At 73.0% G+C, this 55,693-nt stretch carries 55 protein-coding genes (1 of these 55 cut by a window edge); 36 read left to right on the top strand and 19 right to left on the bottom strand.

Annotated features, from left to right (window positions below; all coding sequences use genetic code 11):
* A protein-coding gene (locus tag RZ50_RS13850) for a hypothetical protein (protein ID WP_196951709.1) crosses the window boundary here: on the bottom strand, nt 1–314 show its 5' portion. It extends 271 nt beyond the left edge of the window; 314 of the gene's 585 nt are visible here — the first part of the coding sequence; the start codon lies at nt 312–314; its stop codon lies off the left edge, out of view.
* 26 nt (nt 315–340) lie between these two features.
* Nucleotides 341–1,261, bottom strand: a complete 921-nt coding sequence (htpX, locus tag RZ50_RS13845) for a zinc metalloprotease HtpX (protein WP_196951710.1) — start codon at nt 1,259–1,261, stop codon at nt 341–343.
* A 268-nt stretch (nt 1,262–1,529) separates the two neighbouring features.
* Between htpX and hrcA the strand changes: the two genes are divergently transcribed.
* The 14 genes from hrcA to era all read left to right on the top strand — a co-directional run bounded on the left by hrcA (nt 1,530) and on the right by era (nt 15,095).
* Nucleotides 1,530–2,564, top strand: coding sequence for a heat-inducible transcriptional repressor HrcA (gene hrcA / locus RZ50_RS13840; RefSeq protein WP_196951711.1), 1,035 nt, complete (start codon nt 1,530–1,532; stop codon nt 2,562–2,564).
* Nucleotides 2,565–2,637: 73 nt separating this feature from the next.
* A complete protein-coding gene (gene dnaJ / locus RZ50_RS13835) occupies nt 2,638–3,777 on the top strand; it encodes a molecular chaperone DnaJ (protein WP_196951712.1) in 1,140 nt (379 codons plus the stop codon).
* A gap of 108 nt (nt 3,778–3,885) precedes the next feature.
* Nucleotides 3,886–4,635, top strand: coding sequence for a 16S rRNA (uracil(1498)-N(3))-methyltransferase (locus tag RZ50_RS13830; protein WP_196951713.1), 750 nt, complete (start codon nt 3,886–3,888; stop codon nt 4,633–4,635).
* Nucleotides 4,636–4,705: 70 nt separating this feature from the next.
* Nucleotides 4,706–7,957 (top strand): S41 family peptidase, encoded by a 3,252-nt coding sequence (locus RZ50_RS13825; protein WP_308271625.1) that lies wholly within the window; start codon nt 4,706–4,708, stop codon nt 7,955–7,957.
* A gap of 115 nt (nt 7,958–8,072) precedes the next feature.
* Nucleotides 8,073–8,426, top strand: a complete 354-nt coding sequence (locus RZ50_RS13820; RefSeq protein ID WP_196951714.1) for a histidine triad nucleotide-binding protein — start codon at nt 8,073–8,075, stop codon at nt 8,424–8,426.
* A 3-nt stretch (nt 8,427–8,429) separates the two neighbouring features.
* Nucleotides 8,430–9,353 carry a ribonuclease Z gene (locus tag RZ50_RS13815; RefSeq protein ID WP_196951715.1) on the top strand — a complete coding sequence of 308 codons (924 nt, stop codon included), beginning with the start codon at nt 8,430–8,432 and terminating at the stop codon, nt 9,351–9,353.
* Between the two features lie 289 nt (nt 9,354–9,642).
* Nucleotides 9,643–10,674, top strand: coding sequence for a PhoH family protein (locus tag RZ50_RS13810; RefSeq protein ID WP_254802682.1), 1,032 nt, complete (start codon nt 9,643–9,645; stop codon nt 10,672–10,674).
* 14 nt (nt 10,675–10,688) lie between these two features.
* Nucleotides 10,689–11,183 (top strand): rRNA maturation RNase YbeY, encoded by a 495-nt coding sequence (gene ybeY / locus RZ50_RS13805; protein ID WP_030061268.1) that lies wholly within the window; start codon nt 10,689–10,691, stop codon nt 11,181–11,183.
* A gap of 19 nt (nt 11,184–11,202) precedes the next feature.
* Nucleotides 11,203–12,528, top strand: a complete 1,326-nt coding sequence (locus tag RZ50_RS13800; RefSeq protein WP_196951716.1) for a hemolysin family protein — start codon at nt 11,203–11,205, stop codon at nt 12,526–12,528.
* Between the two features lie 33 nt (nt 12,529–12,561).
* The gene (locus RZ50_RS13795; protein ID WP_196951717.1) at nt 12,562–12,798 is read left to right on the top strand and encodes a hypothetical protein; all 237 of its coding nucleotides are present in this window, start codon (nt 12,562–12,564) and stop codon (nt 12,796–12,798) included.
* A 69-nt stretch (nt 12,799–12,867) separates the two neighbouring features.
* Nucleotides 12,868–13,419, top strand: coding sequence for a DUF4383 domain-containing protein (locus tag RZ50_RS13790; RefSeq protein ID WP_196951718.1), 552 nt, complete (start codon nt 12,868–12,870; stop codon nt 13,417–13,419).
* Nucleotides 13,420–13,446: 27 nt separating this feature from the next.
* Nucleotides 13,447–13,800 carry a cytidine deaminase gene (locus tag RZ50_RS13785; RefSeq protein ID WP_196951719.1) on the top strand — a complete coding sequence of 118 codons (354 nt, stop codon included), beginning with the start codon at nt 13,447–13,449 and terminating at the stop codon, nt 13,798–13,800.
* A 90-nt stretch (nt 13,801–13,890) separates the two neighbouring features.
* A complete protein-coding gene (locus RZ50_RS13780; RefSeq protein WP_196951720.1) occupies nt 13,891–14,049 on the top strand; it encodes a hypothetical protein in 159 nt (52 codons plus the stop codon).
* Between the two features lie 116 nt (nt 14,050–14,165).
* Nucleotides 14,166–15,095: a GTPase Era gene (gene era / locus RZ50_RS13775; RefSeq protein WP_196951721.1), complete on the top strand. Its 930-nt coding sequence runs from the start codon at nt 14,166–14,168 to the stop codon at nt 15,093–15,095.
* Nucleotides 15,096–15,234: 139 nt separating this feature from the next.
* On the opposite strand, the gene RZ50_RS13770 is transcribed toward era, so the two are convergent.
* Entirely contained in the window at nt 15,235–15,501 is a 267-nt protein-coding gene (locus RZ50_RS13770; protein WP_196951722.1) for a protealysin inhibitor emfourin, read from the bottom strand.
* A 90-nt stretch (nt 15,502–15,591) separates the two neighbouring features.
* On the bottom strand, nt 15,592–16,614 hold the full coding sequence (locus tag RZ50_RS13765) for a M4 family metallopeptidase (protein ID WP_196951723.1): 1,023 nt from the start codon (nt 16,612–16,614) through the stop codon (nt 15,592–15,594).
* Nucleotides 16,615–16,947: 333 nt separating this feature from the next.
* On the opposite strand from RZ50_RS13765, the gene leuA reads away from it, so the two are divergent.
* The 4 genes from leuA to RZ50_RS13745 all read left to right on the top strand — a co-directional run bounded on the left by leuA (nt 16,948) and on the right by RZ50_RS13745 (nt 21,505).
* Nucleotides 16,948–18,744 carry a 2-isopropylmalate synthase gene (gene leuA / locus RZ50_RS13760; protein WP_196951724.1) on the top strand — a complete coding sequence of 599 codons (1,797 nt, stop codon included), beginning with the start codon at nt 16,948–16,950 and terminating at the stop codon, nt 18,742–18,744.
* A gap of 374 nt (nt 18,745–19,118) precedes the next feature.
* Nucleotides 19,119–19,646, top strand: a complete 528-nt coding sequence (locus tag RZ50_RS13755) for a TerB family tellurite resistance protein (protein ID WP_308271624.1) — start codon at nt 19,119–19,121, stop codon at nt 19,644–19,646.
* 268 nt (nt 19,647–19,914) lie between these two features.
* Complete coding sequence (recO, locus tag RZ50_RS13750) at nt 19,915–20,661, top strand: DNA repair protein RecO (protein WP_196951726.1); 747 nt, start codon at nt 19,915–19,917, stop codon at nt 20,659–20,661.
* A 4-nt stretch (nt 20,662–20,665) separates the two neighbouring features.
* Nucleotides 20,666–21,505, top strand: coding sequence for an isoprenyl transferase (locus RZ50_RS13745; protein WP_196951727.1), 840 nt, complete (start codon nt 20,666–20,668; stop codon nt 21,503–21,505).
* Nucleotides 21,506–21,576: 71 nt separating this feature from the next.
* Here the strand turns inward: RZ50_RS13745 and RZ50_RS13740 are convergent, their stop codons facing one another.
* Genes RZ50_RS13740 through RZ50_RS13725 form a run of 4 tightly spaced genes read right to left on the bottom strand, consistent with a single transcriptional unit; the run spans nt 21,577 to nt 24,690 of the window.
* The gene (locus RZ50_RS13740; protein ID WP_196951728.1) at nt 21,577–21,987 is read right to left on the bottom strand and encodes a Fur family transcriptional regulator; all 411 of its coding nucleotides are present in this window, start codon (nt 21,985–21,987) and stop codon (nt 21,577–21,579) included.
* Between the two features lie 35 nt (nt 21,988–22,022).
* The gene (locus RZ50_RS13735; protein ID WP_254802477.1) at nt 22,023–22,949 is read right to left on the bottom strand and encodes a metal ABC transporter permease; all 927 of its coding nucleotides are present in this window, start codon (nt 22,947–22,949) and stop codon (nt 22,023–22,025) included.
* Nucleotides 22,946–23,710, bottom strand: a complete 765-nt coding sequence (locus RZ50_RS13730) for a metal ABC transporter ATP-binding protein (protein ID WP_196951729.1) — start codon at nt 23,708–23,710, stop codon at nt 22,946–22,948. Before RZ50_RS13730 ends, RZ50_RS13735 begins: the two co-directional genes overlap by 4 nt.
* A 14-nt stretch (nt 23,711–23,724) precedes the next feature.
* Nucleotides 23,725–24,690, bottom strand: coding sequence for a metal ABC transporter substrate-binding protein (locus RZ50_RS13725; RefSeq protein ID WP_374199945.1), 966 nt, complete (start codon nt 24,688–24,690; stop codon nt 23,725–23,727).
* Between the two features lie 194 nt (nt 24,691–24,884).
* Between RZ50_RS13725 and RZ50_RS13720 the strand changes: the two genes are divergently transcribed.
* The gene (locus tag RZ50_RS13720; RefSeq protein ID WP_196951731.1) at nt 24,885–26,267 is read left to right on the top strand and encodes a glycine--tRNA ligase; all 1,383 of its coding nucleotides are present in this window, start codon (nt 24,885–24,887) and stop codon (nt 26,265–26,267) included.
* A gap of 102 nt (nt 26,268–26,369) precedes the next feature.
* Here RZ50_RS13720 and RZ50_RS13715 read toward each other — a convergent pair whose 3' ends face one another.
* The 5 genes from RZ50_RS13715 to RZ50_RS13695 form a co-directional block, all read right to left on the bottom strand.
* Nucleotides 26,370–27,479 carry a hypothetical protein gene (locus tag RZ50_RS13715; protein ID WP_196951732.1) on the bottom strand — a complete coding sequence of 370 codons (1,110 nt, stop codon included), beginning with the start codon at nt 27,477–27,479 and terminating at the stop codon, nt 26,370–26,372.
* A 220-nt stretch (nt 27,480–27,699) separates the two neighbouring features.
* Nucleotides 27,700–28,278 (bottom strand): NADAR family protein, encoded by a 579-nt coding sequence (locus RZ50_RS13710; protein ID WP_196951733.1) that lies wholly within the window; start codon nt 28,276–28,278, stop codon nt 27,700–27,702.
* A gap of 112 nt (nt 28,279–28,390) precedes the next feature.
* Nucleotides 28,391–28,825 carry a type II toxin-antitoxin system VapC family toxin gene (locus RZ50_RS13705; protein WP_196951734.1) on the bottom strand — a complete coding sequence of 145 codons (435 nt, stop codon included), beginning with the start codon at nt 28,823–28,825 and terminating at the stop codon, nt 28,391–28,393.
* Nucleotides 28,822–29,115, bottom strand: coding sequence for a type II toxin-antitoxin system Phd/YefM family antitoxin (locus tag RZ50_RS13700; RefSeq protein WP_196951735.1), 294 nt, complete (start codon nt 29,113–29,115; stop codon nt 28,822–28,824). Before RZ50_RS13700 ends, RZ50_RS13705 begins: the two co-directional genes overlap by 4 nt.
* A gap of 66 nt (nt 29,116–29,181) precedes the next feature.
* Nucleotides 29,182–30,396 carry an MFS transporter gene (locus RZ50_RS13695; protein WP_196951736.1) on the bottom strand — a complete coding sequence of 405 codons (1,215 nt, stop codon included), beginning with the start codon at nt 30,394–30,396 and terminating at the stop codon, nt 29,182–29,184.
* Between the two features lie 77 nt (nt 30,397–30,473).
* On the opposite strand from RZ50_RS13695, the gene RZ50_RS13690 reads away from it, so the two are divergent.
* Both RZ50_RS13690 and RZ50_RS13685 read left to right on the top strand, forming a co-directional pair.
* On the top strand, nt 30,474–30,881 hold the full coding sequence (locus RZ50_RS13690; protein ID WP_196951737.1) for a MerR family transcriptional regulator: 408 nt from the start codon (nt 30,474–30,476) through the stop codon (nt 30,879–30,881).
* 34 nt (nt 30,882–30,915) lie between these two features.
* Nucleotides 30,916–31,713 carry an alpha/beta fold hydrolase gene (locus tag RZ50_RS13685; protein WP_196951738.1) on the top strand — a complete coding sequence of 266 codons (798 nt, stop codon included), beginning with the start codon at nt 30,916–30,918 and terminating at the stop codon, nt 31,711–31,713.
* Between the two features lie 125 nt (nt 31,714–31,838).
* Here RZ50_RS13685 and RZ50_RS13680 read toward each other — a convergent pair whose 3' ends face one another.
* Entirely contained in the window at nt 31,839–33,293 is a 1,455-nt protein-coding gene (locus RZ50_RS13680; protein ID WP_374199916.1) for an MFS transporter, read from the bottom strand.
* Nucleotides 33,294–33,394: 101 nt separating this feature from the next.
* Here RZ50_RS13680 and RZ50_RS13675 point away from each other — a divergent pair, with 101 nt between their 5' ends.
* Nucleotides 33,395–34,279 (top strand): helix-turn-helix transcriptional regulator, encoded by an 885-nt coding sequence (locus RZ50_RS13675; RefSeq protein ID WP_196951739.1) that lies wholly within the window; start codon nt 33,395–33,397, stop codon nt 34,277–34,279.
* On the opposite strand, the gene RZ50_RS13670 is transcribed toward RZ50_RS13675, so the two are convergent.
* Nucleotides 34,276–34,662: a hypothetical protein gene (locus RZ50_RS13670; RefSeq protein ID WP_196951740.1), complete on the bottom strand. Its 387-nt coding sequence runs from the start codon at nt 34,660–34,662 to the stop codon at nt 34,276–34,278. The genes RZ50_RS13675 and RZ50_RS13670 overlap by 4 nt on opposite strands.
* Entirely contained in the window at nt 34,659–35,207 is a 549-nt protein-coding gene (locus tag RZ50_RS13665; RefSeq protein WP_217680532.1) for a hypothetical protein, read from the bottom strand. Before RZ50_RS13665 ends, RZ50_RS13670 begins: the two co-directional genes overlap by 4 nt.
* Nucleotides 35,208–35,447: 240 nt before the next feature.
* Between RZ50_RS13665 and RZ50_RS13660 the strand changes: the two genes are divergently transcribed.
* From RZ50_RS13660 to RZ50_RS13625, 8 genes are all read left to right on the top strand, one after another.
* Nucleotides 35,448–36,569 (top strand): sensor histidine kinase, encoded by a 1,122-nt coding sequence (locus RZ50_RS13660; protein ID WP_254802475.1) that lies wholly within the window; start codon nt 35,448–35,450, stop codon nt 36,567–36,569.
* On the top strand, nt 36,557–37,201 hold the full coding sequence (locus RZ50_RS13655) for a response regulator transcription factor (RefSeq protein ID WP_196948539.1): 645 nt from the start codon (nt 36,557–36,559) through the stop codon (nt 37,199–37,201). Before RZ50_RS13660 ends, RZ50_RS13655 begins: the two co-directional genes overlap by 13 nt.
* Nucleotides 37,202–37,203: 2 nt before the next feature.
* Complete coding sequence (locus RZ50_RS13650) at nt 37,204–37,977, top strand: DUF4097 family beta strand repeat-containing protein (RefSeq protein ID WP_196948538.1); 774 nt, start codon at nt 37,204–37,206, stop codon at nt 37,975–37,977.
* Nucleotides 37,978–38,089: 112 nt separating this feature from the next.
* Entirely contained in the window at nt 38,090–39,259 is a 1,170-nt protein-coding gene (dusB, locus tag RZ50_RS13645; protein WP_196948537.1) for a tRNA dihydrouridine synthase DusB, read from the top strand.
* A gap of 564 nt (nt 39,260–39,823) precedes the next feature.
* Entirely contained in the window at nt 39,824–42,532 is a 2,709-nt protein-coding gene (gene ppdK / locus RZ50_RS13640) for a pyruvate, phosphate dikinase (protein ID WP_196948536.1), read from the top strand.
* 221 nt (nt 42,533–42,753) lie between these two features.
* Nucleotides 42,754–43,272, top strand: coding sequence for a ribonuclease (locus RZ50_RS13635; RefSeq protein ID WP_196948535.1), 519 nt, complete (start codon nt 42,754–42,756; stop codon nt 43,270–43,272).
* Between the two features lie 83 nt (nt 43,273–43,355).
* Nucleotides 43,356–43,829 (top strand): hypothetical protein, encoded by a 474-nt coding sequence (locus RZ50_RS13630; RefSeq protein ID WP_196948534.1) that lies wholly within the window; start codon nt 43,356–43,358, stop codon nt 43,827–43,829.
* On the top strand, nt 43,829–44,140 hold the full coding sequence (locus RZ50_RS13625) for a transcriptional regulator (RefSeq protein WP_196948533.1): 312 nt from the start codon (nt 43,829–43,831) through the stop codon (nt 44,138–44,140). The genes RZ50_RS13630 and RZ50_RS13625 overlap by 1 nt, the downstream gene beginning before the upstream one ends.
* Before the next feature lie 122 nt (nt 44,141–44,262).
* On the opposite strand, the gene RZ50_RS13620 is transcribed toward RZ50_RS13625, so the two are convergent.
* The gene (locus RZ50_RS13620; RefSeq protein WP_196948532.1) at nt 44,263–45,258 is read right to left on the bottom strand and encodes a hypothetical protein; all 996 of its coding nucleotides are present in this window, start codon (nt 45,256–45,258) and stop codon (nt 44,263–44,265) included.
* A 125-nt stretch (nt 45,259–45,383) separates the two neighbouring features.
* Here RZ50_RS13620 and RZ50_RS13615 point away from each other — a divergent pair, with 125 nt between their 5' ends.
* Nucleotides 45,384–46,643, top strand: coding sequence for an ADP-ribosylglycohydrolase family protein (locus RZ50_RS13615; protein ID WP_196948531.1), 1,260 nt, complete (start codon nt 45,384–45,386; stop codon nt 46,641–46,643).
* 1 nt (nt 46,644) lies between these two features.
* Here RZ50_RS13615 and RZ50_RS13610 read toward each other — a convergent pair whose 3' ends face one another.
* Complete coding sequence (locus RZ50_RS13610) at nt 46,645–47,379, bottom strand: GNAT family N-acetyltransferase (RefSeq protein ID WP_196948530.1); 735 nt, start codon at nt 47,377–47,379, stop codon at nt 46,645–46,647.
* 745 nt (nt 47,380–48,124) lie between these two features.
* On the opposite strand from RZ50_RS13610, the gene RZ50_RS13605 reads away from it, so the two are divergent.
* From RZ50_RS13605 to RZ50_RS13585, 5 genes are all read left to right on the top strand, one after another.
* A complete protein-coding gene (locus RZ50_RS13605) occupies nt 48,125–49,069 on the top strand; it encodes a PAC2 family protein (RefSeq protein WP_196948529.1) in 945 nt (314 codons plus the stop codon).
* Nucleotides 49,070–49,248: 179 nt separating this feature from the next.
* Nucleotides 49,249–50,244, top strand: coding sequence for an SGNH/GDSL hydrolase family protein (locus tag RZ50_RS13600; RefSeq protein ID WP_196948528.1), 996 nt, complete (start codon nt 49,249–49,251; stop codon nt 50,242–50,244).
* Between the two features lie 187 nt (nt 50,245–50,431).
* The gene (locus RZ50_RS13595) at nt 50,432–51,742 is read left to right on the top strand and encodes a deoxyguanosinetriphosphate triphosphohydrolase (protein WP_196948527.1); all 1,311 of its coding nucleotides are present in this window, start codon (nt 50,432–50,434) and stop codon (nt 51,740–51,742) included.
* Between the two features lie 73 nt (nt 51,743–51,815).
* Entirely contained in the window at nt 51,816–53,720 is a 1,905-nt protein-coding gene (gene dnaG, locus RZ50_RS13590) for a DNA primase (RefSeq protein WP_196948526.1), read from the top strand.
* A gap of 137 nt (nt 53,721–53,857) precedes the next feature.
* On the top strand, nt 53,858–55,033 hold the full coding sequence (locus RZ50_RS13585) for an RNA polymerase sigma factor (RefSeq protein ID WP_196948525.1): 1,176 nt from the start codon (nt 53,858–53,860) through the stop codon (nt 55,031–55,033).
* On the opposite strand, the gene RZ50_RS13580 is transcribed toward RZ50_RS13585, so the two are convergent.
* The coding region (locus RZ50_RS13580) for a DUF2690 domain-containing protein (protein WP_217680530.1) at nt 55,021–55,693 on the bottom strand (673 nt) is incomplete at its 5' end. The two genes, RZ50_RS13585 and RZ50_RS13580, sit on opposite strands and share 13 nt — an antisense overlap.

The raw sequence follows: 55,693 nt of genomic DNA, 5'->3' as shown, positions 1-55,693 counted from the left end.
AGGTCGTTGACCAGCTCCGGCAGTTCCTCGGGCCGGTGCCGGGCGAGCAGCCAGGAGTAGCCGTAGGCGTCCTTGGAGGCCTCCACCGGGGCGCCGCCGCGCTCGGTGTCGGCGTCCAGCAGCGCCCGCACCTGCTGCTCGACCTGGACGAAGGCCCCGCCCTCGACGGCCGCGAAGCAGACGGAGCCGAGCCCGGTGGGGAGGAACCCGGCCCCGGCCTCCAGGGTGAGCGCGGCCGACGGAAGCCCGAACAGCTGGTCGAGGTCGGGCTTGACGGGCTTGGTGCGGCCGAACAGGGCGTCCAGGAATCCCACGGCGGTCCTTTCAGGCGGTACGGGTGTCAGCGGCCGAGCTGCTCGGAGATCTTCGCCAGCTGCGCCAGCCGCTTCTCCAGCGTCGGGTGGGTGGAGAACAGCTGCGCGGCGGTCTCCCGGGCGCTCAGCGCGGGGGCGAAGTAGAAGGCGTTGTACGGCTGCGACCTGCGCAGGTCCTCGGTGGGGATGGCCGCGATCTGCCCGGTCACCTTGGTGAGGGCCGAGGCCAGGGCGCTGGGCCGGCCGGTGAGCTGGGCGGCGGCCCGGTCGGCGGCCAGCTCGCGGTAGCGGGAGAGCAGCCGGGTGAGCAGGAAGCTGATCGCGTAGACGGCGATCGACACCAGTGGGATGACCAGCGCCGCGATGGCCGCGTTCTGGTCGTTGTTGTTGCGCCCGCCGCCCATGAAGCCGCCGTACATGGCGATCCGGGTCATCGCCCCGGCGAGCACGCCGAGGAAGCCGGCGATGGTCATCACCGCGACGTCCCGGTGGGCGACGTGCGACAGCTCGTGCGCCAGGACGCCCTCCAGCTCCTCCGGTTCGAGCCGGCGCAGCAGGCCGGTGGTGACGCACACCACCGCGTTCTGCGGGTTGCGGCCGGTCGCGAAGGCGTTGGGCATGTCGTTGTCGGCGACCGCCACGCGGGGCTTGGGCATGTCGGCCAGGGCGCAGAGCCGGTCGATCGTGCCGTGCAGCTGGGGGTACTGCTCCTCGCTCACCTCGCGGGCGCCCATCGCCCGCTCGGTGATCTTGTCGCTGAACCAGAACTGGGCCACGAACAGCCCGCCGGAGATCAGCACGATCAGCGGCCAGGCCCCGCGCAGCAGCGCGATCAGCAGGCCCGTGAAACCTACGTACAGCAGCCCGATCACGAACATCGTCGCGACCATGCGGCTGGTCAGGCCGCGGTCAGGCGCGAAACGGGTGTGCTGGCCCGAGCTCGACATCGCTTGCTCCTCCATTCGCCGTCGCTTCCGATGCTGCCACCCGGACGGCCCCTGAGCACCACCCTCCGCACGGGGAGTATCGGGACGGCCGCCCGGGAGTGCGGGCAGGATCACCCCGGCCGGGCCGTTCCTGCGGTAGGACCCGGGCCTTACACTGGCAGGTACGGTTTTGGCACTCGTGTGCGTTGAGTGCCAAGGCCGGGGTCCTTCCGGAGCGGCCCCGCAGCATCACAGACGGACAACGTGCGAAGACGGAGGTGCGTGCCCCATGGCCGGTGAGGTCCGCCAGCTGGACGATCGCAAGCTCGCCGTGCTGCGCGCGATCGTCCAGGACTACGTGGGGACGGAGGAGCCGGTCGGCTCCAAGGCACTCGTCGAGCGGCACAACCTCGGGGTGTCCCCGGCGACGGTGCGCAACGACATGGCGGCGCTGGAGGAGGAGGGTTACATCCACCAGCCGCACACCAGTGCCGGGCGCATCCCCACCGACAAGGGGTACCGCCTCTTCGTCGACAAGCTCGCCGAGATCAAGCCGATGAGCGCCCCGGAGCGCCGGGCGATCCGGCACTTCCTCGACGGCGCCGTCGACCTCGACGACGTGGTGGCCCGCACGGTGCGGCTGCTCGCCCAGCTGACCCGGCAGGTCGCCGTGGTGCAGTACCCCTCGCTGACCCGCTCCACCGTCCGGCACATCGAGCTGGTGGCGCTGGCCCCGGCCAAGGTGATGCTGGTCCTGATCACCAACACCGGCCGGGTCGAGCAGCGGATGGTCGACTGCCCGGGCACGGTCGGTGAGACGGTCCTGGCCGACCTGCGGGCGCGGATCAACGCGCGCGCCGCCGGCCAGCGGCTGCCGGACGTCCCGGGCCTGCTGGAGGACCTTCCGGCGATCTTCGAGCAGGTCGACCGGCCGACCGTCAGTACGGTCCTGGCGACGCTGTTCGAGGCGCTCGCCGAGCAGAACGAGGAGCGGATCATGCTGGCCGGCACGGCCAACCTGACCCGCTTCGGGCACGACTTCCCGCTCACCATCCAGCCGGTGCTGGAGGCACTGGAGGAGCAGGTGATCCTGCTCCGCCTCCTGGGTGAGACCACGGACGCCGCGATGACGGTCCGGATCGGGCGGGAGAACGCGTACGAAGGGCTGATTTCCACCTCGGTGGTGTCGGTCGGCTACGGTTCGGGCGACGAGAGCGTGGCCAAACTGGGTGTGATCGGTCCGACCCGGATGGACTACCCGGGCACAATGGGGGCGGTGCGAGCGGTGGCACGGTACGTGGGTCAGATCCTGGCCGAGTCGTAGCAAGCAGCCGCCGCCAGACCCGGCGGCGGCTTCAGTCGCAGCACTACTACAGGCGGAACAAGCGGAGCATTTGGTGGCCACGGACTACTACGCGGTACTCGGCGTCCGACGGGATGCGGGGCAGGACGAGATCAAGAAGGCGTTCCGGCGCCTGGCACGCGAACTGCACCCGGACGTCAACCCGGACCCGAAGACGCAGGAGCGGTTCAAGGAGATCAACGCCGCATACGAGGTGCTCTCCGATCCGCAGAAGCGCCAGGTCTACGACCTCGGCGGCGACCCGCTGTCGCCGGGCGGCGGCGGGGCGGGCGGCTTCGGCGCAGGCGCGGCGGGCTTCGGCTTCTCCGACATCATGGACGCCTTCTTCGGCGCCGCGGCCGGTCAGCGCGGCCCGCGCTCACGCACCCGGCGCGGCCAGGACGCCATGATCCGGCTGGAGATCACCCTGGAGGAGGCCGCCTTCGGCACCACCAAGGAGCTCCAGGTCGACACGGCCGTCACCTGTACCACCTGCAACGGCGAGGGCGCGGCCCCCGGCACCTCCGCGCAGACCTGTGACATGTGCCGCGGCAAGGGCGAGGTCTCCCAGGTCACCCGCTCCTTCCTGGGCCAGGTCATGACCTCCCGCCCCTGCCCGCAGTGCCAGGGCTTCGGCACCGTCGTGCCGACCCCGTGCCCCGAGTGCGCCGGCGACGGCCGGGTCCGCGCCCGCCGCACCCTGACGGTCAAGATCCCGGCCGGTGTCGACAACGGCACCCGGATCCAGCTGGCCGGCGAGGGCGAGGTCGGCCCCGGCGGCGGCCCGGCCGGCGACCTGTACGTCGAGATCGCCGAGACCACCCACAGCGTGTTCCAGCGGCGCGGGGACGACCTGCACTGCACCGTCACCATCCCGATGACGGCCGCCGCCCTCGGCACCCAGGTGCCGCTGCAGACCCTGGACGGGCTGGAGGAGGTCGACATCCGGCCCGGCACCCAGTCCGGCCAGTCGATCCCGCTGCACGGCAGGGGCATCACCCATCTGCGCGGGGGCGGCCGGGGTGACCTGATAGTGCACGTCGAGGTGCAGACGCCCACCAAGCTCGACGCCGAGCAGGAGGAGCTGCTGCGCCGGCTCGCGGTGCTGCGCGGCGAGGAGCGCCCGTCCGGCCAGTTCGCGCCGGGCCAGCAGGGCCTGTTCTCGCGCCTGAAGGACGCGTTCAACGGCCGGTAGCCGTCCGCGCAGGGGTGCCGGGGGCCGACCCCCGGCACCCCTTCCGTTTTTCCGGCCCGCCCCGGCACCTCTTCCGTTCCCCCGCCCCGCCCCTGGAGGTCCCCCGTCATGACCGCGCCCGTCTTCGTCGTCGAGACCGAGCGGATCGCCGCCGCCGCGCCCGGGTCGGTGGTGCGCCTCGACGGGCCGGAGGGGCGGCACGCGGCCGCGGTGAAGCGGCTGGCGGCCGGCGAGGCGGTGACCCTGGCCGACGGGCGGGGGCTCGGCGTGGACGGGACGGTCGCCGAGGTGCTCGGCAAGGACGCGATCGACGTCACGGTGGCCGCCGTGCGCCGGGAGCCGGAGCCCGCCCCGCGGATCGTCGTCGTCCAGGCGCTGCCCAAGGGCGACCGCGGCGAACTCGCCGTGGAGACCATGACCGAGGTCGGCGTGGACGTGGTGATCCCCTGGGCCGCCTCGCGCTGCATCACCCAGTGGAAGGGCGAGCGCGGCGCCAAGGCGCTCGCCAAGTGGCGGGCCACCGCCCGGGAGGCGGGCAAGCAGTCCCGCCGGCTGCGCTTCCCCGAGGTGTGCGACCCGATGACCACCAGGCAGCTGGCGCCCGTCCTGGCGCAGGCCGCCTTCGCCGCCGTGCTGCACGAGGAGGGCGCCGAGCCGCTGGCGCACGCCGGGCTGCCGGAGGCGGGTGACCTCGTGCTGGTGGTCGGGCCCGAGGGCGGGGTCTCCCCGGAGGAGCTGGCCGCCTTCGCCGAGGCGGGCGCCAAGCCGTACCGGCTGGGCCCCTCGGTGCTGCGCACCTCCACCGCCGGGGTGGCCGCCGGGGCGCTGCTGCTGGGGCGCACCGGCCGCTGGTCGTAAGGGACTTCCGCTCGGCCGGAGTCTGCGGAAAACGGAGCGGCCCGAACCCGAGGCTGCCTACGCTGGCCGCGTGACGGACTCCCTGAGCACCTCCGCGGGCGCCTATCTGCGCCACCCCCACCTGCACGGCGATCTGGTCACCTTCGTCGCCGAGGACGATCTCTGGCTCGCCCCGCTGGAGGGCGGTCGGGCCTGGCGGCTGACGGCCGACCATCTGCCGGTCCACCACCCCCGGTTCTCCCCGGACGGCCGGCACATCGCCTTCTCCTCCACCCGGGACGGCGCTCCCGAGGTGCACGTGGTGCCGGTGGACGGCGGGCCCTCCCGGCGGCTCACCCACTGGGGCAGCGACCAGACCCGGGTGCAGGGCTGGACCGCCGACGGCCGTCCGATCGCCACCACCACCGCCGGCGAGGCCACCCTGCGCCGCACCTGGGCGCACGCCGTGCCGCTGGACGGCGGCGAGCCGGTGCGGCTGCCGTACGGGCCGGTCGGCGGGCTCGCCTTCGAGCCGGGCGGCGACCGGGTGCTGCTGGGCACCCCCAACAACCGCGAGCCGGCCTGGTGGAAGCGCTACCGGGGCGGCCGGGCGGGCAAGTTGTGGCTGGGACGGGACGAATTCGCCCGGGTGCACGAGGAGTTGGACGGGCAGCTCGACTCCCCGATGTGGGTGGCCGGGGAGGGGGAGCAGGGCGGCAGGATCGCGTTCCTCTCCGACCACGAGGGCGTCGCCGAGCTGTGGTCCAGCCGCCCCGACGGCACCGACCTGCGCCGCCACACCACCGACCCGGACGGCTTCTACGCCCGCAACGCCACCACCGACGGCACCCGGGTGGTGTTCCACCGGGCCGGCGACCTCTGGCTGCTGGACGACCTGGACGGCGCCGCGCCGCGCCGCCCGGACATCCGGCTGGCCGGCCCGCGCTCCGGCCGCCGCCCCCGCCCGGTGCACCCCGCGCACTGGCTGGAGTCCGTCGCCCCCGACCGCACCGGCCGGGCCGGCGCCGTGGTGGTGCGCGGCGGCGTGCACTGGCTGACCCACCGCGAGGGCCCGGCCCGGGTGCTGGACGAGACCCCGGGCGTGCGCGGCCGGCTGGCCCGGGTGGTGCCGGGCGAGGACGGCGCCCAGGGCGTGCTGTGGGTGTCCGACGCCGAGGGGGAGGACGCCCTGGAGTACGCCCCCGCCGTCCACGGCGCCGAGCGCCGCCGGCTGGCCGCCGGCCTGCTCGGCCGGGTCAACTCGCTGGTGGTCTCCCCGGACGGAAGGCAGGCGGCGCTCGGCGTGCACGACGGCCGGGTGCTGCTGGTCACGCTGGCCGACGGCGCCGTGCACGAGCTGGACCGCAGCACCGACGGCGAGGCCAACGGGCTGGTGTTCAGCCCGGACTCGGCCTGGCTGGCCTGGTCGCGCCCGGTGCACGGGGCGGGCCCGTACTCGCTGCGCCAGATCGTGCTGGCCGACCTGGCGACCCGCACCGTCGGCGAGGTCACCCAGCAGCGCTTCGTCGACACCTCGCCCGCCTTCACCGCGGACGGCCGCTACCTGGCCTTCCTGTCGGTGCGCGACTTCGACCCGGTCTACGACGCGCACGTCTTCGACCTGTCCTTCCCGAACGGCTGCCGCCCGTACCTGGTCACGCTGGCCGCCGACACGCCGTCCCCGTTCGGGCCGCGGCGGGCCGGGCGTCCGCTCGGCGGCGAGGACGACGAGCCGAAGCCCGGGAAGGACGGCGACGCCGCCGCGGCCGACGCCGCGCCGACGACCAGGGTGGACCTGGACGGCATCGCCGACCGGATCGTCCCGTTCCCGGTCGAGGGCGGCCGCTTCGAGGCACTGCGCGCCGCCAAGGGCGGCGTGCTGTGGACCAGGGCCCCGCTGCTCGGCGAACTCGGCGACGAGGCGGCCTCGTTGGACGACGAGCGGCCGCGCCCGGTGCTGGAGCGCTTCGACCTGAGGAAGCGCCGCGCCGAGCAACTGGTGCACGGCGTGGACCGGTTCGCGGTCAGCGCGGACGGCACCCGGGTGGCCGTGCTGGACGAGGGCGAGCTGCGGATCGTCCCGGCCGGCCACAAGGCGGGCGGCGAGGACGAGGAGACCACCGTCGACCTCGCCCGGCTGCGGGTGACCGTCGACCCGGCCGCCGAGTGGCGGCAGATGTACGCCGAGACCGGCCGCCTGATGCGGGACAACTTCTGGCGCCCGGACCTCGGCGGCACCGACTGGGCCGGGGTGCTGGAGCGCTACCGCCCGCTGGTGGAGCGGATCGGCTCGCACGACGAACTGGTCGACCTGCTCTGGGAGGTGCACGGCGAGCTCGGCACCTCGCACGCCTACGTGCTCCCGTACGGCCGGTACACCGAGCCCGCCCGGCGCCAGGGCCTGCTCGGCGCCGACCTGGTCAAGGACGGCGATCGGTGGCGGATCGCCAGGATCCTGCCCGGCGAGTCCTCCGACCCCAGGGCGCGCTCGCCGCTGGCCGCGCCCGGCGCCGCGATCCGCCCGGGCGACGCCGTCCTGGCCGTCAACGGCCGGCCGGTGGACCCGGTGACCGGCCCGGCCCCGCTGCTGGCCGGCACCGCCGGGCAGCCGGTCGAGCTGACCGTGGCCGGCAAGGACGGCACCGACCAGCGCAACCCGGTCGTCGTCCCGCTCGCCGACGAGGAGCCGCTGCGCTACCACGACTGGGTGGCCGGGCGGCGGGCCGCGGTGCGCGAGCTGTCCGGCGGCCGGCTCGGCTACCTGCACATCCCCGACATGCACACGGCCGGCTGGGCCCAGCTGCACCGCGACCTGAGCACCGAGATGGCCAAGGAGGGCGTGATCGTCGACGTCCGGGAGAACCGGGGCGGCCACACCTCGCAGCTGGTGATCGAGAAGCTGGCCCGCCGGATCGTCGGCTGGAACGTCATCCGGGACACCGACCACCCGGTGCCCTACCCGATGGACGCCCCGCGCGGGCCGGTGGTCGCGCTCGCCAACGAGCTCTCCGGCTCGGACGGCGACATCGTCAACGCCGCGATCCAGGCGCTCGGGATCGGACCGGTGGTCGGCACCCGCACCTGGGGCGGGGTGATCGGCATCGACAGCCGCTACCGGCTGGTCGACGGCACCCTGGTCACCCAGCCCAAGTACGCGTTCTGGCTGGAGAACTACGGCTGGGGCGTGGAGAACCGCGGCGTCGACCCGGACGTCGAGGTGCCGATCGCCCCGCACCACTGGGCGGCCGGCGAGGACCCGCAGCTGGCCGAGGGCGTACGGATCGCCCTCGCCGCCCTGGCCGAGGACCCGGCCCGCTCGGCGCCGCCGCTGCCCTGGGCGTAGGGCCCGGTCAGCCGGAGCGGCTGCGGGAGCGTCAGCAGCCGGTCGCGCGGCTCGGCTAGGCTGCGCCAGTACCGCCCCGTGGACCCGTGAACGACCCGAACCAGAGGAGAAGACGATGGCCGGCGAGCCGCAGTCCGACTGCCTGTTCTGCAAGATCGTGGCGGGCGAGATCCCGGCGACCGTGGTGCGCAAGACCGAGCGCGTCCTCGCCTTCCGCGACATCGCCCCCAAGGCGCCCGTGCACGTCCTGGTCATCCCGCACGTCCACTACCCGAACGCCGCCGCGCTGGCCGCCGCCGAGCCGGAGATCGCCGGCGAGCTGCTCGCCGAGGCGGGCGCGGTGGCCAGGGACGAGGGCATCGAGGACTACCGGCTGATCTTCAACACCGGTGCGGGCGCCGGGCAGACCGTCTTCCACGCACACGTGCACGTGCTCGGCGGCGCGCTGATGACCGAGCGCATGGTCTGAGCCGTGTCCCAGCGCGAACTCGTCGTCCTCGGCACCGCCAGCCAGGTGCCCACCCGGCACCGCAACCACAACGGCTACCTGCTCCGCTGGGACGGCGAGGGCCTGCTGTTCGACCCCGGTGAGGGCACCCAGCGGCAGATGCTGCACGCCGGGGTCTCGGCCACCCAGATCACCCGGATCGCCGTGACCCACTTCCACGGCGACCACTGCCTGGGCCTCGCCGGGGTGATCCAGCGGATCAACCTCGACCGCGTCCCGCACCCGGTGGACGTCTACTTCCCGGCCTCCGGCGAGGTCTACTTCGAGCGGCTGCGGCACGCCACCGCGTACCACGAGACCGCCGTGCTACGGCCCCGGCCGATCGACGAGCCGGGCCCGCTGCCCGCCCCCGGCGCCCGCTTCGCGCTGGACGCCGTCCGGCTGGACCACCCGGTGGAGTCCTTCGGCTACCGGCTGACCGAGCCGGACGGCCGCAGCCTGGTGCCCGCGCGGCTGGCCGAGCTCGGCGTCCGCGGACCGGAAGTCGGCCGGCTCCAGCACGAGGGCGCGATCGAGGTGGACGGCCGGACGGTCACCCTGGAGGAGGTCAGCGAGCCGCGGCCGGGCCAGCGGTTCGCCTTCGTCATGGACACCCGGCTCTGCGAGGGCGTGCACCGGCTCGCCGAGGGCGCCGACCTGCTGGTGGTCGAGGCCACCTTCACCGACGCCGACGCCCACCTCGCCGACGACCACGGCCACCTCACCGCCGGCCAGGCCGCCAAGGTCGCCGCCGAGGCCGGAGTCCGCACCCTGGTGCTGACCCACTTCTCCCAGCGCTACCCGGACCTGGGCCAGCACCTGGCCGACGCCCGCAAGCACTTCGACGGGGAGCTGGTGCTCGCCGAGGACCTCGCCCGGGTGCCGGTCCCGGCCCGCCGCCACCGGTGAACGGCGGGCGCCGGGGCGCGAACGCCGCGAAAAGGGCTCGCGCCGTCCTGCGATCTGCCGCAGCATCGTCGGGTGCGGCCCCGCCGCCCGCCGCGGCGATCACGCTCGCGGCGTACCCTGGTGCCCCGGAGAGACCGAGCGGCACACGACACCACGGATGGGATGAGGCAGGCCCCAGCGCCGACCTATGAGTGACACATCGCAGACCCGTACCAACGGACAGTCGCGCCCCGAACCCGCCGACGACGGCCGCGTCAGCGCCCGGATCGTCATTCCCGAGAAGCACCCGATGGTCACCCTGCTCGGCACCGCGGACTCGCTGCTGCGCGTGATCGAACGGGGCTTCCCCGCCGCCGACATCCACGTCCGCGGCAACGAGGTGACCGCCACCGGCGAGCGCGCCGAGGTCGCCCTCGTGAAGAAGCTCTTCAACGAGATGATGCTGGTGCTGCGCACCGGCCAGCCGCTGACGGAGGACTCCGTGGAGCGCTCGATCGCCATGCTCCGCTCCGCGGAGGTGGACCCGGACAGCCCGGTGCCCTCGCAGGTGTTCACCGCGAACATCCTGTCCAACCGGGGCCGCACGATCCGTCCCAAGACCCTCAACCAGCAGCGCTACGTCGAGGCGATCGACAAGCACACGATCGTCTTCGGCCTCGGCCCGGCCGGTACCGGCAAGACCTACCTGGCGATGGCCAAGGCCGTCCAGGCCCTGCAGGCCAAGGAGGTCAACCGGATCATCCTGACCCGCCCGGCGGTCGAGGCGGGCGAGCGGCTGGGCTTCCTGCCCGGCACCCTCTACGAGAAGATCGACCCGTACCTGCGCCCGCTGTACGACGCGCTGCACGACATGATGGACCCGGACTCCATCCCGCGCCTGATGGCGGCCGGCACCATCGAGGTCGCCCCGCTGGCGTACATGCGCGGCCGCACCCTCAACGACGCCTTCATCATCCTCGACGAGGCCCAGAACACCTCGCCGGAGCAGATGAAGATGTTCCTCACCCGCCTCGGGTTCAACTCCCGGGTGGTGGTCACCGGCGACACCAGCCAGATCGACCTCCCGGGCGGCACCCGCAGCGGTCTCAAGGTCGTCCAGGAGATCCTGGCCGACGTGCCGGACATCCACTTCTCCGTCCTCACCAGCACCGACGTGGTCCGCCACAAGCTGGTCGGCCGGATCGTGGACGCCTACGAGCGCTGGGACGCCCGGCAGGAGGCCGAGGACAACGCCCCGGTCGCCCGCAAGCCCGCCCAGCGGCGCCCCGGCAAGACGGCCGCGGCGCGCGCACCCCGACAGTCCCATCGCACCGAAAGCTGAGCACACAGCCCGTCATGTCGATCGACATCGCCAACGAGTCCGGCTGGGACGCCGATGAGGAAGCCATCCTCGACGTCGCCCGCTTCGCCCTGGACAAGATGCGGATCCACCCGCAGTCCGAACTGTCCGTGATCCTGGTGGACGGAGCGGCGATGGAGGAGCTGCACATCCAGTGGATGGACCTGCCCGGCCCGACCGACGTGATGTCGTTCCCGATGGACGAGCTGCGTCCCGGCAAGGAGGGCGAGGAGCTGCCGCAGGGCCTGCTCGGTGACATCGTGCTCTGCCCCGAGGTCGCCGAGCAGCAGGGCAAGGCGGCCCCCTCCAAGCACTCGATGGACGAGGAGCTCCAGCTGCTCACCGTCCACGGCGTGCTGCACGTCCTCGGCTACGACCACGAGGAGCCCGAGGAGGAGGAGGAGATGTTCGCCCTCCAGAAGCGCATCCTGGACGACTGGCGGGCGGGCCGCGGCCTCGGCGGCATCTCCCCGGCTCCCACCACCCACTGAGCGCGGAGCCCGAACCCCTGTGAGTGGTGAAAGTACGAGCTTCCTGCTCGGTGCCGTGGCCCTGGTCGTGCTCGGCTGGCTGGCCGCGTGCGCCGAGGCGGGCATCTCCCGGGTCTCCCGGTTCCGGGCGGAGGAGGCGGTGCGCAGCGGTCGGCGGGGCTCCGCGCGGCTGCTGACCGTCGCCTCCGACCCGATCCGCTACCTCAACCTGGCGACCCTGATCCGGGTGGCCAGCGAGACGGGGGCGGCCGTCCTGGTCACGGCGGTGTTCGTGCGCAACGTGCACCCGATCTGGGAGGCCGTGCTGCTGGCCTTCGGTGTGATGGTGCTGGTGTCCTTCGTCGCGGTGGGGGTCTCGCCGCGCACGATCGGGCGCCAGCACCCGGTCACCACCGCGACCGCGGCCTCCTTCGTGCTGCTGCCGCTGGCGGCGGTGCTGGGCCCGATCCCCCGGCTGCTGATCCTGCTCGGCAACGCGCTGACGCCGGGCAAGGGGTACCGGGAGGGGCCGTTCGCCTCCGAGGCGGAGCTGCGGGCTCTGGTGGACCTCGCGGAGAAGGACGACCTGATCGAGGACGAGGAGCGCCGGATGGTGCACTCGGTCTTCGAGTTGGGCGACACCATCGTGCGCGAGGTGATGGTGCCGCGCACCGACCTGGTGATGATCGAGCGGCACAAGACCGTCCGGCAGGCGCTCACGCTGGCGCTGCGCTCGGGCTTCTCGCGGATCCCGGTGGTCGGCGACAACGAGGACGACGTGGTCGGCATCGTCTACCTCAAGGACCTGGTGCGCCGCACCCACATCAACCGGGAGGCGGAGTACGAGGAGGTCGGCGCGGTGATGCGCCCGGCCGTGTTCGTCCCGGACTCCAAGCCGGCCGCCGACCTGCTGCGCGAGATGCAGCAGCGCCGCTCGCACGTCGCGATCGTGATCGACGAGTACGGCGGTACGGCCGGCCTGGTCACCATCGAGGACATCCTGGAGGAGATCGTCGGCGAGATCACCGACGAGTACGACCGGGAGATCGCGCCGGTGGAGGACCTCGGCGACGGTTCGTACCGGATCACCGCCCGCCTGCTGGTGGAGGACCTGGGCGAGCTGTTCGGGATCGAGTTGGAGGACGAGGACGTCGAGACCGTCGGCGGCCTGCTGGCCAAGCACCTCGGCCGGGTGCCGATCCCCGGGTCCTCCTGCGAGATCCCGCTGCCCGAGCCCGTCCCGGGCGGTCTGACCGCGATCCTGCTGACCGCCGAGTCCTCGGCGGGGCGCCGCAACCGGATCGGTTCGATGGTCGCCTCGCCGGTGCGCGGGGCGGCGGAGGCCGAGGAGTCCTCGGGCGAGTAGCGGGTGTGCGGCGGCCGAGCGACCATGGAGGGCATGACGCACACACTTCGCGCGGAGTACGGCCCGCAGGGGGCGGCCGGCGGAGTCAAGTCCTGGCACGTGGTGCGGGACGAGGACCCGTCGACGGCGCTCTGCGGCCGGACGATTCCCGACGACGCCGAGACCCGGCCCGAGCAGGACTGGGGCAGCGGTCTGCGCTGCTGCCAGCAGTGCGGCTCGCTGTACATGCACGAGACGCCGCACATGCAGGGGAGCCACCCCTACAGCTAGGCACGCCCCGCGCACAGCCGGGCACGTCCTGGGCACCCGCTTGACCATGGCCGAGCTCTGGAGGTCGCCATGACGCTGCAAGACAAACTGCTGCCGACCGTCGACAAGCGGCTCGCCATGGTGTGGCGGGTCGGGGCGGGGCTGGGGGGGATCTTCCTGATCGTGTTCGGGTCCCTGGGGCTGGCCAACCACCCCGGCTTCCTGGCCACGCACGGCGACCGGATCGCCGGGCTGTCGACCAACGGGGCGCTGAGCATCCTGTCCATCGTGGCGGGCGCGGTCCTGCTGCTCGGGGCGGCGGTCGGCGGGAACTTCGCGTCCAACCTCAACCTGGCGGTGGGCCTGCTGTTCGTGCTGTCCGGCTTCTACGGACTGGCGGTGCTCGGGCGGCCGGAGGCGAACATCCTCAACTTCCGGATGTCGAACGTGCTGTTCGCGTTCCTCTTCGGGATCGTGGTGACCACCTTCGGGATGTACGGCCGGGTGAGCAGTCACCTGCCGCACGACAACCCGTTCTGGCGCAGGCGGATCTCGCGCGAGGAGCTGCCGTCCGGTGCCGCGAAGACCTTCGTCAAGGTGATCAAGCCGAATCCGGGGCGGACCCACCCGGTCGGCCACTGACCCCTGGTGGTGCCTATGCTCGGCGGCATGAGTGACATCGTCGAGCTCGACCCCGAAGACAAGAAGATCATCACCCTGGCCCGCTCGGCCCGCGCCCGCAACGGCGTCCCCGAGGGGGCCGCGGTGCGTGACGAGACCGGTCGCACCTACGTGGCCGGGACGGTCGCGCTGGAGTCGCTGAAGCTGAGCGCCCTGCGGACGGCGGTGGCGATGGCGGTGGCCAGTGGTGCGAAGTCGCTGGAGGCGGCCGCCGTGGTGAGCGAGGCCGAGCAGCCGGCCGAGGCCGACCTGGCGGCGGTGCGGGACCTGGGCGGGGCCGGGACGCCGGTGCTGCTGGCCGGTCCGGACGGAGTCCTCCGGGTGGCGGCCGAGGCCCGCTGAGGCCGACCGCAGGCCCCTACCGCGGGCCTTGCCCCCATGTGCTCAGCCGATAATCTCACCGGGGGAGTGGACTCGGTGAGGGGCTGGGGCATGGGGGCGTTGGCGTTCATCGCCGGACTGGTGCTGTTCGTGATGGGGATGGGCAAGTGGCAGGAGACCGACTCGCCCTACTGGCTCTGGGGTTCGGTCGGCTTCCTGGTGCTGCTGGTGGTGTTCTCGCTGACCGGGAAGGGCGGCCGCAAGGGCTGACACGCCCCGCGAGGACCCCCTGAGGAGCCCCTGAGGAGCCTCCGAGGAGCCGCCGGGCACCCCCCGAGGACCGGCCCTGGGCGTCGCGGCTCCGGTGATCAGGGAGAATGGAGCCCATGAGTGCCCCTTCCTCCTCGTACCGCTCCGGGTTCGCGTGCTTCGTCGGCCGTCCCAACGCGGGCAAGTCGACCCTGACCAACGCCCTGGTGGGGACGAAGGTCGCGATCACCTCCGACCGCCCGCAGACCACCCGGCACACCGTGCGCGGCATCGTGCACCGCCCCGACGCCCAGCTCGTGCTGGTCGACACCCCCGGTCTGCACAAGCCGCGCACCCTGCTCGGCGAGCGCCTCAACGACCTGGTCCGCACCACCTGGGCCGAGGTCGACGTGATCGGCTTCTGCCTGCCCGCCGACCAGAAGCTCGGCCCCGGCGACAAGTTCATCGCCAAGGAGCTCGCCGAGATCAAGAAGACCCCCAAGGTCGCCATCGTCACCAAGACCGACCTGGTCGACTCCAAGCGCCTGGCCGAGCAGCTGATCGCCGTCCACCAGCTCGGCGTCGAGCTGGGCATCGAGTGGGCCGAGATCATCCCGGTCTCGGCCGTCGGCGACAAGCAGGTCGACCTGGTCGCCGAGCTGATCACCAAGCTGCTGCCCGAGGGCATGCCGCTCTACCCGGACGGCGACCTCACCGACGAGCCCGAGCAGATCATGGTCGCCGAGCTGATCCGCGAGGCCGCGCTGGAGGGCGTGCGGGACGAACTGCCGCACTCGCTGGCCGTCGTGGTCGAGGAGATGCTGCCGCGCGAGGGCCGCCCGGCGGACCGCCCGCTGCTGGACATCCACGCCAACGTCTACATCGAGCGGCAGAGCCAGAAGGCGATCGTGATCGGCGCCAAGGGCTCCCGGCTCAAGCACGTCGGCACCACCGCCCGCAAGCACATCGAGGCGCTGCTCGGCACGCCGGTCTACCTGGACCTGCACGTCAAGGTGGCCAAGGACTGGCAGCGCGACCCCAAGCAGCTGCGCAAGCTGGGCTTCTGAGCCGCAGGCCGGAAAGGGCCCGGGGCCCGTCCGGACGCCGCGCGTCCGGGCGGGCCCTCGCCGTCCCCGTTCCGACGCGACGTCAACAGGGCTTCCGCGCGGGGGAGTCGCCGGGCGGGGTGGTTGCCGGGCGGGGGAGTCAGGCCCCCTCGCGCAGCACCAGGGAGACCAGCTCGCGCTGCGAGTCGGTGAGCTTGGGATCGGCGCAGTACACCGTCCGGCCGTCGACGGTGATCTCGTAGTGGAAGCCGTCCGGCACCCCGTACGAGGGGGCGCGCAGACCGCCCGCGACGGCCTCGCGGGCGAGGGCGTGGACGTGCGGGGCGTCCACGCGGTCGGCGGTGTCGATCTCCGCGTGGCGGACGATTCCCGCGAAGCCGCCGGTCCGGGTCACCTGGATGCGCATGGTGTCCATGGTGCTACGCAGGGAAGGGTTTTGCCGGGCTTTTCCCGGACCGTGACCTTAAGCCCGGCTCAATCCCGGTTCAACCGATCCTCAGCCCGGGCTCACCCCCACCTGCGCCCAGGCGGCGGTCACGGTGTCCGCGATCGAGGACCGGTCGGGGTAGCGGGCCTTGGCGGCGGCCACGGTGGCCCGGGCGAAGGCGGTGAAGTCGGCGTCGGCGGGCACCCGGCGGCCGGTCAGCGCGTCGTACCAGATCAGCCCGGCGCCCTCCCAGGCCGGGCCGCCGAGGGCGGTGGCCAGCAGGTAGAACGCGTGGTTGGGGATGCCGGAGTTGATGTGCACCCCGCCCTCGTCCTCGTCGGTCTGCACGTAGTCCCGCATGTGCGCGGGCTGCGGGTCCTTGCCGAGCCGGGGGTCGTCGTAGGCGGTGCCGGGCGCCTTCATCGAGCGCAGCGCCACGCCCTGGACGCCGGGGGCGAGGAGTCCGGCGCCGATCAGCCAGTCGGCCGTGGCGGCGTCCTGCCGCAGCGCGTACTGCTTGACCAGTGAGCCGAAGACGTCGGAGATGGACTCGTTCAGTGCGCCGGGCTGGTCGTGGTACTCCAGCCCGGCGGTGAACTGGGTGACGCCGTGGGTGAGTTCGTGGCCGATGACGTCGATGCAGGCGGTGAAGTCGCCGAAGATCTCGCCGTCGCCGTCGCCGAAGACCATCTGGTGGCCGTTCCAGAAGGCGTTGTCGTAGTGGCGGCCGTAGTGGACGCTGGCGTCCAGGCGCAGCCCCTGGCCGTCGATCGAGTCGCGGCCGAAGGCGGCGGAGTACAGGGCGAAGGTGGCGCCGAGGCCGTCGTAGGCGTGGTTGACGGAGGCGTCGCCGACCGGGGCCCGGCCCTCGGTGCGGACGGTGCGGCCGGGCAGCGGCTGGGTGTGCCCGGCGTCGGAGATCACCCGGTTCAGGCCCGGTGTGGCGGCGACCGGCGGGGGCGGGGCGAGGCGGGCCGCGCGGTGTGCGGCGTCGAGGGCGAGGGAGTGGACGGCGGGCTCGTGGCCGGCCTCGGCGAGGCGGTCCAGGACGTACGGCGGAACGATCGCGCAGAGAGTCGCTGCTGCAGTCATGTGGCCCAGGGTGAGGCCTTGATGACCGGTTGTCATCACCCCCGGCGCGGCCGGTGGGCATCTCAAGGGGTGGAACGGAAGCCCGGATCACTTCGGGGGCGCGCGGGCCTGGGTTACGCTGGGGCCATCATGCGCAACGGGCTGCTTCTTCTTAGCTGCCGCGTCGAGGGCCTGTAGTCCACCGGGGCCGGCTCCCTCGCCGCGGGGAACGAGCTGTGCGCGCAATCGGCGATCCAATGGCGAATCGCGAGCGTCCGCAGAGGCCGGCCAGTCGGTGTTGATCCCTCCCGACCCGCCCGCACCACGCATCACAGGAAGCCGAGAGTCACCTCCATGACCGAGCAGACCTCCGCCGCGCCCGTCCCCGCCGCTCGCGCCTTCGTCGACCGGCCGACCCCGATCACCGCCGCCGCCGTCCCCCAGGGGCCCTCGGGCATGCGCTACGGGCGCTACCTGCCGTTCGGCACCGTCGACCTGCCGGACCGCACCTGGCCGAACAAGGTGATCACCAAGGCGCCGCGCTGGCTCTCCACCGACCTGCGGGACGGCAACCAGGCGCTGATCGACCCGATGTCCCCGGCCCGCAAGCGCATGATGTTCGACCTGCTGGTCTCGATGGGCTACAAGGAGATCGAGGTCGGCTTCCCCTCCTCCGGCGCCACCGACCACGCCTTCGTACGGTCGCTGATCGAGGAGGACGCGATCCCGGAGGACGTCACCATCTCGGTGCTGACCCAGGCCCGCGAGGAGCTGATCGAGAAGACCGTCGAGTCGCTGGTCGGCGCCCCGCGCGCGACCGTCCACCTGTACAACGCGACCGCGCCGCTGTTCCGCCGAGTGGTGTTCCGCAACGACAAGGCCGCGACCAAGGCGATCGCCACCGAGGGCACCCGGCTGGTGATGGAGTACGCCGAGAAGCTGCTGGGCGAGGACACCGTCTTCGGCTACCAGTACTCGCCGGAGATCTTCGTGGACACCGAGCTGGACTTCGCGCTGGAGGTCTGCGAGGCGGTGATGGACGTCTGGCAGCCGGGCGAGGGCCGCGAGATCATCCTGAACCTGCCGGCCACCGTCGAGCGGGCCACCCCGAACGTCCAGGCCGACCAGTTCGAGTGGATGTCGCGCAACCTGTCCCGCCGCGAGTTCGTCTGCCTGTCGGTGCACCCGCACAACGACCGGGGCACCGCCGTCGCCTCGGCCGAGCTGGCCTACATGGCGGGTGCGGACCGCATCGAGGGGTGCCTGTTCGGGCAGGGGGAGCGGACCGGGAACGTCGACCTGGTGACGCTGGGGATGAACCTGTTCTCGCAGGGCATCGACCCGCAGATCGACTTCTCCGACATCGACGAGGTGCGCCGCACCGCCGAGTACTGCAACCAGATGGAGGTGCACCCGCGCCACCCGTACGCCGGCGACCTGGTGTACACCTCCTTCTCCGGCTCGCACCAGGACGCCATCAAGAAGGGCTTCGAGGTCCTGGAGGCGGACGCGAAGGCGGCGGGCGTGCCGGTGGACGAGCACACCTGGGGCGTGCCGTACCTGCCGATCGACCCGAAGGACGTCGGCCGCACCTACGAGGCGGTCATCCGGGTCAACAGCCAGTCCGGCAAGGGCGGGGTGGCGTACGTCCTGAAGAACGACCACAAGCTGGACCTGCCGCGCCGGATGCAGATCGAGTTCTCCCGGATCATCCAGGCCAAGACGGACGCCGAGGGCGGCGAGGTCAGCCCGGCCGAGATCTGGCGGGTCTTCGAGGACGAGTACCTGCCGACCCCCGCCAACCCGTGGGGCCGGATCTCGCTGAGCGGCTCGCGCAGCCTGACCACCGAGGACGGCCGGGACGCGCTGACCGCCGAGGCCGTGGTGGACGGCGCCCCGGTGACCCTGACCGGTGCCGGCAACGGCCCGGTCTCGGCCTTCGCGGACGCGCTGGCCCGGATCGGCGTGGACGTGCGGGTGCTGGACTACGCCGAGCACGCGCTGAGCGAGGGCGGCGACGCCCAGGCGGCCGCGTACGTGGAGTGCGCGGTGGACGGCAAGGTGCGGTGGGGCGTGGGCATCGACGGCAACACCGTGCTGGCCTCGCTGAAGGCGATGATCAGCGCTGTCAACCGCTCGCAGCGCGGCTAATTCGTACGAGTGGCATACGAAGGGCCGCCCGTAGGGGCGGCCCTTCGGCGTGCGTGTCGCGCGTTGTGGCCTGCGCCACATTTTTTCGAATCGGAAGCCGTTCGAGGTGCTGACACGTGCCGGTAACCGTGGCAACATCGATCCACCGGAAAGCCGGGTCGGTGGGACGGCCTCGGTGTCCGGTCGCGTGACCTGCCCATTCTTGTGCAGGCCGCCTGCCATGTCTGGGGAGTGGCGCCGTGACCAGGTTGTGGGGTGTTCGCCCGCGGTGGCGGACTGACGTTCTCGGTGACTTCTTCTGTCCGGGCTGCGGCGGGGACCGCAACTACCGCCGGCAGCACGGCCGGCGGTGGCTGCGGTTGCTGGGAGCGCCGGTGTTCCCGCTCGGGCCGGTGATCGGCAGCGTGCAGTGCACCAGCTGCCAGGGCCGGTACGGCGTCGAGTCCCTGGAACATCCCACCTGCGTGCGCCTGGGCGGGATGCTGCGGGACGCCCAGTACACGATCGCGCTGGCCCTGCTCGCGGCCGGCGGCACCGCCCACCGGGCGGCCCGCGACGCGGCCTGCACGGCGGTGCGCGAGGCCGGCTTCGAGGACTGCGGCGAGGCCCAGGTGCTGGCCGCGCTCGCCGCGCTGTCCGGGCTCGGCGGGGAACTCTACGACGCCCACGGGATGGCCGGGGGCCTGGCCGTGGAACTGCACGCGGTGCTCGAACCGCTCGCCCCGCACCTGGCCCACCAGGGCCGGGAGCGGCTGCTGCTGCAGGGCGCCGCGATCGCCCTGTCCGACGGGCGCTACCTGCCGCAGGAGCGCGATGCGCTGGCCGCGGTCGGGCGCTGCCTGGACCTGCCGGAGTCCCGGGTCACGGTGCTGCTGGAGGCGGCCACCCGGGCGCCGTACTAGGACTCGCGACGCCGTACCAGGACTCGCGACGCCGTACCAGGACTCGCGGCGCCGTACCGGAAACCGTTCAGACCACCTCGAATCCCCCACAAAACGGGCCCGAGCCCCCGCCGGGCCCGCCGTGACCCGCATCGCAGTGGTCCTCCCCCACGGCCCCGGTGCGGGCAACACGGCTGCCCGTCGGGGCGGCGCGGGCGCTCGCCGGGGGCCGCGGGCCTGGATCCGGAGGGGGCCGTTCCCGGGGGAGACCTGGGGGAGAATGGTCCCCATGAGTCTTTTCCGGGACGACGGCGTCGTGTTGCGGGCGCAGAAGCTCGGCGAGGCCGATCGGATCATCACCCTGCTGACCCGCCAGCACGGGAAGGTGCGGGCGGTGGCGCGCGGGGTGCGCAAGACCAAGTCCAAGTTCGGCGCCCGCCTGGAACCGTTCTCCCACGTGGACGTGCAGTTCTTCAGCCGGGGGAGCGACCTGGTCGGGCGCGGGCTGCCGCTGTGCACCCAGGTGGAGACCATCGCCCCGTACGGCGGCCCGATCGTCACCGACTACGGCCGCTACACCGCCGGCACGGCGATGCTGGAGACCGCCGAGCGCTTCGCCGAGAACGAGGGCGAGCCGGCCGTCCAGCAGTACCTGCTGCTGGTGGGCGGGCTGCGCACCCTGGCGGCCGGGCTGCACGAGTCGCACCTGGTGCTGGACGCCTTCCTGCTGCGCTCGCTCGCGGTCAACGGGTACGGCGCGAGCTTCACCGACTGCGCCAAGTGCGGTCTGGAGGGGCCCAACCGCTTCTTCTCGCTCCCGGCGGGCGGGGTGCTCTGCGCGGACTGCCGAGTACCCGGATGTGCCGTACCCTCCCCTGAGACACTGGTACTGCTCGGGGCGCTGCTGTCAGGGGACTGGCACACGGCCGACGCCTGCGAGCCGCGGTACTGGCGGGAGGGCAGCGGCCTGGTCGCGGCCTATCTGCAGTGGCACCTGGAGCGGGGCATCCGCTCGATGAGATACGTGGAGAAGTGAGCACATGGCAGCGCGACGGCTCTTCGGCGGCGGCAAGCAAAGGGAGTACCTTCCCCCCACCCCGCACCCCAGCGGCGCCCGGCCCCCGAAGATCCCCGGCGAGCTGGTCCCCAACCACGTCGCCATCGTGATGGACGGCAACGGCCGCTGGGCCAAGGAGCGCGGGCTGCCCCGCACCGAGGGCCACAAGGTCGGCGAGGCCGTCGTGCTGGACGTCCTCAAGGGCGCCATCGAGCTCGGGGTCAAGAACATCTCGCTGTACGCGTTCTCCACCGAGAACTGGAAGCGCTCGCCCGACGAGGTGAAGTTCCTGATGAACTTCAACCGGGACGTCATCCACCGCCGCCGCGACGAGATGGACGCGATGGGCGTGCGGGTCCGCTGGGCCGGCCGGATGCCCAAGCTGTGGAAGAGCGTCGTCCAGGAGCTCCAGGTCGCCGAGGCGCAGACGAAGGACAACGACGCCGTGACGCTCTACATGTGCGTCAACTACGGCGGCCGGGCCGAACTCGCCGACGCCGCACAGGCGATCGCGCAGGACGTCGCGGACGGGAAGCTGGACCCGAAGAAGGTCACCGAGAAGACCCTCGCCAAGTACATGTACCACCCGGACATGCCGGACGTGGACCTCTTCCTGCGCCCCAGCGGCGAGCAGCGCACCTCCAACTTCCTGCTCTGGCAGTCCGCGTACGCCGAGTTCGTGTTCCAGGACGTGCTCTGGCCGGACTTCGACCGCCGCGACCTGTGGCGCGCCTGCGAGCAGTTCGCGATGCGCGACCGCCGCTTCGGCGGGGCGATCCCGAACGAACTCCCCGCGCCGGTGGAGCTGCCCACCCAGCGCTGACGCGCACCCCCGTACGCGCACGAGGAGAAGGACCCGCCGGGATGCCCGGCGGGTCCTTCTCCTCGTACGGCTCAGCCCTTGCCGGCGCAGTCCGCGCAGGTGCCGAAGATCTCCAGGGTGTGCGCGATGTCGCTGAACCCGTGCTCGGCGGCGACCGAGTTGGCCCAGCGCTCCACCGCCGGGCCCTCCACCTCGACGGTGGCGCCGCAGTGCCGGCACACCAGGTGGTGGTGGTGCCCGCTGCTGCACCGGCGGTAGACGGCCTCGCCGTCGGCGGTGCGCAGCACGTCGACCTCACCGGCGTCGGCGAGCGACTGGAGGGTGCGGTAGACGGTGGTCAGCCCGACCGAGTCCCCGCGGTGCTTGAGCAGGTCGTGGAGCTCCTGTGCGCTGCGGAAGTCCGCGATCTCGTCCAGGGCGGCCGAGACGGCGGCACGCTGCCGGGTCGATCGGGCGCGCGGCGACGGGCCTGCGGTGGTCACCGTGGGTCCTCCTGAGGTCGTGGGCGTCACGCACATCATTGTGCCAGCCCAGCCCGCTGCTCAGGGGTGGTCGCGTCGGAGGAGCCTTGGGAGGGCAGTTGGACGTCGCAGACCTTCGGCCCCTGGTCGGCCTCGCCGCGGGCCCGGTGGCGGCGGCGGGCCAGGGGGGCGGCCAGCAGGCTGAACACCGCGAAGACCGCGATGGCGAGCAGCACGATGGCCGGGCCGGAGGGCACGTTGAGGTGGTAGGAGCCGGTGACGCCCGCCAGCGAGACCACCACGCCGAGCGCGATGGCGGCGGCCTGGGTGGCGGCGAAGGAACGGGTGAGCTGCTGGGCGGCGACGACCGGAACCACCATCAGGGCGCTGACCAGCAGCAGCCCGACCACCCGCATGGCGACCGTGACGGTGACCGCGGCCATCACCGCGAGCAGCAGGTTGAGGGTGCGCACCGGCAGGCCGGTGACCCGGGCGAAGTCCTCGTCCTGGCAGATCGCGAAGAGCTGGCGGCGCAGGCCGACGGTGACCGCGATGACCACCGCGCCGAGCACCGCGATGACGGCGAGGTCGGAGGGGGCGACGGTGAGGATCGAGCCCCACAGGTAGCTCTCCAGGGAGCCGGCCCCGGCCTGGGCGGAGAGCGAGACCAGCAGCTTGCCGCAGGCCATGCCGCCGTAGAAGAGCATCGCGAGGGCGATGTCGCCGCGCTGGTTGCCGCGCGAGCGGACCAGCTCCATGGTGACGGCGCCGAGCACGCAGACCAGCACGGCCATCCAGACCGGGCTGGTCTGGAAGATGAAGCCGAGGCCGACGCCGGTCATCGCCACGTGGCCCATGCCGTCGCCCATCAGGGCCTGGCGGCGCTGCACCAGGTAGATGCCGACGGCGGGGGCGGTGATCCCGACCAGCACGGCGGCGAGCAGGGCGCGCTGCATGAAGTCGTAGGAGAGCATCTCGGTCATGCGAGCAGCCTCGGCGGGGTGAGGTCGGCGTGCGGGTGGACGTGGTCGTGGCCGGGCAGCGCGTGCAGGCCGGTGTTGGGCACGGGCGGGCCGTCGTGCGCGACGCAGCCGTCCCGCAGCACCACGGCGCGGTCGATCAGCGGCTCCAGCGGGCCGAGCTCGTGCAGGACGAGGAGGACGGAGGCGCCGCGGGCGACCTCGGCGCGCAGGGTGTCGGCGAGCACCTGCTGGCTGGCGGCGTCCACGCCGGCCATCGGTTCGTCCATGATCAGCAGGTCGGGGGTGCCGACCAGGGCGCGGGCGATCAGCACCCGCTGCTGCTGGCCGCCGGAGAGGTCGGCCACGCCGTCCCCGGCCCGGTCGAGCATGCCGACGGCGGCCAGCGCGCGGTCCACGGCCTCGCGGTCCTTGCGGCGGAAGGGCAGCAGCCGGTGCTGCGCCAGCCGTCCGGTGGAGACCACCTCGCGCACGGTGGCGGGGACGCCGGAGGCGGCGGTGGTGCGCTGCGGGACGTACCCGATCCGGTGCCAGGCGCGGAAGGAGCCGTACGGGGTGCCGAACAGCTCCAGGGTGCCCTGCTCCAGCGGGACGGAGCCGATCACGGCCTTGACGGTGGTCGACTTGCCGGAGCCGTTGGCGCCGAGCAGGGCGACCACCTCGCCGGGGGCGACGGTGAGGTCGACGCCGCGCAGCACCGGCCGGCCGCCGCGCGAGGCGACGGCGTCACGGAGGTGGACGGCCGGGGGTATCGGGTGGGTCATGGTGCTGCGTCCTGTCAGCCGGCGGCGGGGGTGCCGAGGGCGGCCTGGAGGTTGGTGAGGTTCTGCTTCATGATCGAGAAGTAGTCGTCCTTGGACGGGTCCTTGACGCCCTCCAGCGGGTCCAGGACGGCGGTCTTGAGGCCGAGGTCCTTGGCGACGGTGTCGGCGAGCTTGGGGCTGACCAGGGTCTCGAAGAAGATCGTGGTGGCGCCGTTGTCCTTGGCGGCCTTCTGCACCTCGGCGAGGCGCGCCGGGGTGGGCTCGGACTCCGGGTCGATGCCGTTGATGGCGACCTGGGTGAGGCCGTAGTGGTCGGCGAGGTAGCCGAAGGCGGCGTGGCTGGTGACGAAGGTCTTGGTCTTGGCGTCCTTCAGCCCGGCTCGGAAGTCCTGGTCGAGGGCGGTGAGCCTGGTGACCAGGTCGTCGGTGTTCTTCCGGTAGTCCTCGGCGTGGGCCGGGTCGGCCTTGGCGAACTCGTCGCCGACGCTCTTGGCGATCGCCGCGTAGCGGGTGGGGTCGAGCCAGATGTGCGGGTCGCCGGCCGGGCCCTTGCCCTTGTGGGCGTCGCCGCCGTCCTCGGCGCCCTCGTCGAGGTGGTGGTCGACCAGCGGGCTGGCGGTGGTGGCGTCGACCTTGTGCTTGCTGGAGGACTGGTCGACGGCCTGGTCGACGGTGGGCTGCAGGCCCTTGAGGTAGACGATCGCGTCGGCCTTCTGGACGCTCGCGACCTGCTTGGCGGTGAGCTCCAGGTCGTGCGGCTCGACGCCGGGGGCGGTGAGGTCGGTGACCGTGACGTGGTCCTTGCCGATCTGCTGGGCCAGGAACTCCATCGGGTAGAAGGAGGCGACGACGTTCAGCTTGCCGTCCGTGCCCTTGGCGCTGCTGCTGCCACCGCACGCGGTGAGGACCAGCGAGGCGGCGAGCGCGGTGGTGGCGAGGGCCGTGGTGGTGCGAATCCGTCGTCCGGACAATCCGATCATCATGACAATCATTCTCATCTGAGATGGAAATGATTGTCAACTCACTCGGATGGGTGAACGGCAGGTGGCGATCCGTGGGGGAGGGCGGACGATACCGATTTGAACCCCGTACCCATGTGGCCGGTAACCTGAGGTATTCGGGTACGTGCAACCAGCCGTGCCCTGACCGTGCCGTACGTACTGAAGAGAGCACTGTGGCCGCCGACAAGATCGACACGATCGTCAGCCTGAGCAAGCGCCGTGGCTTCGTCTACCCCTGCAGCGAGATCTACGGCGGCACGCGTGCCGCCTGGGACTACGGGCCGCTGGGCGTCGAGCTCAAGGAGAACATCAAGCGCCAGTGGTGGCGTGCGATGGTGCAGGCCCGTGAGGACGTCGTCGGACTCGACTCGTCGGTGATCCTCGCCCGCGAGGTCTGGGAGGCCTCCGGCCACGTCGCCACCTTCAACGACCCGCTGACCGAGTGCCTCTCCTGCCACAAGCGCCACCGGGCCGACCACCTGGAGGAGAAGTACGAGGCCAAGCACGGCTTCCCGCCGCCGAACGGTCTCAAGGGCGTCAACTGCCCCGACTGCGGCACCAAGGGCCAGTTCACCGAGCCCAAGGACTTCTCGGGCATGCTGAAGACCCACCTCGGCGTCACCGAGGAGGCGAGCGGCCTGGCGTTCCTGCGTCCGGAGACCGCGCAGGGCATCTTCACCAACTTCGCGGCCGTCCAGACCACTTCGCGCAAGAAGCCGCCGTTCGGCATCGCCCAGACCGGCAAGAGCTTCCGCAACGAGATCACCCCCGGCAACTTCATCTTCCGCACGCGCGAGTTCGAGCAGATGGAGATGGAGTTCTTCGTCAAGCCGGGCGAGGACGAGCAGTGGCACGAGTACTGGCTCCAGCAGCGCTGGGACTGGTACGTCGACCTCGGCCTGCGCACCGAGAACATGCGCTTCTTCGAGCACCCGAAGGAGAAGCTCTCCCACTACGCCAAGCGCACGGTGGACATCGAGTACCGCTTCAACTTCGGCGGTTCCGAGTTCTCGGAGCTGGAGGGCGTCGCCAACCGCACCGACTACGACCTGACGGTGCACAGCAACGCCTCCGGCCGGGACCTGCGGTACTTCGACCAGGAGTCCGGCGAGCGGTACTTCCCGTACGTCATCGAGCCGGCGGCCGGCCTCAACCGCGCCATGCTGGCCTTCCTGCTCGACGCCTACTTCGAGGACGAGGCGCCGAACGCCAAGGGCGTCATGGAGAAGCGCGTCGGCATGCGGCTCGACCCGCGCCTGGCCCCGGTCAAGGTCGCCGTCCTGCCGCTGTCGCGCAACGCCGACCTCTCCCCGAAGGCCCGCGGCCTGGCCGCCGACCTGCGCACCGCCTGGAACGTCGAGTTCGACGACGCCGGTGCCATCGGCAAGCGCTACCGCCGCCAGGACGAGATCGGCACGCCGTTCTGCGTCACCGTCGACTTCGACACCCTTGAGGACAACGCGGTGACCGTCCGCGACCGCGACACCATGTCGCAGGAGCGCGTCTCGCTCGACCAGGTGAAGGCCTACCTGGGCGCGCGCCTGATCGGCTGCTGAGGCCGGACCCGGCTTCCGGGAGCCCTCGTTCGCCCCTTCAGCGGGGCGGGCGGGGGCTCCCTGCTGTCGGGGGCCCTTCAGGGCCTGTCTTCGAACACCCTTCTAGCGCCTTCCCCAGCGGGAGCGGGGCGCCGCGGGCGGGTCGGTCGGGAGGCCCTCGGTGCGGAGGGTGGCGAGGGTGGTGCGGTGCCGGGCCTCGTCGGTGCGCAGGGCGGCGAGCAGCTGCCCGTAGAGCTCGGGGCTGCCGTCCAGGGCGGCGGCCAGGCGGACCAGTTCGACCGGCGGGCGCAGGGCGGCCAGCTCGTGCAGCAGCAGGGCGGCGAGGGCGGGCGGCAGGTCGGCGGCGAGGACGGCGAGGTCGGCGGTCGGGCGGCCGGCCGCCTGGCGCAGCAGGGTGCGCACGTCGGCGGAGCGGTCGTGCTGCTGGAGGCAGGCGGCGAGGGAGGTCAGCTCGGGCGTCGGGGCCGAACCCCACTCCCAGAGCAGCGTGGCGCCGTCGGCGTTCTGCCCGGCCCGCTCCAGTGCCGCGAGCAGGCCGGGGACGGCGGCCGCCGGGTAGGCCCAGAAGGCGTGGAACAGCTCCGCGGCCTCCTCGGCCAGTCCCAGTTCGCGCAGCTGGGCCAGGACGGCGACGGCCTGGTCGGGGGCGAGGTGGGCGGCGGTCCTGGCGAGGTGGAGGGAGACTCCGGTCGGGCCGTGCTCGGCGAGCATGCCGACCAGCAGTGCGGCGTCGGCGGGGGCGAGGCGGGCGGCGGCCTGGTTCAGCAGTTCCTCGGCCTCGGGGAGCGCGCCGGCGCGGTGGAGGGCGGTGATCCGCCCGGTGAGGGCTCCGAGGTCGGGGCGGGCGGGTGGCGGCGGTGGTGGTGACTGCCGTGGCTGGGGGTGCGTCCTCGGACGGGGCTGGGGCTGGGGCTGTGGGTGCTGCCCGTGCCGGAGTCTGAGCTCCAACTCCTCCAGCTGGTCGCTGAGTTGGAGGCAGCGGGTGCTCAGCCCCTCGCGGAGGGCACGGGCCTGGGCGAGCTGCCGCAGGAGGTCCCCGTCCGGGCGCTGGCGGCCCGGGGTCGCGCGAATCGCCTCGTTCAGTCGCCGTTCGCGTTGGGTCGCGTAGCGGCTCGCGAGGAGCAACTCGTCCAGTTCTGACCGGAGTTCGGCGGCCCGTTGCTCGCCTTCCGGCGGCTGGCCTGCGGAATCCGTCGTTGGCCGCATGCGCATGATCGCCCCAACCTGTCCATCCAGACCCTGACTGCGGGACATCCTGGCGTCGTTATGTGGCCGGGGAGTTAAGAGCGCACGACCAGTCGTGCCCGAGTGGTGTCAAGGAGCGCGCAGAGGGCGGTTGTTGTGCGAAGTGCGCCGGTCGCGCTCCGTGGCGGGGCCGCCTAGCGGCGCGGGCGGGAAGCGACCCGCGCCGTGGCGTGGCCGGCGCCCGGCCTCATGGGGCCAGCCGGGCCCGGGCCTCCATCAGTGCGAAGCCGAGCAGGTTCAACCCCCGCCACTCCAGGGGGCGTTCGGCCCGGATGTCGTCCGCGGCGAGCCCGATGCCCCAGACCCGGTCCAGCGGGCTGGCCTCCACCAGCACTCGCCTGCCGGTGCTCAGCAGGTAGTCGCGCAGGGCGTCGTCCTGGCCGAACTTCGCGACGTTGCCCTCGACGACCAGCTCGAACCGGCCCGCCGCCCAGGCCTGTTCGTCGAAGCCCTGGACCAGTCGGCCCAGTTTCTTCGCCTCGGCGGGCGTGCGGGCCTCCAGGACGCGCCGCTCGATGGCCGTGTCCCCGAACATCCGGGCCTTCCCGGCCATCATCCAGTGCTCGGCGGAGGCGTACGTCACCCCGTCGACGGTGAAGTGCCCGGGCCACCACTGGCTCAGGCACTCCTGCCGGGTGCCGCCGCCCTTGCGGGCGGTGTGCCCCCAGAACATCACCCACTTCGGCCGCGCACCGGCGGCCATCAGGGCCGCCAGCTCCTCACGGCTGCGGACGTCGGCAAGGTCCCCCACGCGGTGCTCGCTCATATCGTCATTCTGACACGAACCCCTGGCGGGGGCTCAAGGGGTTTTCGGACGGTCGGCCGTCCTCACCGCAGAAGTCGGGACGGACGTCCAGGGCGGCGAGACTGACGGGCGATCATGCCTGGATGTCGCCGGGCTCGGTGCCCGGCACCGAGCCCGGCGAGACCACCGGCAGGTCGCGCTCATCGGCTGACTCGCGGAGGCGCTTGTCGTACGTGACGAAGGCGGTGAGTGAGTGTTCCAGGTGCTCGGCGCTGGCGAGGTGAAGGGCGTCGAGCGTTCGTAGATGCCGGGTGGGGAGCTGGCTGGCGGCCCGGAGGATCGGGTCGGAGAGCCGGATGCGGAGCATGCGGTCGAGCAGGTCGGCCGAGGCGTCCAGCACCTTCTGCGGCGCGCCGATCCTGATGAGTGCGCGGGGTACCTCGACCTGGGTCAGTGCGCTGGTCGCATGGCCTTCGGAGCCGTGGGAGGAGAGGAAGGTGCGGAGTGCTGCGGACTCGTTCTCCGGGATCAGAAGTTTCAGGACCGCGCACGAGTCGAGGTAGATCAACGGTCTTCCTCCTCGCGCATGGCGTGCAGGGCGTCAGCGGCCGACGGGAGCCGGACGTCGATCGTGGGCGGAGTCCAATCGGCCAGCCCACGTGCGGTGGCGGCGTTCTCCGGGTCGATGGTGCCGTCGCGAACAAGGTCCTCCAGCACCCGTTGTTCGGGGTCGGGCGGCGTCAGTACGGCGATCAGCCGCCCATTGCGGGTGATCTCGACGCGCTCGCCGGCCGCGACCCGGTCGATCAACTCGCTGGCGTGTTGCTGGAGCTGCCGGATGGGAACTCTGGCTGTCATACGACTCACGGTAGAGCGGATCGTGCGGCGATTGCGAAGAACGTGCGTCGATTTCACGCGAACGTGTCAGCGCCGCTCGGGGAACCCGTGGCGGCGGGCGGTGGCCGCGACGGTCAGGGCGAGGGCCAGCAGCGCCAGGGCCGACCAGGGCAGCGAGTCCGGGCCGGTGTGGTCGAGGAGGAGGCCGCCGGCGAACCCGGCGGCGGCGATGCCGAGGTTCCAGCAGGTGACCAGGAGGGACTGCGCGAGGTCGGCGGCCGTGCCCGCGGTGTCGGCGACGGCGGTCTGCAGCAGGGTGGCGGCGCCGCCGAAGCCGAGGCCCCAGATCGCGGCGGCGCCGTAGACGGGCCAGGGCGCCGAGGTGAGCAGGGCGGCGGCGAGGACGGCGGCGGCGACGGCGAGGAGCCCGCAGGCGGCGAGGGTCAGGGTGCGCAGGTGCCGGTCGATCAGCGCCCCGGTGCCGAGGATGCTGACCAGCGAGGACAGGCCGAGGACCAGCAGCACGGTGTCGGTCCGCCCACCGAGGCCCAGCGGTTCGATCAGTGCGGCGATGTAGGTGTAGAGGAGGTTGTGGGCGAGGACGAAGGTCGCGGTGACGCCCAGGACGGCGATCACGCCCGGGATCCGGAACACCCGGCGCAGTGGCGGCCGGTCGTGCTCGGGGCGACCGGGGACGGCCGGGACGGCGGCGGCGATCCACCCCACCAGTCCCGCCGCGATGAGGCTCATCAGTCCGAAGGTGAGCCGCCAGCCGGCGACCCCGGCGAGCAGGGTGCCGGCCGGCACCCCCACCGACAGGGCGACCGTCGCGCCGCCCATCGCCACCGCCATCGCCCGTCCGCGCTGTTCGGGCGCGACGATGCTCCGGGAGTATCCGGCGAGCAGCGCCCAGAGCAGCCCGGCGACCAGGCCGGCCGCGAAGCGCGCGACCATGGTGAGCGGGAAGTTCCCCGAGACCGCCGTCACGGCGTTGGCCACGGTGAAGCCGGCGACGGCCAGGAGCAGCAGCCGCTTGCGCGGCCAGCCGGCGGTGGCGGTGGTGAGCGGGATGGCGGCGGCGATGGAGCCGACCGCGTAGAGGGTGACGGACTGTCCGGCGCCGGACTGGCTGACGCCGAGGTCGGTGCTCATGGCGGGCAGGACCCCGGCGGGCAGGGCCTCGGTCATCAGGGTGACGAATCCGGCGGTGCTCATGGCCAGCAGGGCGGGCCAGGGGAGCCGGGGCGGGCGGGGCGCGGTCGCCACCGCGGGGGAGGGGGAGGGGAGCTCATGGGTCGACATGTGGCCGATCGTTTATCCTTGACACACGTGTCAAGGTCCAGTCGGATCGGCCCCGGCCCGGACGTGAGGGTGGTCACATGCGGATCGGCGAACTCGCCCAGCTGACGGAGACCACTCCGCGCCTTCTGCGCTACTACGAGAAGCAGGGGCTGATCAGCCCGCGGCGCGCGGCCAACGGCTACCGCGACTACGACGACTACCTGGTGGACCGGGTGCTCCAGATCCGCGGCCTGCTCGATTCGGGCCTGCCCACCCGGATCATCAAGCAGATCCTGCCCTGCCTGGGCACCCCTCGGACGATCCACTTCGCCGACGCCACACCGGAGATGCTCGCCACCCTGGAGTCCGAGACGGAGCGGATGACCCGCCGGATCGAGTGCCTGACTCACAACCGGGACGCCATCCGGGAGTACCTGGGTGTGGTCAAGAGCCTCTCCGAGCCGGTCCGGGAGCCGGTGGCCCGGGTGTTCGAACCTTCCGCTTGACCTTGTCACCGGTGTCACGGTGGACGCTGCTGCCATGACCGATTCCGCCATCCGGCACACCGCATTCGGGGACGGCACCCCGCTCGTCCTGATCCACGGCTACACCGTCGACCACCGCGTCCTGTTCCCGCTCGAACCCGTCTTCGCCGACCGCCCCGGCTGGCAGCGCCTCTACCTCGACCTCCCCGGCCACGGCGCCAGCCCGCGCCTGCCCGGCCCCACCTCGGCGGAGGCCCTGGCCGAGGCCGTCTTCGCCTGGATCGACGCCGAGCTGGGCACCCGCCCCTTCGCCGTGGTCGGCCAGTCCTTCGGCGGGCAGCTGGCCCGGGCGGTGACCGCCCGTTACGGGGAGCAGGTGCTGGGCTCGGCCCTGCTGGCGCCGGTGGTGGCCTGGTACGACGACCGGACCCTGCCCGCACAGACCGTGGTCGAACGCGATCAGGAGCTGCTCGACCGCCTCCCGGCCGCCGAGCGCGAGCTGTTCGAGTACATCACGGCCCGTCTGGACAAGCGGAGTTGGGAACTCGTCGAGCAGTACGTCCTGCCGGGCTGGCGGGTCCACGACCGGGCGGCCGCCGCCGAGCTGGAGGCCGCGTTCATGCTGCCGCACTGGCCCGAGCGGCAGGCGCCGGAGCACCGCGGTCGCCACCTGCTGGTCACCACCCGGCAGGACGCCCTGGTGGGCTGGCGCGACCAGCTCGCCCTGCTCGACCACTACCCCCGGTTGGCGGCGACGGTGCTCGACGGCGTCGGCCACAACCCGCAGGTGGAGAGCGCGGAGGCGGTCCGCGGCCTGTTCGGCGCCTGGCTCGACGAACTCGCGCGCCCGTAAGGCCCGTTGCGCGCGTAGAGCCGGTTGCGGCCGAAGGCCGTCGCGGTGAAGGGGAGCAGGAGGCCTCGCGATCGGACGGAACCGATCGCGAGGCCGTTCGCCGTGGTGCCCCGTGGGGCCGGGGCTCAGCCGATGGAGCGGGGAAGGCGGGTGGTCAGGTACAGGATGGTGAAGGAGCCCACCATCTGGATGCCCAGGCACAGGGCGAGCGCGCGGCCCATGCCGAGACCGGGGGAGACCGACAGGTACAGGGTGCCGAGGGTGGCGACGCCGAGGGCCAGGCTGGCCTGCTGGCTGGTGGCGAGGACGCCGCTGCCGACGCCGGCCCGGGCGGCGGGCACCTTGGAGAGGACGACCCGGAACAGCGGGGTGCCGATCAGGCCCTGCCCGATGCCCGCGAGGGCGACACCGGGGGCCATCCGCAGCGCGGAGAAGTGGGCCGAGTCGGCGAGGACGGTCAGCGCGATGGCGGCGAGCCCGACGGCCTGGACGGCGGCACCGGCGCTGAGCACCCGGCTGCCCCAGCGGCCGATCAGCCGCGGGCTGGACAGCGAGGCGGCGAAGTAGCCGACAGCCATCGGAACCAGTGCCCAGCCGGCCGCGACCACGCCGAGCCGCAGGCCCTGCTGGAGGGCGACGGCGATGACGAACATGAAGCCGCCGAAGCCCGCGAAGTAGGGGAGCGCGATGCCGAGGCCGCGCCGCATCTCGGGGATCCGCAGCAGGGTCGGCGGCACCAGCGGGGTGTCCCCGCGCCGCTCGGCGCGCCGCTCGACCAGGGCGAAGGTGACGGCCAGCACCGGGAACAGCGCCAGCAGCGCCCAGGACCAGAGCGGCCAGCCGGCCGCGTGGCCCTCCATCAGCGGGATGAGCAGTGCCAGCAGCGTGGCGGTGAGCAGTACGGTGCCGGGCACGTCCACCCGGGCGGCCCGGGCGGCCCGGCTCTCCGGGACGTACCGGACGGCCAGCACCACGGCGAGCAGGGCGAACGGGACGTTCAGCAGGAAGATCGAGCGCCAGCCGGTGCCGAACAGGTCGGCGGCGACCAGCATTCCGCCGAGCACCTGGCCGATCACCACGGAGATCCCGCCGACCGCGCCGTAGATGCTGAGCGCCCGGCCGCGCCGGGCGCCGTCGGTGGCGGCGGTGATGGTGCCGAGCACCTGCGGGATCAGCAGCGCGGCCGAGGCGCCCTGGGCGGCCCGGGCGGCGACCAGGGACCACGCGCCGGGGGCGAGGCCGCAGGCCAGCGAGGTGAGGGCGAAGGCGGCGGCCCCGGCGACGAAGAGCCGGCGGCGGCCGAAGATGTCGCCGAGCCGCCCGCCGAGGACGAGCAGGACGGCGAAGGCGATGCCGTAGCCGGCGGCGACGAGCTCCAGGACGGCCGGTCCGGCCGCCAGGTCCCGGTCGATGGTGGGCAGGGCGACGTTGACGATGAAGAAGTCGAGCATCGGCAGGAAGGCCCCGAGCAGCACGGTGACCAGCCCGGCGGTGCCGAGGGAGGGGGTGCGGGGAGCGGCTGGAGCGGTGGGGGCGGCGGTTCGGATCGGGGTGGGGGCGACGGCGAGTTGTTGGGTCACGGATCCCACGATCCGCCGCCCCTCAGCCTGGTACCAGAGTGTGGTTATCCAGGTATAAGAAGTACCTGGCAACAGGCTGCGGGCTGCCGCATGCTGGGAGCATGAGCCTCGCCACCTCCACGGCACAAGCCCGCCCCGCCTCCGCCGGGCAGCGCTGCAGCACCCCCGACGAAGCCCGCCGGCACGACCTGGCGGCGTTCCTGCGCAGCCGCCGCGAGCGCATCGCGCCCGATCAGGTGGGCCTGCCGATGACCGGCCGCCGCCGTACGCCCGGCCTGCGCCGGGAGGAGGTGGCGCAGCTCGCCGCGGTCGGGGTGACCTGGTACACGTGGTTGGAGCAGGGGCGGGACATCCAGGTGTCCGTCCAGGTGCTGGACGCGGTGGCCCGGGCGCTGCTCATGGACCCGAGCGAGCGGGCGCACCTGTTCACCCTGGCCGGCGCGGAGGACCCGGCGCCGGTGACGGAGTCCCCCTCGGTGACCCCGAGCGTGCGCCTGGTGCTGGAACAACTGGCGCCGTACCCGGCCGTGGTGGTCAACTCCCGCTACGAGATCCTGGCGTACAACCCGCAGTACGCCGCGATCATCGGCGACCTGGACCAACTGGCGCCCGAGGACCGGAACCTGATGTGGCTGGCGTTCAACGCCTCGCACTTCCGCGAGGTGCTGGTCGACTACCGCACGGAGCGCCTCGGCATGGTGGCCCGGTTCCGTTCCGCGATGGCGGACCACAGCGCGGAACCGGCCTGGAAGGCACTGCTGGCCCGGCTGCGCAAGGCGTCACCGGACTTCGAGGAGGTCTGGCAGCGGCACGAGGTGATGTGGCCGGGCAACGGGATCAAGCGCTTCCAGGTGCCGGGCGTCGGCCTGCTGCGCTGCGAGTACACCAACTTCTGGCTCGGCCCCCGCCTCGGCACCCGCATGATCAGCTACACGCCGCTGGACGAGGAGACCCGGGCGCTGATGGACCGGCTGCCGACGGGCTAGCCCGGTATCGCGGCGGCCTGCCGCCCGAGCAGCAGGCAGACCGCCGCGAGCGGCAGCTCGATGCAGAACGCCATCACCAGGGCGGCGAGCACCGCGTGCCCCGGGCCGGCGAAGGTGATGTCGACCAGGGCGTCCCCGGCGAGCAGCAGGGCCACCGCCCCGCCCGCCCACAGGGCGGCGGCACTGCGCCGGCGCAGCAGCGCGTCCAGCGAGAGCAGGGCGGCGAACTCCGCCATGTCCAGCACCACCCACGAGGTCTCGTGGCTGACGGCCAGGACGGCCAGCCAGGGCAGCAGCGCGACGGCGGCCAGGGCGGGCACCTTCCGGAACCGCTCGGGCAGGACGAACGCGGGCACGGCGGAGGAGAGGACGGCGGTGCTCATGCCGCACCCCCGGCCGGCGGCGTGACCCGGCGCTCCCGCACCCGCTCCAGCGGCAGCCGTTCGGCCGGCCCGCCCGACGGGTGCTCGACCAGCACCGTGTCGAACGGGCCGGCGGCCGCGGCGAGCCAGAACCGCCCGGCCACCGTGACCACGTCGGCCGCGGCGGCCGCGCGGACCGAACGGAACAGCCGCCGCCCGCCGGTGAACACCACCGAGGGCGCCGCGCCGTCCGCCGCCAGCCGGCCCCAGACGAGCACGTGCCAGCCCCGCCCGGCGGACGGGCTGCGCCGGGCGCCGCGCACCAGCTGCGGCATGAGCCGGGACGTGACCAGGACGTCCGTCAGCTCGCCGTGCTGGTACAGCTCCAGTGCGGCCCGGCCGCGGCCGGACCCGACGCTGCGGACCGACCAGGGCCCGGCCCCGGCCGGCAGCGTCCCCTCCGGCCCCGGCGCCGGGCGGAGCGCGCCCCCGGGAACACCCCCGTGGTCCCCGGGGACGGGCCGCCCGTGCGGCGGAGTGGCGGAGTGCGATGCGGTGCTCGTCATGCTCCCAAGCCTTCCGCCGCGAGGGGGTCGCTGTCGGTGGTGCCCCACACCGAATCAGGGGTGTAGCTAGATACACCCCCAGACGGAACCCCCCTTCATGGTGGCCGTTGATCACCGGCCCCTACGCTGTCCGGCATGCCCTCCACCACGTTGCGCCGAGCACTCGTCAGGAGCCTGCGGCGACCTCCGTGGTCGGCCGAGGCCTGGCGGGATACCCGTTTCACGGGCGCCGGAATACCCATGGCCCTGCCGGTCTGGCTGGCCGTCACCGATACCAGGCTGCTCCTCCCCGTCCTCGCGATCCTGCTGTGCTGCACCCGCCCGCTGACCGCCGTCCAGCGCGGCCGGCTGCGCGCCCTGTACGGGGTCGAGGTGCCGCCGCCCCCGCGCCCCGGGGACTCCCCGAGCCGGCTGCTGGGCCGGCTGCGCCTGGTCCTGACCTGGCGTCAGGCCGCCTACCACCTGGTGGTCGGCCCACTGCTCGCGCTGGGCGCGCTGGCGATGGCGTACGTGTGGGGCGCGGCCCTGGTGCTGACCACGGTGTACGGCTGGATCTGGCTGATGCCGCCGACCGTCGACCTGCGCGGGAACTGGCCCGCCATGGTGTCGTTCACGGTCAGCGGCCTGCTGCTGGCGGTCGTGTCCCCGTGGCTGGCGGCGCTGATGGCCTGGCTGGAGGTGTGGGCGGCACGGCTGCTGCTCGGCCCCAACCGGGCGGAGCGGCTGGAGCAGCGGGTCGAGGAGATCGCCGAGAGCCGGGCCGGCCTGGTCGACGCGGTGGACGCCGAGCGCCGCCGGATCGAGCGCGACCTGCACGACGGTGCCCAGCAGCGCCTCACCTCCCTGGCGATGAACCTGGGCCTGGCCCGGCGCACCCTCAAGGACGTGTCGCCCGAGGCGATGCAGGTGATCGTGGAGGCGCACGAGGAGGCCCAGGCGGCCATCGACGAGCTGCGCGACCTGGTCCGCGGTCTGCACCCGGCCGTCCTGGAGGACCGCGGCCTGGACGCCGCGCTGTCCGGCATCGCCGCCCGCGCCCCGCTGCCGGTGCGCCTGGACGTCGAGCTGTCCGAGCCGATCGCCCCGACCGTCGAGGCGGTCGCCTACTTCACCGTCTCCGAGGCGCTCACCAACGTCGCCAAGCACGCCCGCGCCAAGAGCTGCGACGTGTCGGTGCGGACGGTCGGCGGCCGGCTGCGCCTGGTCATCGGCGACGACGGTGTGGGCGGCGCGGACGCCTCGCGCGGCACCGGGCTCACCGGTCTGCGCAAGCGCGCCGCCTCGGTCGACGGCACGCTGTCCGTTCTCAGCCCCCTCGGGGGCCCCACCACCATCACCGTGGAGTTGCCGTGCGCGCTGTGATCGCCGAGGACTCGGTCCTGCTGAGGGTCGGCCTGGTCAAGGTCCTGGAGGCGGTGGGCTTCGAGGTCGTGGCCGCCGTCGGGGACGCCGAGGAGCTGCTGTCCGCCGTCGAGGAGCACCACCCGGACGTGGTGGTCGCGGACGTCCGGATGCCTCCGGGCTTCCACGACGAGGGCGTCAAGGCCGCGATGATCATCCGGCGGCAGTGGCCGGAGGTCGCCGTGCTGCTGCTCTCCCAGTTCGTCGAGGAGCGCTACGCCGCCGACCTGCTGGCCACCAACACCAGCGGCGTCGGCTACCTGCTCAAGCAGCGGGTGGCCAATGTGGACGATTTCGTGGACGCGCTCCAGCGAGTCGCCGAGGGCGGCACCGCGCTGGACCCGGAGGTGGTGGCCCAGCTGCTGGTGCGCCGCCACCGGGACCCGCTGGAGAAGCTGACCCCGCGCGAGCGGGACGTGCTGTCCCTGATGGCGGAGGGCCGTTCCAACGCGGCTATCGCGGCCTCCCTGGTGGTCAGCGACAGCGCGGTGGCCAAGCACATCAACTCGATCTTCACCAAGCTCGACCTCCCCCCGGCCGACGACAGCCACCGCCGGGTGATGGCGGTGCTGCGGTTCCTGGAGGTCGGGTAGCCATGGGCGGGGCGAAGGCCTGGCGGGTCACCGGGACGCTCGCGGTCGTCCTGGTCATGCTCGTCGCGGGGTTGCAGACCTGGTCGCTGATGGTGCAGCAGCAGACCAGCTCGGCCAGGGCGTACGACGTCGCGGTCCACCGGGTCGAGCTGGAGACCGGCAGCGCCTCGGTGCGGTTGCGCGCGGGCCGGGAGGGCCATGTGGCGGTGCGCGAGCGGCTGGACTGGATGATGCGCAAGCCGGTGGTGTCGACCACCTTCGCCGACGGCGTGCTCACCGTCGGGATGCGCTGCCGACAGGTGCTGCCGTTCGCCGACTTCGGCTGCGGCGCCGAGATCGAGCTGGAGGTGCCGGCCGCGGCCGAGGTGACCGGGTCGGTGAGCTCCGGTTCGGTCTCCGTGGAGGGCCTGAGCGGGAGCGTGCGGCTCCAGCTGACCTCCGGAGAGCTGTCGCTGGTGGACACCTCGGGGGAGGTGTGGGCGCAGGCCACCTCCGGGCAGGTGCGGGGCAGCAACCTGAGCGCCCCGCGGGTGACCACGCGGGCCACCTCGGGCGCGGTGGAGCTGTCCTTCGCCAAGGCACCGCACACGGTGGACGTCCGGGCCACCTCCGGCTCGGTGATCATGGCCGTGCCGAAGGACAGCCGCTACGCCTTCTCCACCGACGTCGGCAGCGGCAGCGGCCGGATCGACCCGGTGCTGGCGGACTCCAGCAGCCCGGACACCATCCGCGCCGAGGTCACCTCGGGCTCGCTCGACATCGGCCCGTCGTCCTAGCGGGGCGGCGGGGAGGGGCCCCTCCGCGGGGCCGTTCCGGCCGAGCCGAAAGCCGCTCACCCGGGTGGGGGACAATGGAGAGTCCCGTCCCCCTACCCGAGGTCAGCCGCGCATGACAGCCACGCCCGCACCCACCGCGCCCGAGACCGAGTTCGCGCCGCTGGACATCGGCCCGATCCGGGTGTGGCCGCCCGTCGTGCTGGCGCCGATGGCCGGCATCACCAACGCGCCCTTCCGCACCCTCTGCCGCGAGCAGAGCGGCGGCAAGGGGCTGTACGTCTCGGAGATGATCACCACCCGGGCGCTGGTCGAGCGCAACGCCAAGACCATGCAGCTGATCAAGTTCGATCCGAGCGAGAAGCCGCGTTCGATCCAGCTGTACGGGGTGGACCCGGTGACCGTCGGCAAGGCCGCCCGGATGATCTCCGAGGAGGGCCTGGCCGACCACATCGACCTCAACTTCGGCTGTCCCGTCCCCAAGGTCACCCGCAAGGGCGGCGGCTCGGCGCTGCCGTACAAGCGCAACCTGCTGCGCGAGATCCTGCGCGAGGCGGTGGCCAACGCGGGCGACCTGCCGGTGACCATGAAGATGCGCAAGGGCATCGACGACGACCACCTCACCTACCTGGACGCCGGCCGGATCGGCGCCGAGGAGGGCGTGGCGGCGATCGCGCTGCACGGGCGCACCGCCGCCCAGCACTACGGCGGGACGGCCGACTGGTCGGCGATCGCCCGGCTGCGCGAGTCCGTTCCGGCGCACGTCCCGGTGCTGGGCAACGGGGACATCTGGTCGGCCGACGACGCGCTGCGGATGGTGCGCGAGACCGGCTGCGACGGCGTCGTGGTGGGCCGCGGCTGCCTGGGCCGGCCGTGGCTGTTCCGGGACCTGGTCTCGATCTTCGAGGGCGACGTCGACTACGCCCGCCCCGACTTCGGCTACGTGGCCCGGGCGATGGTGCGCCACGCGCAGCTGCTCGGCGAGTGGCTGGGGGACGAGGCGCGCGGGGTGATCGACTTCCGCAAGCACGTCGCCTGGTACACCAAGGGCTTCTCGGTCGGCTCCGAGCTGCGGGTGAAGCTGGCGAGCTCCTCCTCGCTGGCCGAGCTGGCCGAAACCCTCGACCAGGTCGAGCAGACCCAGGCCTGGCCGGTCGGCGCGGACGGCCCGCGCGGGCGCACCAGCGGCAACAACCGGGTGGTCCTGCCGGAGGGCTGGTTGGACGATCCGTACGACTGCGCCCGGCCGGGTGTGGACGCCGAATCGGACACCTCTGGCGGATGATCTGGCCATAGTGGCGAAATAGGCCCTGGGGGCCCGATCGCCACCCGGTCCTGGCCCTCTTGTCCATCCTGGACAGGAGGGCTCCTTTTTGGCGCTCGACTGTCACACTGTGAAGTCGAGTGTGGACGGATTGCGACGTTCGGTCGGGGCGGGCCGCGTCCGGCCCGTGGGATGCGCTGGTGACGCTTGCCACATACGGTGGAGGCTGATGGCCGGCCAGTGGACGAAATGGACAGGTCGGCTGTGAATCGCTTCCCGAAGTCGATCGGGTGCCGATCGCCCGATCCGGGTGCAGGAAATCAAGCCGGGGCAACGCGACGGTCCCGCGGTCGCTACCCAGCGTCCGAATCGGGCGATCTTCGAGGGCCGTCGCCTTCAAGAGTTGAACACGGGCTCGCGTCAGGCGGACGATTTCACCAACAGAGGTGAACGCCTTTATGTGCATTCGATCTATCGGGTTACCGCTCGGTACCGGCCTCGTGTGGCCTATTCAGGGCAGAGAAGTGCCTTCGAAATGGGTATGTTCTCCGGCGTCAGGGCAACCGCGTACGAGGAGACCGACCCGTGCCGTCCCAGCAGAAGTTTGTTTACTCCTTCACCGAAGGAAACAAGGACCTCAAGGATCTTCTTGGCGGCAAGGGCGCGAACCTGGCCGAGATGACCAACCTGGGCCTCCCCGTCCCTCCGGGGTTCACCATCACCACCGAGGCCTGCAAGGTCTTCCTGGAGACCGGTAGCGAGCCGTCCTCGCTGCACCAGGAGATCAGCGCCCACCTGGACGCCCTCGAACAGGAGATGGGCAAGAAGCTCGGCCAGGCCGACAACCCGCTCCTGGTCTCCGTACGCTCGGGCGCCAAGTTCTCCATGCCCGGCATGATGGACACCGTCCTCAACATCGGCCTCTCCGACGCCTCGGTGGTCGGCCTCGCCGCGCAGTCCGGCAACGAGCGCTTCGCCTGGGACTCCTACCGCCGCCTGGTCCAGATGTTCGGCAAGACCGTGCTGGGCGTCGACGGCGAGCTGTTCGAGGAGGCCCTGGACGAGGCCAAGCACGCCAAGGGCACCGTCAACGACCTGGACCTGGACGCCGCCGACCTCCGCGAACTGGTCGAGGTGTTCAAGGGCATCGTCGAGCGCGAGACCGGCCGGCCCTTCCCGCAGGAGCCGCGGGAGCAGATGGACCTCGCGATCCACGCGGTCTTCCACTCCTGGAACGGCGACCGCGCCCGGCTCTACCGCCGCCAGGAGCGCATCCCGAACGACCTCGGCACCGCGGTCAACGTCTGCACCATGGTCTTCGGCAACCTCGGCGAGGACTCCGGCACCGGCGTCGCCTTCACCCGCGACCCCTCCACCGGCACCCAGGGCGTCTACGGCGACTACCTGTCCAACGCCCAGGGCGAGGACGTCGTCGCCGGCATCCGCAACACCCTGCCGCTGGCCGAGCTGGAGAAGCTCGACAAGAAGTCGTACGACGAGCTCATGGCGATCATGCAGAAGCTTGAGAACCACTACCGCGACCTCTGCGACATCGAGTTCACCATCGAGCGCGGCAAGCTCTGGATGCTGCAGACCCGCGTCGGCAAGCGCACCGCCGCGGCCGCCTTCCGGATCGCCGTCCAGCTGGTCGACCAGGGCCTGATCGACCTGGACGAGGCCCTGATGCGGGTCACCGGCGGCCAGCTGGCCCAGCTGATGTTCCCGCGCTTCGCCCCGACCGCCGAGTCCAGGCAGATCGCCTGGGGCCTGGCCGCCTCGCCGGGCGCCGCGATCGGCAAGGTCGTCTTCGACTCCTACACCGCCGTCAAGTGGTCCCGCTCCGGTGAGCAGGTCATCCTGGTCCGCCGCGAGACCAACCCGGACGACCTGGACGGCATGATCGCCGCCGAGGGCATCCTCACCTCGCGCGGCGGCAAGACCTCGCACGCCGCCGTGGTCGCCCGCGGCATGGGCAAGACCTGCGTCTGCGGCGCCGAGGAGCTGGAGGTCGACACCAAGTCCCGCCGCTTCACCACCGCCGACGGCCTGGTGGTCGAGGAGGGCGACATCGTCTCGATCGACGGTGCCACCGGCAAGGTCTACCTCGGTGAGGTCCCCGTCCTGCCGTCCCCCGTGGTCGAGTACTTCGAGGGCACCCTGCACGCCGGCGCCGACGTCCAGGGCGGCCTGGTCCAGGCCGTGCACCGGCTGATGTCGCACGCCGACGGCCGTCGCCGGCTGGCCGTGCGCGCCAACGCCGACAACGCCGAGGACGGCTCGCGCGCCCGCCGCTACGGCGCCCAGGGCATCGGCCTGTGCCGCACCGAGCACATGTTCCTCGGCGAGGAGCGCCGCAAGGAGGTCGAGCACCTGATCCTCGCGGACAACGACAAGGACCGCGAGCTCGCGCTCACCACCCTGCTGCCGCTGCAGAAGGGCGACTTCCTGGAGCTCTTCCAGGCGATGGACGGCCTGCCCGTCACCGTCCGCCTGCTCGACCCGCCGCTGCACGAGTTCCTGCCGGACATCACCGAGCTGTCGGTGCGCGTCGCCCTCGCCGAGGCCCGCAAGGACCCGAACGAGAACGACCTGCGGCTGCTCCAGGCGGTGCACAAGCTGCACGAGCAGAACCCGATGCTGGGCCTGCGCGGCGTGCGCCTCGGCCTGGTCATCCCCGGGCTGTTCGGCATGCAGGTCCGGGCCATCGCCGAGGCCGCCGCCGAGCGCAAGCTGGCCGGCGGGGACCCCCGCCCCGAGGTGATGATCCCGCTGGTCGGCACCGTCCAGGAGCTGGAGCTGGTCCGCGACGAGTGCGAGCGGGTGCTCGCCGAGGTCGCCCAGTCCACCGGCGTGAAGCTGGACATCAAGCTCGGCACCATGATCGAGCTGCCGCGCGCCGCGGTGACCGCCGGCCAGATCGCCGAGGCCGCCGAGTTCTTCTCCTTCGGCACCAACGACCTGACCCAGACGGTCTGGGGCTTCTCCCGGGACGACGTGGAGGCCTCGTTCTTCACCGCCTACCTGGAGAAGGGCATCTTCGGGGTCTCCCCGTTCGAGACCATCGACCGCGACGGCGTCGGCTCGCTGGTCAGGCACGCCGTCGAGGCCGGCCGGGCCACCCGCCCCGACCTCAAGCTCGGCGTCTGCGGCGAGCACGGCGGCGACCCGGACTCGGTCCACTTCTTCCACGAGGTGGGGCTGGACTACGTCTCCTGCTCCCCCTTCCGGATCCCGGTGGCGCGCCTGGAGGCCGGCCGCGCCGCCATCGAGTCGGCGGGCAGCGACTCGCGCTGAGCGGGGTAGGCATCCCCTCCTCACGCGCGGGTAGGACTGACCGCTCACCCTCCCGTCGGGAGGGCGTACACCGGAGCTCGGCGCAGGAGAACCGGCGTACGTGACACGGCCGGGCGGGAACGGACAATGGCGTCCGTTCCCGCCCGGCCGTACGTTCGTGTGGCGTCGGCCACGTGTGTAGCTGGTCGGCCGCAGCCCCGGCGCCTGTCAGGCTGGAGCCCATGACCAGACGCAAAAACCCGCTCGTCGTCGTGGCCGTCCTGATCCTGGCCCTCGTCGCGGGCATCGGGTACCTGCTCGCCGGCAAGGGCGGTGGCAGCCACCCCAAGGCCGCCGCGAGCGCCACCGCCACCGCGGCGACGGGTTCCTCGGCCCCCAAGCCCTCGGCCCCCAAGCCCTCCCCGCCGGCCGGCGGCACCCCCGCCCCGAGCGGCACCTGGGTGCCCGCCGACCCCGCGATGGCCGACGTCTGCCGCAGCAAGCTCCCCAGCCAGGCCCAGGACACCCTCGGCCTGATCGCCAAGGGCGGCCCCTACCCCTACAACCGCGACGGCATCGTCTTCGAGAACCGCGAGAGCCGCCTCCCCAGGAAGACCGACGGCTACTACCACGAGTTCACCGTGGTCACCCCCGGCTCCAACGACCGCGGCACCCGCCGGGTCGTCACCGGCAACTCCGGTGAGCAGTACTGGTCCGGGGACCACTACGCCACCTTCCAGGAGATCGACCCGCGCTGCTGAGCCGCCCGTTCGCGGAAAGTACTTTCCAATTCGGAAAGAGTGTGTCACGGTGGAGTCACCGTCACCTCTCCGAGGGGGATTCCATGAGTGACTCCGCTCGCATGCCGCTGTCCGCCGCGGAGGCGCTGCGCCTGGCCGACCGCGCCGGCGCGGCCGCCCGTCGGCCGCGCCCCGTGCCCGGCTGGTACGGGCCGGTGGTCGCGGCCGGCTTCGCCGCCTTCGGGATCGCCACCGGCCAGGCCGTCGCCGCCGGCCAGGTCTGGCTGATCGGCATCCTCGGCGGCGTCTGGGGCGCGCTGTGCGGCCTGATCGGGCTGGCCGGGATGCGTGGCGGCGGTGTCATCCAGCGCGAGGCGCCGTCCGGCATGGCCGTCCCGGTGCTGCTCACCGTCCTCTCGGTGCTGGCGGCGATGCTGGGCACCATGGCGCTCGCCTGGTGGGCGGGGGGCGGCCCGCAGTGGATCGCGGCGGCCGGCGGGGTCGTCGGGGGAGCGGTCTTCTGGGCGGCGAACAGCGCGCTCAACCGCCGCATCCGACGCCTGCGGGACGGTGGCTGATGGCCGCCGCCCTCGACCCGCTGCTCCAGCACCCCACCCGGCTGACCGTGCTGGCCTTCCTCGGCGCCTGCCGGGAGGCCGAGTTCGGCGCCGTCCGGGACCACTGCGAGGTCTCCGACTCCGTCCTCAGCAAGGCCGCCACCGCCCTTGAGGAGGCCGGGTACGTCGCGGTGCGGAAGGGCTACGTCGGCAAGCGCCCGCGCACCTGGCTCGCCGCCACCCGCGAGGGCCGGGCGGTGCTCGCCGCCCACCTCGCCGAACTCCAGCGGATGGTCGCCGCTGCGGAGGCGGCGGGCGCCCGACACGCCTGAACCGCAGGTGAGTTCACCCCGTCGAACGAGCAGTCGCTCCAGGTCGTCGAGGAGAGGCCCCGACAACGGATCGCCGTGGCCGGGAAGGCGCTCGCCCAGGGGCTGAGCGGCCACCGGCGCCCTCACCGCGCCCGGCGCCAGCTGATGCGGTCGTGCGGGCCGTGGGGGCCGGTGGTGACCAGGGCGGTCAGCTCGTGCAGGACGGGGGCCGGATCGCGGCGGAGCTGGACGGGCGTGGCGTGGACCACCGGGAGGCCGGCGGCGGTGAGGCGGTTGGCGCGGGCCAGGCCGCGTTCGTGGTCGGCCGGGCGCAGGTGCCAGGCGCGGGAGTCGATCTCCAGGGCCACGCAGGCGTGCGGCCAGTAGGCGTCCGGAACGGCGAGGAAGCGGCCGTCCAGGAAGAGCACCGGGTTCCACAGCGGCTCGGGCAGGCCCGCGTGGGCGAGCAGTTCGCGGGCCTCGGCCTCCACCACCGAGCGCACCCCGGCGGTCAGGTCCTCCACCACCCGGGCCACCTGCGGCAGCGCCAGCGCGCCCGGCCGGGCCAGCAACTGGTCGAGCAGCTCGCCGAGTTCGCAGCGCCGCCGCTGCACGGCCTCGGCACACAGCGCCCGGAAGCGGCGCTGCCCGGTCTCCCTCGGCGCGAGGTCCGCCAGGGCCCGGGCGACCGTCGCGCTCCACAGTCCGTCGCCCCGCTCGAAGCCGCCGGGCATCGCCCCGCCCGACCGGTGGACCCGGACGAACTCCCGGTCGCCGACCCGGCGCCCGGCCGGGATCAGGACGTCCACCTCGGTGAGGTCGGCCGGGTGCCCGGCGCTCGGCAGCCCGGCGTCCGCCAGCACCGCCAACCCGGTCAGCAGCACCTCCCCGGGCCGCGGCTCCCGCCCCTTCGGTCCCGCGTACGCCAGTGCGGCGCGCAGTCTCTGATGGTTCGTCAACCGTCCGCTCTGCAGGCAGATCACCCGGGGCAGCACCTGCTGCCAGGGCCCGCCGGGGCGCAGCCGGTGCGCGATGGTGCCGGAGGGCACCCCGAGCCGGCGCAGCTGCGAACGGGTGACGATGTGCTGCTGGTCGGCACCGAGCAGGACGACGGGGTCGAGCGGGTTCGCGCGGGTCATACCCCGGGTGCTGCCCGCCCCGATCGGGGGTATGCGAAACATCCCTCGTCGGGGGCGTCGGGGCCAGGAGGTTGACGCAAAAGGGCTTGACGCGGAGGCGGCCGGGCGGATGGGCTCGGAGGCATATGACGACCACACCCCCCGGCCCGGCGTTCGACGCGCTCATCGGCCTCTCGGTGGGCGACGCCCTCGGCGCCCAGTTCTTCGTCCCGGCCACCGCCCGGGCCCACCTCGCCTCCCGCACCGACCCGCCCGGCCCCTGGCCGTGGACCGACGACACCGAGATGGCCTGCTCGGTGTACACCGCCCACACCGAGCGCGGCGCGATCGACACCTTCGACCTCACCCACGCCTTCGCCCGCCGCCACGACTTCGACCGCGGCTACGGCCCGGCCGCCAACCGGATGCTCCGGCTGGTCCGCGAGGGCGGCGACGCCAGGGTGCTGGCCGCCGAACTCTTCGACGGCCAGGGCTCCTACGGCAACGGCGCCGCGATGCGGGTCGCCCCGCTCGGGGCCGCGTACGCCGAGGACCCGGCCGCCGTGGTCCGGCCCGCAGCCGACACCGCCGTGATCACCCACACCCACCCGCAGGCGGTGGACGGCGCGATCGCGGTGGCGGTGGCTGCGGCGTACGCGGTCCGGGCGCGGACCGAGGCCATGACCCCGAACACCTTCCTGGCCGCGGTCGCCGAGCTCACCCCGCGCGGCGCCGTCCACGACGGCCTGACCGAGGCGATCCGCCTGCTCGCCGAACCGGACCCGCTGGTCGCCGCCCGGGTGCTCGGCAACGGCAGCCGGACCTCGGCCGTGGACACCGTCCCGTACGCCCTGTGGTGCGCCGCGCGTCGGCTGACCGACTACCCGGCCGCCGTGTGGGAGGCGATCGCGGCCGGCGGCGACATGGACACCGTGGCCGCGATCACCGGGGGAGTGGTCGCGGCGCACACCGGTGTGCACGGCATCCCCGCGGACTGGGTGGCCGCCCGCGAACTGCTGCCCGACTGGGCGTACCCCGTTCCGGGGCGCGTCCGGCCGGCCCCGGTGGATCGGCCCGGCCACCTGAAGCCCATGCTGCTGCCCCGCCCGTGTCCGGTGCCGGACGTGGTGTGGGCGGAGCCGCAGTGGCGACGGATCCAGGAGGGGCTGCGCCCCCTGGAGACGGAGCAGCGGTGGGAGTCCTACACCGCCGAGGGCGTGCTGCACCTGCACCGAGGCTGGACCGGCTTCGAGATCTGGAGCGTCCGGGTCGCCCCGGTGCGGGGCGGCGGCTGGCGGCCGGTCTCGGCGCTGGCCGAGGTGCACCCCGACCGGTACAAGGGCGCTCCGGACCCGCAGGCCCTCGCACGGGCCCTCCGCCTGGCGGCGGAGGGCTACGGCCCGTGACTCAGGCCGGGATCATCAGCTGCCCGGGGCCGCTGCCGCCGTGTCTAAGGCACTCCTGGTTGATCGCCGGATCCGGGGCGCTCGGCGAGGTGGCGGCGGCGATCCGCAGCTCGATGATGTCCCGGACGGCGGGCCACTCGTCGTCCAGGATCGAGTAGAACGCCGTCGAGCGCACCACGCCGTCCAGCCCGCGCGAGTGCGCCCGGCGGACGCCCTCGGAGGTCGCGCCGAGCCGCTCGATCGCGGCGCGCGAGCGCAGGTTGCGGGCGTCGGCGCGCAGCGAGATCCGCTGCACGCCCCAGGTCTCGAAGGCGTGCCGCAGCATCAGCAGCTTGGCCTCGGTGTTGATGCCGGTGCCCTGGGCGCGCGGCGAGAGCCAGGTGTTGCCGATCTCGGCGGCGTCCGGCACGGCGGTGGCCGGGTCGCCGAACGGCTTCCCGGGCGCCGGCGGCCACACCAGTGGGCCCCGCCAGTAGTCGAGTTCCAGGAACCGGGTGGAGCCGACCACCCGGCCGTCGGCGACGTTCACCGTCGCGAACGGCATCGACCGGCCCGCGGCCTGGTCGGAGAGGGCCCGGGCGATGTAGTCGCGGGCCGCCTCCAGACCGTGCGGGACGGGGGTGAACGCGTAGGTCGTACGGTCCTCGGCGCCGGCCTCGGCGATGGCCTCGGCATGGTGCGCGGCAAGGGGCTCCAGCCGCACGGTGCGGCCGGTGAGGATGACAGGTGCTGGCACGGAACCTTCGGTCCTTCATCGGTCGTAGGGTGCCTCCCGCGCCGGGGTGCGGCACGGGGTGCGGTGACTGGGTTCGCCCCGGTCCGGGCTCCGTCCTCCGGGTACCCGTGCACGCCGGAGGATCCGGTCGGGCGGGGCGGGGGCGGCGGCCCGGAACGGGCGGCGCGGTTGCCGGAACGGCACGGGTCCTCGGACCGGTCCGGCGGGAAGAGCGAGGGGACAGTGTGCGTCCGCGAAATGGCCGAGAAGGAAACGAGTGCGCGAAGGGAAGCAGGCGGCCAGGTGAAGGCAAGATGCGTCGTGGGTGGCTGGCCGAACACCGGGCCGGGACGTGGTCGACGGCGTTACGGACGACGTGACGACGACGCGACGATGCGAGGCAGCGAGAGGACGATACCCGCCAGAAGGCGGTGCGTCACTTCGCGGCGCGCGAATGGCCGCCCGGGCCGTCGCGACACACCCCGGACGGGCCTGTCGAACACCCGTGACCAGGGGCTTTCACCCCGGGTGCGATCATGGTCCGGAGCGATCGGCGGAGGCCGCCGGGCGAGCCTTTCCCAGGGCCTTTCCCAGGGACTTCCGCACGGCCTTCCGCACGGCCTTCCGCACGGCCCTCCGCACGGCCCTCCGCAGGACCTTCCGCACGGCCTTCCGCCGCGGCGGGAATTCCGGCGCCGCCCGGCACGCTGGAGAGGACGAGAAGCCGGTCGGATCGGGACGAGCAGGGAACGGGGTTGGGTGCGCGGTGCGTGACTTCCAGGCGTTGTACGAGCTGGATCAGCGGGGTGTGGCGGCGGTGGCCGCGGCCACCGCGGAACTGCGCGACACCGGCGCCGGCCTGGTGATGCTCCACCACTTCGAGGGCTTCATGGACGCCGGGGAGGCCGGCGGCCAGGTGGTGGCCCACCTGCTGGAGACCGGTTCGCCGCAGGTGGTGGCCCGTTTCGACCACGACCGGCTGGTCGACTACCGGGCCCGCCGCCCGGCGATGGTCTTCGACCGCGACCGCTGGACGTCCTACGACCCGCCGGAGATCCTGCTCCAGCTCGTCCGGGACGCCGCCGGGGTGCCGTTCCTGCTGCTCACCGGCCCGGAGCCGGACGTCGAGTGGGAGCGTTTCGCGCGCGCCGTCCGCGAGTTGGTCGAGCGCTTCGAGGTCCGGCTCTGCCTGGACTTCCACGGCATCCCGATGGGCGTGCCGCACACCCGCCCGGTCGGCCTGACGCCGCACGGCAGCCGGCTCGACCTCGCGGCGGGGTACCCGCAGTGGTTCGAGCAGGCGCAGGTCCCGGGCAGCGCCCAGGCGTTGCTTGAGTACCGCCTGTCCGAGGCCGGGCACGACGTGCTGGGCTTCGCCGTGCACGTGCCGCACTACGTGGCCCGCTCGGCCTACCCGGCCGCCGCCGTGACGATCCTGGAGGCGGTGCAGTCCGCCACCGGCCTGGTGCTGCCCGGCACGCGGCTGCGCGAGCGGGTCGCCGAGGTCTACGCCGACATCGAGGAGCAGCTGGCCCACGGGGACGGCGAGCTGCGCTCGGCGATCCGCGGCATGGAGGGCCAGTACGACGCCGTGGCGGGCGCGGAGGACCGGGAGAGCCTGCTCGCCGAGCCGGTCGAGCTGCCCTCGGCGGACGAGCTGGGGCGGCGCTTCGAGCAGTTCCTGGCCGAGCACGAACGCGACGCGGAGTAGTCCCGGCGCCGAGCGGCCCCGGCGAGGGGCGGTTGCGGGGTGCGGCGGATCCGGCGCGGCGGGAGTCATCCGGCGGTGCCCGTTCGTTGGCCCGTGGGCCCGTCTTCGAGGCGGGCCCACGGTGCCCGGGGGACGGGTCGCCGTACGGAGCTGCCCGTGACTCCTACCCGGGGGACGCCATGTCGAGGACCACACGTCCGGCCGTCGCGCTGACGGCCGGCCTGGCCGCCCTGCTGCTGGCCGGGTGCAGCGGAGGGGGCGGTTCGGGCGGGTCGGGGCAGGGCTTCGCGGGCGCGCTGCCCGAGCACGCCCCGAGCGGTGCCGGTCCGACGCCGACCCCCACCCCGACGCCCGCCGGCCCGTACGTGGCGCTCGGCGACTCGTACACCGCCGGGCTCAAGATCGCCCCGCAGGTCGGCGAGCCGAGCGGCTGCTCCCGCTCCGGGGCCAACTACCCGGCGCTGGTGGCCAGGGGGCTCGACCTGGCGCCCGGGGACTTCCGGGACGTCAGCTGCACCGGCGCCCGCACCGGGGACCTGACGGGCCCGCAGCAGACCGAGGGCGGCGCCAACCCGGCCCAGCTGGACGCGCTGACCCAGGCCACCCGGCTGGTCACCCTCGGGATCGGTGGCAACGACGCGGGCTTCACGCAGGTCATCACCGAGTGCGCCAAGGACAACCTGGTGGACGCGGTCAAGGGGCTGGTCGGCAACGGCCAGGCGGACGCGCCCTGCCGCACGCACTACTCCTCCGGCGGCACCGACCAGCTCCAGGCCCGGGTGGACGCGGCCGGGCAGCAGATCGGCAAGGCGCTCCAGGAGATCCGGCGGCGCTCCCCGCAGGCCCGGGTCTACGTGGTCGGCTACCCGACGCTGCTCCCGGGCGACCCGGCGAGCTGCCGGCCGGTGCTCGGGTCGACGATCGCGGCGGCGGACCTCGGCTTCCTCGCCGAGAAGGAGCGCGAGCTCAACGGGATGCTCAAGCAGCGCGCGGAGGCCGCAGGGGCGGTGTTCGTGGACGTCGCCGGCCCGTCGGCCGGGCACGACATGTGCGCGGGCGAGGACGCCCGCTGGGTCGAGCCGCCCCTTCCGGCCCGGGGGCTGGCGCCGGTCCACCCCAACGCCAAGGGGCAGGAGGCGGTGGCCGCCGTCGTGCTGAAGGCCGTCAAGGGCTGAGCCGCTCAGGGGCCGGGGGCCGAGTGGGCCGGGCCCCGGAGGGGTGCCGAAAGGACTGGGCCGTCCGGGTAAGAACGATTCGCGCGGGCGGACACCGGCGCGCCTCCCACGGTTCACGCCCCGGCCCGCACCCCTTCGCGCGCGGCACACCCCGCGTGTCGGGGGCGCGGCGTACCGTGAGGGTCATATGGATGACACCACGCACCGCCTCGCCGCCCCGATCCCGTACGACCACGCCGCCGAGGCCCGCTGGGTCCCCGAACCGGACAAGCGCCCCGGCCGTACGGCGTTCCAGCGCGACCGCGCCCGGGTGCTGCACTCGGCGGCGCTGCGCCGGCTGGCCGGCACCACCCAGGTGGTCGCCCCGATGCGCAGCGACTTCCCGCGCACCCGGCTCACCCACTCGCTCGAATGCGCCCAGGTCGGGCGCGAGTTGGGTGCGGCCCTGGGCTGCGACCCGGACCTCGTGGAGGCCGGCTGCCTGGCCCACGACATCGGCCACCCGCCCTTCGGCCACACCGGCGAGGAGGCCCTCGACCAGGCCGCCGAGGCCTGCGGCGGCTTCGAGGGCAACGCCCAGTCGCTGCGCATCCTCACCCGGCTCGAACCCAAGCGCTTCGCGCCGCTGGAGGACCAGCCCGCCGCCCGGCTCGCCCCCTGGCCCGGCCGCAGCGTCGGGCTCAACCTGACCCGCGCCGCCCTGGACGCCGCCACCAAGTACCCGTGGAGCAAGGGCGCCCACCCCACCGACCCGGCCTCGCCCAAGTACGGCGTCTACGCCGACGACCTGCCGGTCTTCCGCTGGCTGCGGGCCGGCTCCCCGCCCAGGCGCAAGTGCTTCGAGGCCACCGTGATGGACTGGTCCGACGACGTGGCCTACTCCACCCACGACGTCGAGGACGGCCTCCAGGCCGGCCACATCGACCCGGCCGCGCTGCGCGCCCCGAGCGAGCGCGCCGAACTGTTCAAGGTCGCCGAGCGCTACGCCCGGGACGCCGAGCCGGAGGAACTGGCCGCCGCCCTGGACCGGCTGCTCGCCAAGGACTGGTGGCCGCGCGCCTACGACGGTACGGCGCGCGCCCGGGCCGGGCTCAAGGACCTCACCAGCCAGCTGATCGGCCGCTTCTGCCTGGCCGCCGAGCAGGCCACCCGCGCCCGCTACGGCCCGGGCCGGCTCAGCCGCTACGCCGCCGAGCTGGTGGTGCCGAGGGACGTCCGGCTGGAGTGCGCGGTGCTCAAGGCGGTCGCCGTCCGCTACGTCATGCAGCGCGACGAGCAGGCCCAGCTGCGGGCCCGCCAGCGGGTCGTGATCGCCGAGCTGGCGTACGTCCTCACCCAGCGCGCCCCGGAGGGCCTGGACCCGGTCTTCGCCGCGATGTACCGGGAGGCCGAGGACGACCGCGCCGCCCTGCGCACGGTCATCGACCAGATCGCCACCCTCACGGACGCCTCGGCCCTCGCCCTCCACGCCAGACTCGTCGGCGCCGCCTGGGCCTAGGGTCTGCCTCCGCCGCCACCGCCGCCCCGGCCGCCGCGGCTCGAAACCCCGGCCACCCCAGTAGACTTCCGGGGTGGCCGGGCGGATCAGGGACGAAGACGTACAGGCGGTGCGCAGCGCACTGCCGATCGACGCGGTGGTCGGCGACTACGTACAGCTGACCAACGGTGGCGGCGGCGAGTACAAGGGCGTCTGTCCCTTCCACGACGAGAAGTCCGCCTCGTTCTACGTCAACCCCTCCAAGGGCGTCTTCCACTGCTTCGGCTGCCAGGAGAACGGCGACACCATCGCCTTCCTGATGAAGATCGAGCACTTCACCTTCGCCGAGGCCGTCGAGCGGATGGCCGCCCAGGCGGGCATCACCCTGCGCTACGAGGAGGGCGGCTACAGCCCCCGCCACCAGCAGGGCGAGCGCACCCGCCTGGTCGAGGCGCACAAGGTGGCCGCCGCCTACTACCAGGAGCAGCTGGCCTCGCCGGAGGCGGAGATCGGCCGCCGCTTCCTGGCCGAGCGCGGCTTCGACGAGGAGGCCGCCAGGACCTTCGGCGTCGGCTACGCCCCCGCGGGCTGGGAGCACCTGGTGCGCTTCCTGCGCGGCAAGGGCTTCACCGACAAGGAGATCCTGCTCGGCGGGCTGGCCTCGCAGGGCCAGCGCGGCGGCCTGATCGACCGCTTCCGGGGCCGGCTGGTCTGGCCGATCCGGGACATCGCGGGCGAGGTGGTCGGCTTCGGCGCCCGCCGCCTGCGCGAGGACGACAACGGCCCGAAGTACCTCAACACCCCCGAGACGCCGATCTACAAGAAGTCCCACGTGCTGTACGGCATCGACCTGGCGAAGAAGGAGATCGCCAGGTCGGGCCGCGCGGTGGTGGTCGAGGGCTACACCGATGTGATGGCCTGCCACCTGGCCGGGGTCACCTCGGCGGTCGCCACCTGCGGCACCGCCTTCGCCGAGGACCACATCAAGATCATCCGCCGGCTGCTGATGGACACCTCGCAGTACCGGGGCGAGACCGTCTTCACCTTCGACGGCGACGCGGCCGGCCAGAAGGCCGCCCTGCGGGCCTTCGAGGACGACCAGAAGTTCGCCGCCAAGACCTCCATCGCCGTCAGCCCGGGCGGTATGGACCCCTGCGAGCTGCGCCTGGCCCAGGGCGACGAGGCGGTCAAGCAGCTGATCGACAACCCGGTCCCGCTGTTCGAGTTCGCGCTGAACTCGGTGGTGGCCCGGCACCGGGTGGACACCCCGGAGGGGCGCTCGGCGGCTTTGGAGGAGGCGGCCCCGATCGTCGCCAAGATCAAGGACCGCTCGATCCAGCACGAGTACGCCGTCCGCCTGGCCGGCATGCTCGGGATCCTGGACGAGCCCTTCGTGGTCCGCCGGGTCTCCCAGCTGGCCCGCTGGGACCGCGAGCGCCAGCAGAACCCGCGCGGCGCCCAGCAGCGCCGCCCCGAGCCGGTCCAGCCGCTGCGCCCGGCCCAGCCCGCCTTCCGGCTCAACCCGCGCGACCCGGCCCAGTTCGTCGAGCGCGAGCTGCTCAAGCTGGCGCTCCAGCACCCGGACCTGGTCAGCCCGGCCTTCGACCACTACGGCGACGACGAGTTCCCGACCCCGCCGTACACCGCCGTGCGGCAGGCCATCGCCAAGGCCGGCGGCGCCGCGTACGGGGCGACCCTGCCCGACTTCACCAGCGCGGTGCGCGAGGCGGCGCCGGACGACCAGGTGCGCTCGCTGGTGACCGAGCTGACCGTCGAGCCGGTGCGCTCGCGCCGCAAGGCGGACACGGTCTACGCGGGGGAGTTCCTGGTCAAGCTGCGCCTGCTGGCCGTGGACCGGCGGATCGCCGAGGTCCGCGGCTACCTCCAGAGGCTGGGCCACCGGGCCGACGCCGAGCAGCAGCACGCGGTGCAGACCGAGCTGTGGCAGCTCCAGCAGTACGGGCAGCAGCTCCGCAGCCGGGGCGCCGCGGCGCTGTAGGGCCTGCCCGGGGCACCGGCGGTCGCGCAGAAAGTCGGCGCACGAGTATCGGCCACGGAGCGTGGCGTACCGCACACTGGAAGGCGTCCCACCTCCGTACAGCGCGGGTCCGCCAGAGTCGCGCCCGCCCCGAGGGGATGCCCGTGGACCGAGGCCTTGCCGCAGCGACCACCGCCACCGGACGAGCACGCCCCGCCGGACGGCCGACCGGGGAGCAGGAGACGGACCACGGCCGGGCCGTGGCCGCACCCCCGTACGGCGCGCGGGTGCCCGCCCAGGGCCTGCCGGAGGGGCACCCCGACAGCCCCGATCCGGAAACCGGACCCGAATCCGGACCCGGGACCGACCCTGGAACCGGGCCCGGGCCCGGGCCAGACGCCCAGGACGGCCCCGCCGAGGTCGGCGGCTCGGCCGCCGACCTGCTGCGCCAGTACCTGCGCGAAATCGGCCGGATCCGACTCCTCACCGCCGCCGAGGAGGTCGAGCTGGCCCGCCGGATCGAGGCCGGCCTGTTCGCCGAGGAGCGGCTGAACGGCGACCCGCCGCCCGACCCGCTGGCCCGCGAGCTGGACACCCTGGTCGTCCGGGGCCGGATCGCCAAGCGCCGCCTGATCGAGGCCAACCTGCGCCTGGTGGTGTCCATCGCCAAGCGCTACGTGGGCCGCGGGCTGACCCTGCTGGACCTGGTCCAGGAGGGCAACCTGGGCCTGATCCGGGCGGTGGAGAAGTTCGACTACGCCCGCGGCTACAAGTTCTCCACCTACGCGACCTGGTGGATCCGGCAGGGGATGAGCCGGGCGCTGGCCGACCAGGCCCGGACGATCCGGGTGCCGGTGCACGTGGTCGAGCTGATCAACCGGGTCGTACGGGCCCAGCGCGTGCTGCTCCAGGAGCGCGGCCTGGAACCGACCGCCGCCGACCTCGCCGCCGTCCTGGAGCTGACCGAGGAGCGGGTGCACGAACTGCTCCGGCTGGCCCAGGAGCCGATCTCGCTGCACACCCCGGTCGGTGAGGAGGACGACGTCGCGCTCGGCGACCTGATCGAGGACGCCGACGCCGCCTCGCCCGCCGAGTCCGCGACCTTCCTACTGCTGCGCCAGCACCTGGACGCGGTGCTGGCCACCCTGGGGGAGCGGGAGCGCCAGGTGGTCCAGCTCCGCTACGGGCTGGACGACGGGCGTCCGCGCACGCTGGAGGAGATCGGCGCGGTGTTCGGGGTGACGCGGGAGCGCATCCGGCAGATCGAGTCCAAGACGCTGGGCAAGCTGCGCGAGCACGCCCACGCCGCCCAGCTGCGCGGCTACCTCGACTGAGGCGCGTCCGATGCCTGGGGCGTGCCCGGCGCCTGGGGCGCGTCCGACGACGGGTTCGGCGCTGACGGGTTCGGCGCCGACGGGTCGCCGGCCGTCGGCGCTCCGCCCCCGGCCCCCGGGGGCGGTGAGGCGGGCCCGATCGGGATCGGCGTGGAGGCCACCACGGTGGCCAGGTCGCTGACAGTCGAGGTGCAGTCGTGCCCGGCCGGCTGGTAGCCGCACACCTGGAAGCCGATCGCCGGGTCCGCGGCGCTCAGCATGGGCGAGTAGTTGTCGTAGCCCCAGTGGATCATCGCCGTCTCGCTCTCCCCGGTGCTGTCGGTGATGACCGCGTAGTCCTTGGGTTCGCCCTCGGTGATCGCCGCCCAGGCGGCCTGGCAGGTCCGGCTGTACCGGAGGTAGACGACCACCTTGCCGACGACCTGGGTCTGGAGCGTGCGGGCGTCCTTGCCGCAGCCGGTGGTCTTGGGGTCCTTGTGCGCGCAGCCGACCGCCTGGCAGGTGGGTTCGGACGGGACGGGCTTGGCGACGGCGGTGGCGACCGGTGTCGGGGCGGGCTCGTCGGCGGCCTGGGGCCGACCGCCGTCGTGCCTGGCGGCCCGCAGGCCGGTCAGTGCCAGCAGCAGCGCCAGCACCGCCGCGGCCCCGCCGAGGCCATGT

Origin of the sequence: Kitasatospora sp. SUK 42 (genome assembly GCF_015776785.2) — a bacterium.
In the GTDB taxonomy this organism is placed as follows: Bacteria; Actinomycetota; Actinomycetes; order Streptomycetales; family Streptomycetaceae; genus Kitasatospora.
This window is presented reverse-complemented; position numbering and strand designations above follow the sequence as displayed.

Bases quoted from the DNA above. Each gene is read 5' to 3' on its own strand.
- htpX (WP_196951710.1), bottom strand. From the start codon at position 1,261: ATGTCGAGCTCGGGCCAGCACACCCGTTTCGCGCCTGACCGCGGCCTG.
- hrcA (WP_196951711.1), top strand. From the start codon at position 1,530: ATGGCCGGTGAGGTCCGCCAGCTGGACGATCGCAAGCTCGCCGTGCTG.
- RZ50_RS13830 (WP_196951713.1), top strand. From the start codon at position 3,886: ATGACCGCGCCCGTCTTCGTCGTCGAGACCGAGCGGATCGCCGCCGCC.
- RZ50_RS13820 (WP_196951714.1), top strand. From the start codon at position 8,073: ATGGCCGGCGAGCCGCAGTCCGACTGCCTGTTCTGCAAGATCGTGGCG.
- RZ50_RS13810 (WP_254802682.1), top strand. From the start codon at position 9,643: ATGGTCACCCTGCTCGGCACCGCGGACTCGCTGCTGCGCGTGATCGAA.
- ybeY (WP_030061268.1), top strand. From the start codon at position 10,689: ATGTCGATCGACATCGCCAACGAGTCCGGCTGGGACGCCGATGAGGAA.
- RZ50_RS13795 (WP_196951717.1), top strand. From the start codon at position 12,562: ATGACGCACACACTTCGCGCGGAGTACGGCCCGCAGGGGGCGGCCGGC.
- RZ50_RS13790 (WP_196951718.1), top strand. From the start codon at position 12,868: ATGACGCTGCAAGACAAACTGCTGCCGACCGTCGACAAGCGGCTCGCC.
- RZ50_RS13785 (WP_196951719.1), top strand. From the start codon at position 13,447: ATGAGTGACATCGTCGAGCTCGACCCCGAAGACAAGAAGATCATCACC.
- RZ50_RS13780 (WP_196951720.1), top strand. From the start codon at position 13,891: ATGGGGGCGTTGGCGTTCATCGCCGGACTGGTGCTGTTCGTGATGGGG.
- era (WP_196951721.1), top strand. From the start codon at position 14,166: ATGAGTGCCCCTTCCTCCTCGTACCGCTCCGGGTTCGCGTGCTTCGTC.
- RZ50_RS13770 (WP_196951722.1), bottom strand. From the start codon at position 15,501: ATGCGCATCCAGGTGACCCGGACCGGCGGCTTCGCGGGAATCGTCCGC.
- RZ50_RS13765 (WP_196951723.1), bottom strand. From the start codon at position 16,614: ATGACTGCAGCAGCGACTCTCTGCGCGATCGTTCCGCCGTACGTCCTG.
- leuA (WP_196951724.1), top strand. From the start codon at position 16,948: ATGACCGAGCAGACCTCCGCCGCGCCCGTCCCCGCCGCTCGCGCCTTC.
- recO (WP_196951726.1), top strand. From the start codon at position 19,915: ATGAGTCTTTTCCGGGACGACGGCGTCGTGTTGCGGGCGCAGAAGCTC.
- RZ50_RS13745 (WP_196951727.1), top strand. From the start codon at position 20,666: ATGGCAGCGCGACGGCTCTTCGGCGGCGGCAAGCAAAGGGAGTACCTT.
- RZ50_RS13735 (WP_254802477.1), bottom strand. From the start codon at position 22,949: ATGACCGAGATGCTCTCCTACGACTTCATGCAGCGCGCCCTGCTCGCC.
- RZ50_RS13730 (WP_196951729.1), bottom strand. From the start codon at position 23,710: ATGACCCACCCGATACCCCCGGCCGTCCACCTCCGTGACGCCGTCGCC.
- RZ50_RS13725 (WP_374199945.1), bottom strand. From the start codon at position 24,690: ATGATCGGATTGTCCGGACGACGGATTCGCACCACCACGGCCCTCGCC.
- RZ50_RS13715 (WP_196951732.1), bottom strand. From the start codon at position 27,479: ATGCGCATGCGGCCAACGACGGATTCCGCAGGCCAGCCGCCGGAAGGC.
- RZ50_RS13710 (WP_196951733.1), bottom strand. From the start codon at position 28,278: ATGAGCGAGCACCGCGTGGGGGACCTTGCCGACGTCCGCAGCCGTGAG.
- RZ50_RS13700 (WP_196951735.1), bottom strand. From the start codon at position 29,115: ATGACAGCCAGAGTTCCCATCCGGCAGCTCCAGCAACACGCCAGCGAG.
- RZ50_RS13695 (WP_196951736.1), bottom strand. From the start codon at position 30,396: ATGTCGACCCATGAGCTCCCCTCCCCCTCCCCCGCGGTGGCGACCGCG.
- RZ50_RS13690 (WP_196951737.1), top strand. From the start codon at position 30,474: ATGCGGATCGGCGAACTCGCCCAGCTGACGGAGACCACTCCGCGCCTT.
- RZ50_RS13685 (WP_196951738.1), top strand. From the start codon at position 30,916: ATGACCGATTCCGCCATCCGGCACACCGCATTCGGGGACGGCACCCCG.
- RZ50_RS13675 (WP_196951739.1), top strand. From the start codon at position 33,395: ATGAGCCTCGCCACCTCCACGGCACAAGCCCGCCCCGCCTCCGCCGGG.
- RZ50_RS13670 (WP_196951740.1), bottom strand. From the start codon at position 34,662: ATGAGCACCGCCGTCCTCTCCTCCGCCGTGCCCGCGTTCGTCCTGCCC.
- RZ50_RS13665 (WP_217680532.1), bottom strand. From the start codon at position 35,207: ATGACGAGCACCGCATCGCACTCCGCCACTCCGCCGCACGGGCGGCCC.
- RZ50_RS13660 (WP_254802475.1), top strand. From the start codon at position 35,448: ATGGCCCTGCCGGTCTGGCTGGCCGTCACCGATACCAGGCTGCTCCTC.
- RZ50_RS13650 (WP_196948538.1), top strand. From the start codon at position 37,204: ATGGGCGGGGCGAAGGCCTGGCGGGTCACCGGGACGCTCGCGGTCGTC.
- dusB (WP_196948537.1), top strand. From the start codon at position 38,090: ATGACAGCCACGCCCGCACCCACCGCGCCCGAGACCGAGTTCGCGCCG.
- RZ50_RS13635 (WP_196948535.1), top strand. From the start codon at position 42,754: ATGACCAGACGCAAAAACCCGCTCGTCGTCGTGGCCGTCCTGATCCTG.
- RZ50_RS13630 (WP_196948534.1), top strand. From the start codon at position 43,356: ATGAGTGACTCCGCTCGCATGCCGCTGTCCGCCGCGGAGGCGCTGCGC.
- RZ50_RS13625 (WP_196948533.1), top strand. From the start codon at position 43,829: ATGGCCGCCGCCCTCGACCCGCTGCTCCAGCACCCCACCCGGCTGACC.
- RZ50_RS13620 (WP_196948532.1), bottom strand. From the start codon at position 45,258: ATGACCCGCGCGAACCCGCTCGACCCCGTCGTCCTGCTCGGTGCCGAC.
- RZ50_RS13615 (WP_196948531.1), top strand. From the start codon at position 45,384: ATGACGACCACACCCCCCGGCCCGGCGTTCGACGCGCTCATCGGCCTC.
- RZ50_RS13600 (WP_196948528.1), top strand. From the start codon at position 49,249: ATGTCGAGGACCACACGTCCGGCCGTCGCGCTGACGGCCGGCCTGGCC.
- RZ50_RS13595 (WP_196948527.1), top strand. From the start codon at position 50,432: ATGGATGACACCACGCACCGCCTCGCCGCCCCGATCCCGTACGACCAC.
- RZ50_RS13585 (WP_196948525.1), top strand. From the start codon at position 53,858: ATGCCCGTGGACCGAGGCCTTGCCGCAGCGACCACCGCCACCGGACGA.